The organism is Labrys sp. HAY1-8F, from assembly GCF_056754975.1.
In genome coordinates this window covers 1-57,073 of record NZ_JBPGWZ010000002.1, presented here as the reverse complement: position 1 = coordinate 57,073, position 57,073 = coordinate 1, and the positions used below count along the sequence as shown (strand labels likewise).

Annotated in this window: 47 protein-coding genes, 2 tRNA genes and 2 pseudogenes (1 of these 51 cut by a window edge); 22 read left to right on the top strand and 29 right to left on the bottom strand. The window is 62.4% G+C overall.

The window, feature by feature from the left end:
• From ACR9ZN_RS09065 to ACR9ZN_RS09055, 3 genes are all read right to left on the bottom strand, one after another.
• On the bottom strand, positions 1 to 622 hold the 5' portion of the coding sequence (locus tag ACR9ZN_RS09065) for an ATP-dependent Clp protease proteolytic subunit (RefSeq protein ID WP_434956130.1). 11 nt of this gene lie to the left of the window's left edge; the window shows 622 of its 633 coding nt (coding positions 1-622); it begins with the start codon at positions 620 to 622; its stop codon lies off the left edge, out of view.
• A gap of 299 nt (positions 623 to 921) precedes the next feature.
• Positions 922 to 2,340 carry a trigger factor gene (gene tig / locus ACR9ZN_RS09060; protein WP_454813716.1) on the bottom strand — a complete coding sequence of 473 codons (1,419 nt, stop codon included), beginning with the start codon at positions 2,338 to 2,340 and terminating at the stop codon, positions 922 to 924.
• Between the two features lie 61 nt (positions 2,341 to 2,401).
• A tRNA-Leu gene (locus ACR9ZN_RS09055) sits at positions 2,402 to 2,486 on the bottom strand.
• Positions 2,487 to 2,708: 222 nt separating this feature from the next.
• Here ACR9ZN_RS09055 and ACR9ZN_RS09050 point away from each other — a divergent pair.
• A complete protein-coding gene (locus tag ACR9ZN_RS09050; protein WP_481272004.1) occupies positions 2,709 to 4,007 on the top strand; it encodes a multicopper oxidase family protein in 1,299 nt (432 codons plus the stop codon).
• 20 nt (positions 4,008 to 4,027) lie between these two features.
• Here the strand turns inward: ACR9ZN_RS09050 and ACR9ZN_RS09045 are convergent, their stop codons facing one another.
• Together ACR9ZN_RS09045 and ACR9ZN_RS09040 are read right to left on the bottom strand one after the other, a co-directional pair.
• Positions 4,028 to 4,861, bottom strand: a complete 834-nt coding sequence (locus ACR9ZN_RS09045) for a bestrophin-like domain (RefSeq protein ID WP_441772448.1) — start codon at positions 4,859 to 4,861, stop codon at positions 4,028 to 4,030.
• 171 nt (positions 4,862 to 5,032) lie between these two features.
• Positions 5,033 to 6,502, bottom strand: coding sequence for an NAD(P)H-hydrate dehydratase (locus tag ACR9ZN_RS09040; RefSeq protein ID WP_481274337.1), 1,470 nt, complete (start codon positions 6,500 to 6,502; stop codon positions 5,033 to 5,035).
• Positions 6,503 to 6,788: 286 nt separating this feature from the next.
• On the opposite strand from ACR9ZN_RS09040, the gene ACR9ZN_RS09035 reads away from it, so the two are divergent.
• From ACR9ZN_RS09035 to ACR9ZN_RS09015, 5 genes and pseudogenes are all read left to right on the top strand, one after another.
• A complete protein-coding gene (locus ACR9ZN_RS09035) occupies positions 6,789 to 7,127 on the top strand; it encodes a P-II family nitrogen regulator (protein ID WP_068296275.1) in 339 nt (112 codons plus the stop codon).
• 166 nt (positions 7,128 to 7,293) lie between these two features.
• A pseudogene (glnA, locus tag ACR9ZN_RS09030) lies at positions 7,294 to 8,704 on the top strand (type I glutamate--ammonia ligase).
• A gap of 215 nt (positions 8,705 to 8,919) precedes the next feature.
• The gene (locus ACR9ZN_RS09025) at positions 8,920 to 10,071 is read left to right on the top strand and encodes a carboxylate-amine ligase (RefSeq protein ID WP_481272003.1); all 1,152 of its coding nucleotides are present in this window, start codon (positions 8,920 to 8,922) and stop codon (positions 10,069 to 10,071) included.
• A 134-nt stretch (positions 10,072 to 10,205) separates the two neighbouring features.
• On the top strand, positions 10,206 to 11,810 hold the full coding sequence (locus tag ACR9ZN_RS09020) for an HAL/PAL/TAL family ammonia-lyase (protein WP_481272002.1): 1,605 nt from the start codon (positions 10,206 to 10,208) through the stop codon (positions 11,808 to 11,810).
• Between the two features lie 9 nt (positions 11,811 to 11,819).
• Positions 11,820 to 12,749: a carbohydrate kinase family protein gene (locus ACR9ZN_RS09015; RefSeq protein ID WP_481272001.1), complete on the top strand. Its 930-nt coding sequence runs from the start codon at positions 11,820 to 11,822 to the stop codon at positions 12,747 to 12,749.
• A gap of 38 nt (positions 12,750 to 12,787) precedes the next feature.
• Here ACR9ZN_RS09015 and ACR9ZN_RS09010 read toward each other — a convergent pair whose 3' ends face one another.
• Entirely contained in the window at positions 12,788 to 13,183 is a 396-nt protein-coding gene (locus tag ACR9ZN_RS09010) for a hypothetical protein (protein WP_434956122.1), read from the bottom strand.
• Between the two features lie 521 nt (positions 13,184 to 13,704).
• On the opposite strand from ACR9ZN_RS09010, the gene ACR9ZN_RS09005 reads away from it, so the two are divergent.
• Complete coding sequence (locus ACR9ZN_RS09005) at positions 13,705 to 14,499, top strand: helix-turn-helix transcriptional regulator (RefSeq protein WP_481272000.1); 795 nt, start codon at positions 13,705 to 13,707, stop codon at positions 14,497 to 14,499.
• A 389-nt stretch (positions 14,500 to 14,888) separates the two neighbouring features.
• Here the strand turns inward: ACR9ZN_RS09005 and ACR9ZN_RS09000 are convergent.
• Positions 14,889 to 14,962 (bottom strand) — tRNA-Gln (locus tag ACR9ZN_RS09000).
• Positions 14,963 to 16,080: 1,118 nt separating this feature from the next.
• Between ACR9ZN_RS09000 and ACR9ZN_RS08995 the strand changes: the two genes are divergently transcribed.
• Complete coding sequence (locus ACR9ZN_RS08995; RefSeq protein ID WP_481271999.1) at positions 16,081 to 16,818, top strand: hypothetical protein; 738 nt, start codon at positions 16,081 to 16,083, stop codon at positions 16,816 to 16,818.
• A gap of 21 nt (positions 16,819 to 16,839) precedes the next feature.
• Here the strand turns inward: ACR9ZN_RS08995 and ACR9ZN_RS08990 are convergent, their stop codons facing one another.
• Positions 16,840 to 17,703, bottom strand: coding sequence for a hypothetical protein (locus ACR9ZN_RS08990; RefSeq protein ID WP_454813708.1), 864 nt, complete (start codon positions 17,701 to 17,703; stop codon positions 16,840 to 16,842).
• A gap of 403 nt (positions 17,704 to 18,106) precedes the next feature.
• On the opposite strand from ACR9ZN_RS08990, the gene ACR9ZN_RS08985 reads away from it, so the two are divergent.
• Both ACR9ZN_RS08985 and ACR9ZN_RS08980 read left to right on the top strand, forming a co-directional pair.
• Positions 18,107 to 19,216: a hypothetical protein gene (locus tag ACR9ZN_RS08985; RefSeq protein ID WP_434956117.1), complete on the top strand. Its 1,110-nt coding sequence runs from the start codon at positions 18,107 to 18,109 to the stop codon at positions 19,214 to 19,216.
• A gap of 520 nt (positions 19,217 to 19,736) precedes the next feature.
• Positions 19,737 to 20,483 carry a DUF7847 domain-containing protein gene (locus ACR9ZN_RS08980; protein ID WP_434956116.1) on the top strand — a complete coding sequence of 249 codons (747 nt, stop codon included), beginning with the start codon at positions 19,737 to 19,739 and terminating at the stop codon, positions 20,481 to 20,483.
• A 28-nt stretch (positions 20,484 to 20,511) separates the two neighbouring features.
• On the opposite strand, the gene ACR9ZN_RS08975 is transcribed toward ACR9ZN_RS08980, so the two are convergent.
• From ACR9ZN_RS08975 to ACR9ZN_RS08950, 6 genes are read right to left on the bottom strand one after another with little or no spacing between them, the layout of a single operon-like run.
• Entirely contained in the window at positions 20,512 to 21,438 is a 927-nt protein-coding gene (locus tag ACR9ZN_RS08975; RefSeq protein WP_454813706.1) for an RDD family protein, read from the bottom strand.
• Between the two features lie 27 nt (positions 21,439 to 21,465).
• Entirely contained in the window at positions 21,466 to 22,608 is a 1,143-nt protein-coding gene (locus tag ACR9ZN_RS08970; RefSeq protein WP_481271998.1) for a stage II sporulation protein M, read from the bottom strand.
• On the bottom strand, positions 22,605 to 23,915 hold the full coding sequence (locus tag ACR9ZN_RS08965) for a DUF58 domain-containing protein (RefSeq protein WP_481271997.1): 1,311 nt from the start codon (positions 23,913 to 23,915) through the stop codon (positions 22,605 to 22,607). The genes ACR9ZN_RS08970 and ACR9ZN_RS08965 overlap by 4 nt, the downstream gene beginning before the upstream one ends.
• A complete protein-coding gene (locus tag ACR9ZN_RS08960) occupies positions 23,912 to 24,868 on the bottom strand; it encodes an AAA family ATPase (protein ID WP_434956111.1) in 957 nt (318 codons plus the stop codon). Before ACR9ZN_RS08960 ends, ACR9ZN_RS08965 begins: the two co-directional genes overlap by 4 nt.
• Complete coding sequence (locus ACR9ZN_RS08955; RefSeq protein WP_481271996.1) at positions 24,837 to 26,072, bottom strand: DUF4350 domain-containing protein; 1,236 nt, start codon at positions 26,070 to 26,072, stop codon at positions 24,837 to 24,839. Before ACR9ZN_RS08955 ends, ACR9ZN_RS08960 begins: the two co-directional genes overlap by 32 nt.
• Positions 26,069 to 26,749: a hypothetical protein gene (locus ACR9ZN_RS08950; RefSeq protein WP_481271995.1), complete on the bottom strand. Its 681-nt coding sequence runs from the start codon at positions 26,747 to 26,749 to the stop codon at positions 26,069 to 26,071. The genes ACR9ZN_RS08955 and ACR9ZN_RS08950 overlap by 4 nt, the downstream gene beginning before the upstream one ends.
• Positions 26,750 to 27,043: 294 nt before the next feature.
• Here ACR9ZN_RS08950 and ACR9ZN_RS08945 point away from each other — a divergent pair, with 294 nt between their 5' ends.
• From ACR9ZN_RS08945 to ACR9ZN_RS08920, 6 genes and pseudogenes are all read left to right on the top strand, one after another.
• Complete coding sequence (locus tag ACR9ZN_RS08945) at positions 27,044 to 29,131, top strand: ATP-dependent helicase (protein WP_481271994.1); 2,088 nt, start codon at positions 27,044 to 27,046, stop codon at positions 29,129 to 29,131.
• A 31-nt stretch (positions 29,132 to 29,162) separates the two neighbouring features.
• Complete coding sequence (locus ACR9ZN_RS08940) at positions 29,163 to 29,861, top strand: SOS response-associated peptidase (RefSeq protein WP_481271993.1); 699 nt, start codon at positions 29,163 to 29,165, stop codon at positions 29,859 to 29,861.
• A gap of 235 nt (positions 29,862 to 30,096) precedes the next feature.
• Positions 30,097 to 32,370: pseudogene (locus ACR9ZN_RS08935) on the top strand (heavy metal translocating P-type ATPase); the annotation flags it as partial.
• An 84-nt stretch (positions 32,371 to 32,454) separates the two neighbouring features.
• A complete protein-coding gene (gene cueR / locus ACR9ZN_RS08930; RefSeq protein ID WP_481271992.1) occupies positions 32,455 to 32,883 on the top strand; it encodes a Cu(I)-responsive transcriptional regulator in 429 nt (142 codons plus the stop codon).
• 31 nt (positions 32,884 to 32,914) lie between these two features.
• On the top strand, positions 32,915 to 33,406 hold the full coding sequence (locus ACR9ZN_RS08925) for a peptide deformylase (RefSeq protein WP_441772465.1): 492 nt from the start codon (positions 32,915 to 32,917) through the stop codon (positions 33,404 to 33,406).
• A 97-nt stretch (positions 33,407 to 33,503) separates the two neighbouring features.
• Positions 33,504 to 33,857 carry a DUF1428 domain-containing protein gene (locus tag ACR9ZN_RS08920; protein WP_434956104.1) on the top strand — a complete coding sequence of 118 codons (354 nt, stop codon included), beginning with the start codon at positions 33,504 to 33,506 and terminating at the stop codon, positions 33,855 to 33,857.
• A gap of 177 nt (positions 33,858 to 34,034) precedes the next feature.
• Here the strand turns inward: ACR9ZN_RS08920 and ACR9ZN_RS08915 are convergent, their stop codons facing one another.
• The 8 genes from ACR9ZN_RS08915 to ACR9ZN_RS08880 form a co-directional block, all read right to left on the bottom strand.
• Positions 34,035 to 34,385 carry an ArsC family reductase gene (locus ACR9ZN_RS08915; RefSeq protein ID WP_481271991.1) on the bottom strand — a complete coding sequence of 117 codons (351 nt, stop codon included), beginning with the start codon at positions 34,383 to 34,385 and terminating at the stop codon, positions 34,035 to 34,037.
• Position 34,386: 1 nt separating this feature from the next.
• Complete coding sequence (locus ACR9ZN_RS08910; protein WP_454813698.1) at positions 34,387 to 35,616, bottom strand: MFS transporter; 1,230 nt, start codon at positions 35,614 to 35,616, stop codon at positions 34,387 to 34,389.
• A 161-nt stretch (positions 35,617 to 35,777) separates the two neighbouring features.
• A complete protein-coding gene (locus ACR9ZN_RS08905) occupies positions 35,778 to 36,845 on the bottom strand; it encodes an ABC transporter ATP-binding protein (protein WP_434956101.1) in 1,068 nt (355 codons plus the stop codon).
• Positions 36,846 to 36,858: 13 nt separating this feature from the next.
• Positions 36,859 to 37,698 carry a carbohydrate ABC transporter permease gene (locus ACR9ZN_RS08900; RefSeq protein WP_434956100.1) on the bottom strand — a complete coding sequence of 280 codons (840 nt, stop codon included), beginning with the start codon at positions 37,696 to 37,698 and terminating at the stop codon, positions 36,859 to 36,861.
• A 2-nt stretch (positions 37,699 to 37,700) separates the two neighbouring features.
• Positions 37,701 to 38,624, bottom strand: coding sequence for a carbohydrate ABC transporter permease (locus tag ACR9ZN_RS08895; protein WP_454816751.1), 924 nt, complete (start codon positions 38,622 to 38,624; stop codon positions 37,701 to 37,703).
• Between the two features lie 255 nt (positions 38,625 to 38,879).
• Positions 38,880 to 40,145 (bottom strand): ABC transporter substrate-binding protein, encoded by a 1,266-nt coding sequence (locus tag ACR9ZN_RS08890; protein ID WP_481271990.1) that lies wholly within the window; start codon positions 40,143 to 40,145, stop codon positions 38,880 to 38,882.
• An 81-nt stretch (positions 40,146 to 40,226) separates the two neighbouring features.
• Entirely contained in the window at positions 40,227 to 41,396 is a 1,170-nt protein-coding gene (locus tag ACR9ZN_RS08885; RefSeq protein ID WP_481274336.1) for a PLP-dependent transferase, read from the bottom strand.
• Positions 41,397 to 41,437: 41 nt separating this feature from the next.
• A complete protein-coding gene (locus tag ACR9ZN_RS08880; RefSeq protein WP_454813695.1) occupies positions 41,438 to 42,091 on the bottom strand; it encodes a FadR/GntR family transcriptional regulator in 654 nt (217 codons plus the stop codon).
• 386 nt (positions 42,092 to 42,477) lie between these two features.
• Here ACR9ZN_RS08880 and rimO point away from each other — a divergent pair, with 386 nt between their 5' ends.
• The 6 genes from rimO (at position 42,478) to ACR9ZN_RS08850 (ending at position 48,775) form a co-directional block, all read left to right on the top strand.
• Complete coding sequence (gene rimO / locus ACR9ZN_RS08875) at positions 42,478 to 43,830, top strand: 30S ribosomal protein S12 methylthiotransferase RimO (protein WP_441772471.1); 1,353 nt, start codon at positions 42,478 to 42,480, stop codon at positions 43,828 to 43,830.
• Positions 43,831 to 44,246: 416 nt separating this feature from the next.
• On the top strand, positions 44,247 to 45,446 hold the full coding sequence (gene ampC, locus ACR9ZN_RS08870) for a class C beta-lactamase (RefSeq protein ID WP_481271989.1): 1,200 nt from the start codon (positions 44,247 to 44,249) through the stop codon (positions 45,444 to 45,446).
• Positions 45,447 to 45,662: 216 nt separating this feature from the next.
• Complete coding sequence (locus ACR9ZN_RS08865) at positions 45,663 to 46,535, top strand: transporter substrate-binding domain-containing protein (protein WP_434956095.1); 873 nt, start codon at positions 45,663 to 45,665, stop codon at positions 46,533 to 46,535.
• Positions 46,536 to 46,642: 107 nt separating this feature from the next.
• The gene (locus tag ACR9ZN_RS08860) at positions 46,643 to 47,311 is read left to right on the top strand and encodes an amino acid ABC transporter permease (protein ID WP_434956094.1); all 669 of its coding nucleotides are present in this window, start codon (positions 46,643 to 46,645) and stop codon (positions 47,309 to 47,311) included.
• Positions 47,312 to 47,315: 4 nt separating this feature from the next.
• Positions 47,316 to 47,951 (top strand): amino acid ABC transporter permease, encoded by a 636-nt coding sequence (locus tag ACR9ZN_RS08855; RefSeq protein ID WP_434956093.1) that lies wholly within the window; start codon positions 47,316 to 47,318, stop codon positions 47,949 to 47,951.
• Between the two features lie 14 nt (positions 47,952 to 47,965).
• Positions 47,966 to 48,775: an amino acid ABC transporter ATP-binding protein gene (locus ACR9ZN_RS08850; protein WP_454813692.1), complete on the top strand. Its 810-nt coding sequence runs from the start codon at positions 47,966 to 47,968 to the stop codon at positions 48,773 to 48,775.
• Here ACR9ZN_RS08850 and ACR9ZN_RS08845 read toward each other — a convergent pair.
• The 7 genes from ACR9ZN_RS08845 to xdhC all read right to left on the bottom strand — a co-directional run.
• Entirely contained in the window at positions 48,759 to 49,631 is an 873-nt protein-coding gene (locus tag ACR9ZN_RS08845; RefSeq protein WP_441772476.1) for an EamA family transporter, read from the bottom strand. The two genes, ACR9ZN_RS08850 and ACR9ZN_RS08845, sit on opposite strands and share 17 nt — an antisense overlap.
• Positions 49,632 to 49,977: 346 nt before the next feature.
• On the bottom strand, positions 49,978 to 51,246 hold the full coding sequence (locus ACR9ZN_RS08840; RefSeq protein ID WP_481271988.1) for an allantoate amidohydrolase: 1,269 nt from the start codon (positions 51,244 to 51,246) through the stop codon (positions 49,978 to 49,980).
• Between the two features lie 226 nt (positions 51,247 to 51,472).
• Positions 51,473 to 52,552: a BMP family ABC transporter substrate-binding protein gene (locus ACR9ZN_RS08835; protein WP_481271987.1), complete on the bottom strand. Its 1,080-nt coding sequence runs from the start codon at positions 52,550 to 52,552 to the stop codon at positions 51,473 to 51,475.
• A gap of 73 nt (positions 52,553 to 52,625) precedes the next feature.
• Entirely contained in the window at positions 52,626 to 53,561 is a 936-nt protein-coding gene (locus tag ACR9ZN_RS08830; protein ID WP_434956088.1) for an ABC transporter permease, read from the bottom strand.
• Positions 53,561 to 54,631 (bottom strand): ABC transporter permease, encoded by a 1,071-nt coding sequence (locus tag ACR9ZN_RS08825; RefSeq protein WP_434956087.1) that lies wholly within the window; start codon positions 54,629 to 54,631, stop codon positions 53,561 to 53,563. The genes ACR9ZN_RS08830 and ACR9ZN_RS08825 overlap by 1 nt, the downstream gene beginning before the upstream one ends.
• On the bottom strand, positions 54,621 to 56,141 hold the full coding sequence (locus ACR9ZN_RS08820) for an ABC transporter ATP-binding protein (protein ID WP_441772480.1): 1,521 nt from the start codon (positions 56,139 to 56,141) through the stop codon (positions 54,621 to 54,623). Before ACR9ZN_RS08820 ends, ACR9ZN_RS08825 begins: the two co-directional genes overlap by 11 nt.
• A gap of 209 nt (positions 56,142 to 56,350) precedes the next feature.
• Positions 56,351 to 57,073 (bottom strand): xanthine dehydrogenase accessory protein XdhC (gene xdhC / locus ACR9ZN_RS08815; protein ID WP_481271986.1); only part of this gene is annotated, 723 nt, incomplete at its 5' end.

The window sequence follows — 57,073 nt, the reverse complement described above, 5'->3', positions numbered from 1 at the left end:
CAGCGCCCTCATCGGGGCGCTTCTCGCTGACATGGTCGACGATACCGAAAGCTTTCGCCTGCTCGGCTTCCATGAAATTGTCACGCTCGAGAGCGTCCTGGATCGTCTTGATGTCCTGGCCGGTGTGCTTGACGTAGATCTCATTCAGGCGCTGCTTCACCCGGCGAGTCTCCTCAGCATGGATGAGGATGTCGGTCGCCTGACCCTGATAGCCGCCCGAAGGCTGATGCACCATGATCCGGGCGTTGGGCAAGGCGAAGCGCAGATCCTTCTCGCCGGCGGCAAGCAGGAGCGATCCCATCGATGCGGCCTGGCCGACGCAAAGCGTGGAAACCGGCGAGCGAATGAACTGCATGGTGTCGTAGATCGACAGACCTGCCGTCACCACCCCGCCCGGCGAGTTGATGTACATTGCGATTTCCTTCTTGGGATTCTCTCCCTCGAGGAACAGCAACTGGGCCACCACGATGGAGGCCATGTAGTCCTCCACCGGGCCGGTCAGGAAGATGATGCGCTCGCGCATCAGGCGCGAATAGATGTCCCAGGCACGCTCGCCGCGATTGGTGCTCTCGACCACGGTCGGTATGAGGTTGTTGGTATAGAAGTCGATCGGATCTCGCATCAAATCTCTCCAGCAAGCGAATCTCGGCAGTCCATGTTCCCGTCAGGGCAGGGATCGCGAGCCTGTTTGTCAAGTGAACCTTCCCGCCCCCCGCTGGGACATGAAGGCGCGACGGGTGTCGAGGGTGGCTTGCCTGAGCAGAAACGGGCCCTCCCGTCGCAAATGTGTCGTCAAGTCTCGTCCTGCAAGTCCCCTCTCCGCCTTTTGCGAAAACCGAGGGCATTCGAGAACGACAATGGCCGGGGCAGGCCCGGCCATTGCATATCCGTTTCGACGAACCACGACGGCTCGGCGCAGCCTCACTCGGCAGACTTGGCAGCCTTGGCCTTCTTGGCCTTGGCCGGCTTGTCCTCTGCCGCGGCGGGAGCAGCCTGCTCGTCGTCTTCCTTGAACAATTCCTCCTTGGAGACCTTGTCCTCGGTGACGTCGGCGAGCGAGAGGATATGGTCGACGACCTTGTCCTCGAAGATCGGGGCACGCAGCTCGGCAATCGCCTGCGGGTTCTTGGTATAGAACTCCCAGATCTGGCGCTCCTGGCCCGGGAACTGGCGGGCCCGCTCGATCACGGCGCGAGTCGCCTCTTCCTCGGTCACCTGGATCTTGTTGCTCTCGCCGATCTCGGCCAGAACGAGGCCAAGGCGCACGCGGCGGGCCGCGATCTTGCGATAATCTTCCTTGGCAGCCTCTTCGGTGGTGTTCTCCTGCTCGAAGGTGCGGCCGGTCTGCTGCATCTCGCGCTCGACCTGCAGCCAGACATTGTCGAACTCCTGCTGGAACAGGGTCGGCGGCAGATCGAAGGAATATTTCGCATCCAGCGCATCGAGGAGCTGGCGCTTCACCTTGCTGCGCGAGACGTTGTTGTATTCGCCCTCGATCGAGCTCTTGATCACTTCCTTGAGCTTGTCGAGCGATTCAAGGCCGACGGACTTGGCAAGTTCGTCGTCGACGACCAAGTCGCCCGCAGCCTGCACCGCCTTGACCTTGACGTCGAAGGTGGCGTCCTTGCCGGCCAGCGTGTCGGAGGCATAGTTGGTGGGGAACTTGACCTCGATGGTCTTTTCCTGGCCGGCGGTGACGCCGATCAGCTGATCCTCGAAGCCGGGAATGAAGGTGTTGGAGCCGAGGTCGACGGAAATGTCCTCGCCCTTGCCGCCCTCGAACTCGACGCCGTCGATCTTGCCGACGAAATCGACGATCACGCGGTCGTGGGTCTCGGCCTTCGACTTGGCCTTCTTATCGGCATAGGTCACGTTGCGGCGCGCCAGATCCTCGAGGCGCGACTGCACCTCCTCGTCGGCGACTTCGGCCACCGGCTTGACGATCTTGATGCCGGAGATGTCGCCGACCTCGAAGGTCGGCAGCACTTCCACGGCGACGGTCCAGGCGAGATCGGCCTTGCCGTCCAGCACCTGCGTCACGCCTTCATCGTCGGCACCGAAATCGAGCTTGGGCTCCATGGCCAGCTTGATCTGGTTCTCATCCACGATCTTGCGATTGGCTTCGCCAACAAAATTGTTGACGACATCGGCAGTCACCGAGCGGCCGTAGAGACGACGCAGATGCGCCACCGGCACCTTGCCCGGACGAAAGCCGTTGACGCGGACCTTGCCCTTCATGTCTTCCAACTGGGCGTCGGTGCGCGTGGCGATATCAGCCGCCGGCACCACCACTTTGAATTCCCGTTTCAGGCCATCGGCCAGGGTTTGGGTCACCTGCATATTCTTGTCCCGAATCCGTGAGTTCGTAGCCGCCCTGTTTCAAGGCCATCAAGGCCGGTCGTGGTGCGGGCGGAGGGGCTCGAACCCCCACGACTTTCATCACTGGAACCTAAATCCAGCGCGTCTACCAGTTCCGCCACGCCCGCAAATAGGGCTCCCTATCGCGGAACTTGCATTCCGCGAAACGAGTGGCGCCATATAGCATGTCATGAAATTGATGCAGCAAAAAAATGCCGTCCCCTGCATGATATTTGGAGTCCGGGATTCGCAGGCGGCGGCAATGCCCAGCCGTAAGGCCATTGCCGGAGCCCGAACGACCGCCCCGGCAGGCGGGAATCCACCCTTATCCAGCCCAGAAGGACCCACCGATGACCGGCAGCCTCAATCGGCGCCAGCTCCTTGCCGGGCTCGGTGTCAGCCTGACCAGTCTTGCTCTCGCCCGCCCCACGGCGGCGGCCTCGGGATTGACCTTGACGGCGACCGCCGGCGAACTCGCCTTGCCGGGCGGCGCGAGACCGACCCGGACGCAATGTTTCGATGCCTCGACCCCGGGGCCCCTTCTGCGCGTGAAACGCAACCAGGCCGTGACCGTGCGCTTCGCCAACCGTCTCGAAGCCCCTTCGACAATCCACTGGCATGGCATACGCCTCGCCAACGCCATGGACGGCGTCCCTGCGCTGACGCAACAGGCGGTGAAGCCGGCTGACGGTTTCGATTATGCGTTCACGCCGCCGGATGCCGGTACCTTCTGGTACCATCCGCCCGCTTTCGGGCCGTCCCTGTCCCAATGCGAGGCCGGGCTCTATGGCGTTCTCGTCGTCGATGAAGACGAACCTCCCAAGGTCGACCGTGATCTGATTCTCGTCATCGACGACTGGCATATCGGCCCCGACGGGCAGATCCTGCCGGCAGCGCACATCGCCGGTGGCAAGTCCATCATCACGGTGAATTCGAAAGCGGCCGAAACGATCAGCCTTGCTCCCAATGAGAGGCTGCGCCTGCGCATCGTCAACGTCGCCATGACGCGCATCGCCAAACTGGCTCTGGCCGGCTTTGGGGCCAGTATCATCGCCATCGACGGCCACCCCGTCGACACGCCCTTTGCTCCCAATCACGGCCGGATCGACCTGCCGCCCGGTGGTCGTGTCGATATTGCGGTCGACGGCACGCTCGCAGCGGGGAGCGAGGCCGGCATCGCGCTCGACCATGATGGTGAAGTCGTCGTTCTCGCCCACCTCGCAGCGAGCGGCGCGGCGCCGCTTCGTCCGGCTCCCTTGCCCCCCTTGACGCTCCCACGTCCCGATCTGCCCGCTGCCTTGGCCCTGCAGAAGGCCAAGCGCGTTGCCGTGCCCCTGCCCGGCCGTGCCGGCGGCCAGATTCTGCCAGACAGGCCTTTGTTCTCGGTCAAGCGCGGCAGCCTCGTCGATCTGGCACTCTCGAACAAGACGCGCGTCGACCACGTCGTGCATGTGCACGGCCACGCCATGCGCATCCTGCATCCCTTTGACGATGAGTGGCAGCCCTATTGGGTCGACACGGTCGCGATCGGCCCGGGAGAGACCGTCCATACGGTGTTCCTGGCGGACAATTCCGGCAAATGGCTTCTGCATGGCCGCCCCTGCGGCCCTGCCCAAGAGGATCTCGTGACCTGGTTCGAAGTGATCTGAACTCCGGCACCCGCGTCTGGTCATGGTGCAGGGGGCTCCTGACGTCCCCTCCCGACGCTTTCGTCGCGGTTCATGTCGGCCAGCGCATCGCGCATCGATGCACTGGAGATGCCGAAGAATCCGCCATAGGGAATCTTCAGGTCGACGATGACGAACATGACGCTCGATACACAAACGACGCCAATGGCGAGCACGACCTTGCTCAACAGCCGGTGCGCGATCTGCAGGCCGAAGCTGAGAAAGACGAGCGCCAGCCAGAAGGCGATGATCAGAGTGAAGAATACGCCGGACGGGGCGTGCGTATCCTCGATGACAGCCCAGCGTCCCGTCAGCGCTGCGCGGTAGTCGAGTTGGCATCGCGCGGCGATGTTCTTGCTGACGCTATCCGTGGGTTCGAAGGAATCGATCGCCAGACCGATCTGGTTCATCACGCCGGCAAGAACCTTATCCTCCCCTCTGAGCGGCATGTCCTTGGTATCGAGCATGGTCTTGACCTGCGGCGCCGGCTCATCGGGCCAGGTGCTGGCGATCACCGCGGCAGTGTAGCGATGCAGCAGTTGCCGCGCCGGTTCCATCCGCGGAGAGAGGTCGCGCAGGCATTGATCGAGACTCGCCAAATGCGCCGCATAGGTCGAGCGGTCCTTGCTGGCCGCATCGAAATTGGCTCGGGAGGTGGAGAGTTGCAAACTCAGGATCAGGGCAGCGAAGGACACCAGCAGGCCCGTCACCAGCCGCACCGTCTCCATATTCTCCTTAGAGAGATGCTCCTCATGCAGACGCTTCCGCAGGATCACCCCGCCGATGGCGCTCAAGCTGAAAAGCACCAGGAAACTCAGTCCGTAGATTTCTTCCATGCCCGGGAACCGCCATGTTTTTCTTGTCTCGGCAGTATCGCTCAGCGTGCGTGACCTGGGTGTCACACCGAAATCGGAACCTGCGATCTCCTGCTGCAGGTCGCTTTACCGGAACACGCGCCTCACCAAGCAAAGAACCAGTCGCTCCGATACAATCAGACCCGGACCCCTTCACGACAGGGCGGCGAGTGCCTTGGGCAGCATCGCCGGCAGATCGTCGGCGGTGAGGCCCGGCCCGAACAGATTGGCCGCTTCCCCATGCAGCCAGACCCCGGCGCTGGCGGCTTCGAAGGCTGGCATCGATTGGGCGAGCAGCCCGCCGATCAGGCCCGAGAGCACGTCGCCGGAGCCCGCCGTCGCCAGGGTCGGCGGCGCATTGGCGTTGATGGCGGCCCGTCCGTCGGGCGCCGCAATCACGGTGTCGGCCCCCTTCAGCACGATCACCGCGCCGGTTGCCTCGGCGGCCGCGCGGGCCCGGTCGAGCTTGGCCGCATGTTTTCCGGCGATGTCGTCGAAGACGCGCGCGAACTCGCCCTCATGCGGCGTGAGAACGACCGGCCCGAGCGCGGCCCGCAGCGTGGCGATGAAGTGAATGCGCTCGGCGGCAAAGGCGGAGAGTGCCCCGGCATCGATCAGCACGGCACACGAGGAGGTAAGCACCATGTCGACCTTGGCGCGGGTCTCCTCGTCCGGCGGCAGCGCCGGTCCCACGACGAAAGCATTGCGCCTGATATCCTCCAGCATGATGGCGAGGCCTTCCGGGCCATCGCAGCGCCGCACCATGATGGCATCGAGCGAGGCGGCATGGATGCCGAGGGCCTCGGAAGGGCTGGCGACCGTGACGAGCCCCGCGCCGGCGCGCAATCCAGCCTTGGCCGCCAGGCGTGCCGCCCCCGTCCCTTCGATGCCGGCGGACAGGACGACGAGGTGCCCCCGTGCATATTTATGCCCCGCCGGTTCGAAACGCGGGAAACAGGGCTGCCACAAAGCGGGCTTGTTGACGAACGTCCGGGGCCGGATGGTTGCCAACACGTCGTCCGCAATGCCGATATCCGCAACCCGAATGGCGCCGCAATGCAGTTTGCCCGGCAGGAGCAGGTGCCCAGGCTTGCGCCGGAAGAAGGTCACGGTCTCGCGCGCCTTGACGGCCACGCCGCGGATCTGGCCGGTTGCGCCATCGATGCCGGACGGCAGGTCCACTGCAATGACCTGCAGGCCAGAGGCATTGATACGCTCGACCAGCGTAGCGAGCGGGCCGCCTATGTCGCGAGAGAGCCCGGCCCCGAGCAACGCGTCGATGATGATTCCTTCCCTGGGAAGCGACAATGTCAGGGCATCTTCGACGGGCTGTCCCCATTTCTCCGCGGCATAGGCGACTTCTCCCCCCAGCATCGACACAGGTCCCAGCAGGCCGAGTCGGACCCGATAGCCTCTTTCGCGCAGGATGCGGGCGGCAACGAAACCATCGCCTCCATTCAGGCCCGTGCCGCACAAAACCAGGATCGGTGTGTTGAAAGGATGCCTTGCCGCAGCGTCGGCCACCGCTCGCCCGGCCCGTTCCAGCAACTGGTCGGCGGTCATGGCCTCGGCAATGGCGAGGCGATCAGCATCGGCCATTTCGGACGGGGTCAGCAACTCGATCAAGACATCCTCCAAACCTTCACCGACATGCGCTACCTCGTCGCATTCGGTGGAAAAAATGCGATCCCCGCCGTCGTGTGCCGAAAATTACCCTCTTAGGCCGCATATTTTATTGGCAGGCCGCCGAAAAATTGTGCAGTCTTTCGGTACCGCTTGCCCATTTTTCAGCACCTAACGCCTCAACACCTTGAAGATAAAAGAAAATTTTCCTGTTGGCGGTTTGGCATGCGACCTGCTACCAGCAAGAAGGTTTCTGCGCACTATGTGCTGAAATCGAGGAGACCCCATGAAGAAAATTGAAGCCATCATCAAGCCCTTCAAGTTGGACGAGGTGAAGGAAGCGCTGCAGGAGGTCGGCCTGCAGGGCATTACGGTGACGGAAGCAAAGGGATTCGGGCGGCAGAAAGGCCACACCGAACTCTATCGCGGCGCCGAATATGTCGTCGATTTTCTTCCGAAGGTGAAGATCGAGGTTGTGGTGCCGGACGAGCGTGTCGAGCGCGCCATCGACGCCATCCGCAAGGCCGCCCAGACGGGTCGGATCGGCGATGGCAAGATCTTCGTCCTCAACATCGAAGAAGCCATCCGCATCCGTACCGGCGAGAGCGGCCTCGACGCCATCTAGAGCAAAGCGCGTTCGTGACTGAACGCTTGTTTGCTCTAACTCTTTGTTTCGACGCGTCTTTGCAATTTCAGGTGATTCCGTCCAATCGCAAAACGCTCTGGCAATCAGCGAGCCCAGCTCGCGCCTCAAAAAGATTGTGCCCAAACGAACGAAAGGTTTGCACACGATGAAGACCGCCAAGGATGTCCTGAAGGCGATCAAGGACAACGACGTCAAATATGTCGACTTCCGCTTCACCGACCCGCGTGGCAAGTGGCAGCACGTGACCTTCGACGTATCCCTGGTGGATGAGGAGATCTTCACGGAAGGCACGATGTTCGACGGTTCCTCGATTGCCGGCTGGAAAGCGATCAATGAATCCGACATGTGCCTGATGCCGGACCCCACCACCGCCACCATGGATCCCTTTTTCTCCGCAGCGACGATGTCGATCACCTGCGACGTGGTCGAGCCGTCCACGGGCGAAGGCTACAGCCGCGATCCGCGCGGCATCGCCAAGCGCGCCGAAGCCTATCTGAAGTCGACTGGCATCGGCGACGTCGCCTATTTCGGCCCGGAAGCCGAATTCTTCGTGTTCGACGACGTCCGCTTCAAGGCCGATCCCTACAACACCGGCTTCAAGCTCGAACTCGACCGAACTGCCGACGAATTTCGACACCGAATATGAGGGCGGCAATCTCGGCCACCGCATCAACACCAAGGGCGGCTACTTCCCGGTTCCCCCGCTCGATTCGGCGCAGGACATGCGCTCGGAAATGCTGGCTGCCATGCAGCAGATGGGCGTCGTGGTCGAGAAGCATCACCACGAGGTCGCGTCCGCCCAGCATGAGCTCGGCATGAAGTTCGGCACGCTGGTGACGATGGCCGACCACCTGCAGATCTACAAATACGCCATCCACAACGTCGCCCACACCTATGGCAAGACGGCAACCTTCATGCCCAAGCCCGTCTTCGGCGACAATGGCTCGGGCATGCATGTGCACCAGTCGATCTGGAAGGACGGCAAGCCGGTGTTCGCCGGCAACAAATATGCCGACCTCTCCGAGACCTGCCTCCATTACATCGGCGGCATCATCAAGCACGCCAAGTCGCTGAACGCCTTCACCAACCCGGCGACCAATTCCTACAAGCGCCTGGTCCCCGGCTATGAGGCGCCGGTGCTGCTGGCCTATTCGGCCCGCAACCGCTCGGCCTCCTGCCGCATTCCATACACCACCAACCCGAAGGCCAAGCGCGTCGAGGTTCGCTTCCCCGATCCGGCCGCGAACCCCTATCTCGCCTTCGCCGCCCTGTTCATGGCCGGCATGGACGGCATTCTCAACAAGATCGATCCGGGCCCGGCGATGGACAAGGACCTCTATGATCTGCCGCCCAAGGAGCTCAAGAAGATCCCGACCGTCTGCGGCTCGCTGCGCGAAGCCCTTTCCGCCCTCGACAAGGACCGCGAATACCTCAAGAAGGGCGGCGTGTTCACCGACGACTTCATCAACAGCTTCATCGAGCTTAAGATGCAGGAAGTGATGCGCTTCGAGATGACGCCGCATCCGGTCGAATTCGAGATGTACTACTCGGTCTAAGAACTCAAAAACCATCCAGAGAGAGCCGAGCGAGGGCCGGTGCAGCAATGCACCGGCCTTTCTTTCGGCCTTGATGGCGGACATGAGCGGATGCCGCTCCGCCGTTGCCGGCAGCGAGAGGAATTGGACCTGCCAGGGGGACCTTCTGCAGGCGACCTGCGTTAGAGGGTTGGATCGAGGAACCGATCACTGCCCAACACCTATCGGAGGACAGCATGGAGCATCCCTACACCTTCGGTATCGAGGAGGAGTATTTCGTGTTCCAGCGCCAGACAGGCGCCGTCCAGGAAACCATGTCGCCCCAGTTCTTCGACGAGGCCCGGCAAGCACTGGGCAAGCACGTCACGCGCGAATTGCTGCAATCGCAGATCGAGATCGCCACGACGCCCTGCCGCAACATGCATGATGCCAGGCTGCAATTGGTGGGGTGCCGCCAGGCTTTGCAGGATCTCGCCTTCAAGCACGATCTCGGCATCCTGGCGGCGGGCACCCACCCTTCCGCCGAATGGTCCGAGCAGCACCCCACCCAGGCCTCGCGCTATGGCAAGGTGGCGCGTGACCTGCAGATGCTCGCGCGCCGCAAGATGATCTGCGGGATGCATGTGCATGTGGAGGTTCCCCAGGACCTGTCTCGGGTGGACCTCATGGGTCGCGCGCTACCCTACCTGCCGCTGCTGCTGGCGCTTTCCACCTCCTCGCCCTTTTGGCAGTCGCGCCGGACCGGCCTGATGGGCTACCGTCAGAACATCTATGCCGAGTTGCCCCGCTCGGGCCTGCCCGACCTCTTCCAGAGCGAAGAAGACTATCAGACCTATGTCGACACACTGATCAGCAATCGCATCATCGACGACGCCAGTTTCCTGTGGTGGGCAATAAGGCCCTCCGGCCATCTGCCCACACTGGAACTGCGGATCACGGATGTCTGCACCAATGTGGAAGACGCTCTCGCCATCACCGCGCTCTATCGCAGCCTGGTGCGGCATCTCGCCCGCAAGCCGGACCTCAATCGCGGCCTGACGTCACCTGGGCGAGCCATCGTCGAAGAAAACAAATGGCGGGCGCAACGCTATGGCATTCACGGCTCGCTCATTGATCTCAATAGCGGACAGGCGAGAAGCGCCGCCAATATGCTGACGGAACTGCTTGATCTCGTCTGGGAAGATGCCGAACTGCTCGGTTGCAGTGAAGAGCTGGCAACAGCACAGATGATTCTGCGCAACGGCACCAGCGCCGATGGACAATTGGCCGTCTATGAAGAGCGCATCGCTGCCGGCGCGACGGCTGACGAAGCCATCCACGCCGTGGTCGATTGGCTCGCCAACAAGACTGCAGCGCCGCTCGCCGCGGGCCTCGCAGCCGGCGGCTGACTGGCCGGTTGCGTTTCGATCCGCTTCTGCTAGGTCAAGAAGATGAGCGGTCTCCGGGCTTTGCGGCCCGGCTGACCGCCGCGTTCGAGCGTGATGCGGGGGAGGCCATGACTGTCACCATAGACGGACGACGTATGACGGGTACTAAGGTCGTCCGTGTCGCGCGCTCCCAGAAGGCAGGCCGGTTCGAGAAGGCCGGCATCGAGGCCAAGGCCCGCGCCGCGGTGGGTACTGCACGCGACTATATCGACGCCAACTGGCTGAACGACCAGGCCCCGCTGATGTACGCCTTCAACACCGGCGTCGGCCTGTTCAAGGAAGTGCGCATCCCCATCGCCAACATGGCGCATTACCAGGACCAGACCATTCGCGCCCATGCCACCGGCATCGGAGAGCCCTTCGCGCGCGAGATCGTGCGGGCCACCATGCTGCTGCGCGCCAATGCCTTTGCCTCCGCCTATTCGGGTGCGACACTGCCGCTGATGGATCGTCTGGTCGGCTTCCTCAATGCCGGCCTGCATCCGGTGATCCCTTCCAAGGGTTCGGTTGGCGCCTCTGGCGACCTCGCCCCCCTCGCCTATCTCGCTGGCGCCATTCGCGGCTTCGAGGACGTCCAGGTCGAATATAAGGGCAAGATCTATCCAGCGCCGGAAGCCGCGCGCCGGGCCGGCTTCGAGCCCGAATACAAGATGGGGGCCAAGGAAGCCTCGGCCATCATCAATGGCTCCACCGTGTCGCTGGCCATCGCGGCCCTCGCCCAGGAGGATGCCAAGCGTATCCTCAAACATGCCGACATCGCGCTTGCCTTGACGCTGGAGGCCCTACGCGGCGAGTTGGTGGCCTTCGATCCGCGCGTACACGCAGCACGCCCGCATCGCGGCCAGGCACGCACCGCCCGCAACCTCCTGCGCATTGCCGGCGATTCCAAGCGTTGTTCGGAAGGCGCCCGCGCCATCCTGTACCCCGACGAGACACGCGATCCAGCCAAGCCCGTGCCGCCGCGCGTGCAGGATGTCTATTCGCTGCGCTGTGCCCCGCAGGTCCATGGCCCGGTCTTCGAGGCTCTTGCCTATGCTGACGGCATACTCGGGGTGGAAATGAATTCCGCCACCGACAATCCGCTGATGTTCGCCAACGACGACGGCAGCTACGTCTCGATCTCGGGCGGCCATTTCCACGGGGCCTATGTCGCCCAGGCCATGGATCTCCTCGCCATCGCGATGACTGATCTCGGCGCCATTTCCGAGCGTCGCCTCGCCCGTCTGATCGATCCGGTGATGAGCTATGGCCTGCCGCGCAACCTCCTCGCCGGCGAGCGCGGCCTCAACACCGGCTTTGCCACGGTACAATGCTCGATGTCCGCTTTGGTGATGGAAAATCGCAGCCTCGCCACGCCCGGCTCGGTCGACTCGATTCCTGGCAAGAGCAATGCGGAGGATCACGTCTCCAACTCAACCTGGTGCGCCCGCAAGGCCCGTACCATTGTCGAGAACGTCGAACAGATCGTCGCCGTCGAAATGCTGATGGCCGCCCAGGCGCTTTCGCTGGTTGCCGATCGCAGCAAGGGCTATCCGATCGGCAAGGGCTCGCAGGCGGCGCTCGAAGCGATCCGTGCAGAAATCACACCGGCCCTTGACGGCGACCGCTGGTACCACCACGAAATGCAATCCATACTCGATCTTGCCCGCAGCGGTCGCATCCTGGCCGCCGTTAAATCGGCAGTCGGTGTTCTGGAGTGAGGAGACCCCATGATTCTTGTCTGCGGCGAAGCCCTGATCGACTTCCTGCCTGTCAAAAGCGCTGATGGCCGGAACGCCTATCGGCCGGCTGTCGGCGGCAGCCCGTTCAATACGGCCATCGGCATCGGTCGGCTCGAGGGCGATGTCGGGTTCTGCGCCGCACTGTCCACCGATTTCTTCGGCGAGGATCTCGCCGCTGCCCTGACCAAGTCGAAGGTCAAACAGCGCTATGTCGCCCGCTCGAAGCACTCGTCAATGCTTGCCTTCGTCTCCGTCGGCGAAGGCGAACCCGAATATGCCTTCATCGACGAAGCCTCGTCCAACCGTCTATTCTCCCCAGAGCGCGATGCTCCGTCGATCGGGCCGGAAGTCTCGATGATCTGGACGGGTTCGGTCGCCCTCATCAACGATCCCATCGCCTCGGCCTATGAAACGCTCTATTTCGCCAGCAAGGGCCAGCGCGTGCTCGGCATGGATCCGAACGTCCGGCCGACCGTGGTTGATGATGCCGTCGAATATCGCGCCCGCATGAAGCGCATGACGGAAGCCGCCGAGATCATCAAGATCTCCAAAGCCGATCTCAACTGGCTCTACCCCGGCATCGATCCCGCCGCCTGGGCGCGGGACCTGGTGGCCAAGAGCGCTCATTTCGTCGTGCTGACGGATGGTGGCAATGGCGCTGAAGGCTATGGCAGGGGTTTTGCCGTCAAGAGCCCCGTGGTCAGGGTCGAGAAGGTCGCCGATACGGTCGGCGCCGGCGACAGCTATTCCTCGGGCCTGCTGACCATCCTGCAGCGCCGCAACGTGGTTTCCATCGACACCGTGAAGAATCTCGACGAGGCCATTGCCCAGGAAGCCATGGACTATGCCGCAAGGACGGCGGCAATCACGGTTTCGCGCGAGGGCGCGGATCCGCCCTGGAACCACGAGATGGCCTGATCACAAAACGCCTAATGGCGGCATCAGCATTGATGCCGCTACTTCTCCAGTTCGGCTAATTTTCTGTCGAAACGCCCGCTCTGCAGGCTGATCAGCGCGAGCAGTGGCAAAGCAAACAGCGCCAGATGCACATAGCCGCCGCGGATCAGCAGGAACTGGGCGATCAGCGTGCCTGCGTCGATCAAGAGCAGAAGCACGGCCGCCGCCAGGCTGGCCACGGGCACGAGCACCAGCAATGCGGCAAGAGCCTGCGTCGACGACAAGGTGACGCGCATCCAGGGTGCAAAGCCAAGCGCATCGAACTGACGGACCATGATCCGATGCCCCCACAGGGTGAGCAGTGCGGGCGTGAGGAAGATCAGCGCCACCAAGATACGCAACCCCCAGGTAACCAGGCCCTTGGTGCGGGATTCGGGAGAAGTCTCGGACGCCATTCGTGTACTCGCCAACAACGCCTTTGGCGCGGCTCAAGCACAATGACAGCGCTTGCAGACGTCCACGAGGCCCGGACTGAATAATCCCCCTGCTTCACCGTACTGGCAACCGTTAAAATTGCGCGGGGGCGTGTTCTGTACCCCTCGAAACGCCTCGGCCCGACCGTAGGCTGTGCCGGATCTCTACTCGCCGCCGCGGCTGGGGAACAGCTACCGGCGGCTCCACACGCAGGTTTCATGACGCGGGTTGCATGCGTCTGCGCCAATCATGCGCTGCCGAGGGGTCAAGGGAAAATCAATTAACTGCGTAGCGAGAACAGCGCGTTTCACCCTGCCCACCGTCATAATTCCGCAAGGATAGCTGCATGTTTTTAAAATAATCCACCACGGCATTCCGTAGCGTGGAAAAATAGTATCGCGATAAAAACATACCCATCACATACAACTTTTGACCGTCTGGTAATTTGTTTCGAGATATCGAATGGTTCTCATGTTAAAAATTTCTGGTAGGAGTGCCGGTGATGCAGATCCGGGACGAGCATAACCCGCGATGTCACCATAAACAGCGGATACTCAGCTGCGGCACAGGGGAAGATGTCGCCATCAGACATGCAGCATCCCCGGAGTATCCTTCTGGTTCGAGCCAACCAGGTTCATCTAGAGGGCAAGACTTCAGCCCAGGTCCTCTCATCACACGGGCGATCGTGATCTGTGAGATCAAGCTGGTTCGAGATGCCATGGTAAGGAATATTATCAATTCGAAATTATCTGTTTTGACAGAAGGCTATCAGGCCGCTGAAGACTGGAGACCAGATAATTCGGACGATTCTCCTATCGTTATAATATACTGGAAGAAAGATACCTCATTCTATCGCAATTTGTGGTATGCAATTGCCTCAATCGTTTCCAAATCTACACGATCCCGCATAATTGTTGTTTCTGAAATTCCTGATGTCGATGTCATGAAGCAGGCCTACATTGCTGGGGCCAAGGCTTTCATTGGAGTGCAAGCCAGCTTCGATATGCTGCGATCGATCATTCAGCTGGTCATCATCGGGCAGTTGTACTTCCCATTTGAGCTATTGTCCGAAGGCAGGAACATAGTGAGAAATTCGTCGATCGAGGCTGACGGTTCGGTTCTAACTGCCCGTCAAATCAAGATCGTCGAATACGTCACCAAAGGGATGTCCAACAAAGAGATTGCCGCTGAGCTCGGCCTGAAAGAACGCACGGTCAAGGCAAGCCTCCTACGCATCATGCGCAAGATCGGAGCGCGCAATCGCTCAGAGATTGCCTATAAATTGAGGAAACCATAGGTGTGGCAGGGTTTGGGGCACGCTGATCAAACAGTCGTTCTACTATACACTGCGCAGCGGCGGCTGAGAGCGCCACGGCGCTTGCATTTCAAAGATCACATGTCGGAGGCTCGGCTGTGGCCGCACTGGCAATCCCGGATGCACCATCCCGAAGATCGCGACACTGACCGGCACTTCGTGGCGGACGTTCGGACGACCCTAGACCGGCCCCTTCCCTTTTCAGGGATGAAAATTGGCAATGAACCAATCAAGAAGCTCGAAGCCCCTGTCGAAAACGAGGCCGAGAACGACATGGAGGCCGAGAACGTACTTTAAATTCAGTGCCGTGAAAAATCACAGGATCAAACGACATCCGATGATTTCAAAGCAGGAATGCGAGTAAAATCAGGTGGCTCGGGGACCTGGATTCGAACCAAGATTAACGGAGTCAGAGTCCGCTGTTCTACCGTTGAACTATCCCCGAACAATAGGCCTTTTAGGTCAATCACCTGGTTGGAATGTTGTCCAATTCCAACGAGTGCTTTCCAGTGGGTGGCCCCGTTCCGTTCGGGCTTCATATTGAAGTCGCTCCCGCATTGCAAGAGGTCTCGTCGATTTTCTGTGGCCACGGGATCGCTTTGCGCCGCCTATTCACCACCTCGATGAAAACGCCGCGGCTGGCGGCCGCTTTCCAGTCTTCCAAGCGTCGCCCGGATCCGAATCAAAGCGCGATCTCGCGGCCCCGTGTCGAAGATCTCACCTCCTGTTGAGAGCCAGGATGCCGGATACAGAAGACGAATCGTACACAGTCGGCAGTACCCTGAAAGGCGCTCTCGGCCCATCGCCGATCGACGGCGAGGCGCAGCAGCACCGAAGAGGCCACGTCAGGTCCGAAAGAAAACAGACGCCGCAACGGCGCCCCTGCCGATTGAAAATGGTTCAATAGCCATCACCGTAATAGCGACGGTGGTGGTAGCCGCGATAGCCAAAGCCAAACCCGAACCGGGGTCGTCGATCGTCGTAATAGTAGTTGTTCGGATTCTGGCCGGGATGGCGACGCAGATAATGGCTAAGTTTGCAGCCTCCATGGCTGGTCATCTTATACCCGGGCGGACATCCACCATGATACCGACCCCGGGTGACGCCGAAACCATCTTTGACCGGAGGCAGCACGGGGCGCACAGCAAACATCATCGACGAACCAGAAACTCCCATTGAAACTGCAAGATCTATCGATATCTAGCGTATCATCGAGCTCTCCTTTTTGAATTTATCTCGAATATACTCAATGATTAGAACCTCTCTTTAACAAAAAAAATTCATTTTTCTGGATTTTGACAAAGTGAGATTCCCAGGAAATACCAAAAAGCCGGCGTGAACCATGCTCGACGCGGTCTTTGCTCGACGAATTGGCGCCCGCCTGAACGGCAGCGCGCATTTCCGTGAACCGGCATCGCCGCGCATGTCCCATAATACAGGCCTAGCCATCGGGGACCAAAGCGCGTTCCGGGCGTTATGATACCACCACGCAGGCTCTTCCTCTTGGCGCCCACACAGGTCATAACTGATTGATTGGTGTGGCCAGTCTCGATCGAGTTGCCCATGAGCAGACATACCTCTCAACGACCGCCTCTGCGCTTGTCCCTTCTTCTTGCGAATGCGGTGAAGAGCTTGTGGCGTGGCCTCTTTCCAATCGCCTTCCTCAACAGTCTGCCGAGCCTGCCGACCCTCCTCGCCTTGGCGGTGAACGGCGAAGTCTCGCAGACGCCGACGCTTGCCGATCTGGTGACCCTGCCCGTCGCCGTGATCCTGCTGGTTTTTGCCCAGGGCGCCACCATCGCCGGCACGTACCGGTTGCTGCAGGGCGAGGATTTCGACCTGCTTCTTTCAGCGCGGCAAACCTGGCAGAGGCTTCCGACCCTACTCGGCACCGCCTTTCTCAGCGGCATTCTCGTCCTGCTCGGCCTTGCTGCACTGGTGGTACCCGGCCTGATGGCAATTGCTCTGCTCTATCTCGCACTGCCGGCCTGCATGATCGAGCGCACCGACATGGTGGAGAGCCTGGAGCGCAGCGGGCAACTCACCCAGGGCTATCGCTGGTCCTTCCTCGGTCTCTTCATCCTGACGCTGCTGCCGACGATCGGGCTCGGTGCTGTCACCGGCGATCTCGCCTATGCACCCACGAGCCTGATGCAGATGCTGGGTCAGGAGGCCGGCATGATTCTTTTTGGCATTCTCTCGGCGGTGACGGCGACGGCGGCCTTCGAGCGATTGCGCGAGATCCGCAGCATGCCGGAGGCAGCTCGGACCTTGCCGGAATGGGCCAGCGGCAAGACCTGAAAGGCGGCCCACTGCCACCTGCTAGGGCGGCTCATCCCAGAGGAAGGGGTGATCAGGCGGCAGCTTGGCATTGCTGATTCTATCCCACCAGTTCGAGGGCTTGCGGCCATTGCACCAGTAGGAATCGTAGATGGTGTCCACCTGCCAGCCCCACAGATGGGTCAGTCCCTTGAAATCCAGGGAATACATGATGTTCTTGGCCGTCGCCGAACCGGCGCTGTCTTGCTGGTGGCTGAGGCGGCAGGCGTGTCCCATTTCATGAAGCAGCAACGTCTTGGGATTGTCCTGGATCGGCTGCGGATCGACGATGACCCAGGGCAGCCACTCCTGGCGCAGGACTGTGTAACCGTTCGGCCCGCCATCGATATGGGCGAACACCACGACCAACCGCGTTTCATCCGGAATCGTGCCGAGGCTCTTCCTGAGAGCCGTGAGGCCATCAATAGGAGCCTCGCCCTGCATGGGCACATAGACCGAGCCGCTGAAATCCAAGAGGCCACGTGCCACCCGGCCTTGCTCTTCGATTGCCTTGGCGGCAGCCTCGGTCTGCTTCTTGGCGACCTCGCCCTTCGCCTTCTTTTGCCTCGCAACCTGTTTGCCCACGGACTTGTCGAATTCGCGGGTGGCCTTGTCCTTCGTTGGCGCCAGTGCTGCCGGTTCGGTTTGCAGCGGCAGCATGTCGAGCGCCAGCGTATATTTGCGGAGGATTTCGTCGGCGCCCTTGAGCAGCACCCAGCTGTTGTTCCAAAGCGATACGTCGCGCCAGACATCGGCAGCCCAATAGACCTGTACGCGCACGCCCTTTCCGCCAAAGTTATGATATTGCTGGGGTTTGTTATCGATGTCGTTGGCAGGATCTTTGTTGAAGTCGAGAAAACTCGTCATTTGAGGGACTCTCGCGCCATCGTCACCACGGGCTGAGGAGGGCGTTGTTGACAGGATGGCACGGTATCGAAACGAGCGCCGCAACAGCGTTTGCGATGGGGCGAAATCGCCCAGAATCGCAAAGATGCTCTAGCCAATCCCCGTTGGACTGACTTGGAAACAAAGAGTTAGAGCAAACAAACGTTCACATTTGAACGCGTGCTGCTCCAAGGGAAATGGACCCGCAACAGGCTTGATTGGAGCACAAAAAGGGCGGCGCCGCCTCCTCTGAACTCGGGATGACGACCACGCTCCATCTGCCCATACTGTCTCGTCAGGCAGGCATCGCGGCCTTGCTGCGAGCCGCGCACAACGAACCGCGATCGCTCCGCCACGGAGGCATGCCGCCTTCACGGAGAAGATCATGGCTACACCGCTTGAAACCAAGCCTGCCAAGCTGGCTCCCATTCCGCGCGGCCGTCCCTATCGTGTGAAGGATGGCGACGATTGGCTTTCCGTTGCCAGGGCGCATGGCATCAATGTGCAATATCTGATCAGCTACAATTTCGACACGCTCAACACACGCGAGGTGAACTGGTATCTGCGCCACCGCGTTGGCTGCGTCGTGCCGAGCTCGAAGGGCTGGAACTGGCGATTCAGCAGCGGCGCCAATCCGGGAATCATCATGATTCCCCCAGATGACGGCCAACTCGTCCTCAAGATAAACAGCTTCACCTATTCGATTGCCACCATGAGCTGGATCGACCCGCGCTCCGGCCTGCCGGAGCACGATGCCGGCAGCCCGGGTGAACTGGTCGATCGCAAGCTCATCCTCGGCAGCAGCGGCTATCGCTTCGCCAATTTTCTCGAAGCCACCATCGAGAGCACCGACACCTCCTCCAAGGCGATTAGGCTGCTCCATCGCGTCGCCTACGAGAAGGATACAGGCCTCTACCGCTCGCCATCCTTTCTCGGCTTTCCCTCCTATCCCTATCCGATCAAGCTGGAGGAGCCGCAATATATCGATGAGGGCGTGGTGTTCCGCCAGACCGTCGGCGCCCGCACCCAGAGCGCCGAACTCGCTGCGGGCGTGGCACCTGCGCCCATCGGCTTCGTCGCCGGCAAGATCCTGCAGAAAGTCATGAATTTCCCGCCGATCTGGACGGAACTGAAGCTGACAATTCGCTATGACGGGACCTATGAAGGCGAACTGGTCGCCCACAGCCTCTACCCGAGCTGTTCCTATTACGAGCGCTCGCCCCTCATGTGCCTCAATCTCGGCCCCAAGCCCGAAGCCTGCGAGGCCTATGAGCGCAAATATGAATATGACGGCCTGCCGAATTTCGCCCGCTGGTTCGAACAGGACAAAGGCTGGGGTGCCAAGAGCGGCTACATGCCCGCCGACGGCAACCCGTGGGGTGTCACGGCGCCCGATCCGGACGTGCTCTTCGGCGAGCAGCCCCCGGACCCGAACGAGGAAGTACGGCGCCCGCACCAATATCCGCCCGAGACCTGGCGCCCTCCCAGCCGCTGAAACGACATTCTCCAGAGCAAAGCGCGTTTAGACGGAAACGTTGTTCTGCTCTAGCTCCTTGATTCGACGCGTCTTTGCGATGCTTGGTGATTCCACCAAATCGCAAAACGCTCTCGGCGGGGACCGCGACGGCGACTTTCGAGCGATTGCACGAGATCAGCGGCCCGCCGGAGGATACTCGGCCCTTGCCGGAATGAGCCAGCGGCAAGACCTCAGAGGTCACCTACAAGCGCGCTCCCCCGTATCGCGGTCTTGAAATCCTTGGCAGGACGCGGAGCTTCTGTTCGTCAGGAAACAGATGAATACCCCTTCGCCGGGGTATACTTTGCGAGGCAGATGTGAACAGCTTCGTTTCCGCTTCCGACAATCTGCCCCTTCACTTGCCCGATCGAAACAACTCAGCACTTGTATTGAAGCGCAGATACTTGCTTTTCAAATGCAAGTCATCGGCATGACATATCGTCGATATGGGCCGGCACAGTACTCAGGCTCCGAACGCCATCAAACAGGATGCGCTCTCATGACCAACTACAGTCAAGGCACCGGCTCCGGTGATTTCAACATCGGCGCCTTGATCAGCGAAAGCTTTGCCGTTCTCCACCGCGCCTTGCCGCGATTTCTGGCGCTGGGCCTGATTCCCATCATTCCCCTGATCATCTCGACCCTGGTCATCGGCGTGCCGACACCAGACAATCCGCTTCCGAATGTCAGTGCCTTCGTCGTGCTGCTGCTGATCTACATCGCCCTGCTCTTCGTCATTCAGGGCGGCATGATCTACGGCGCGTTCAACGAATTGCGCGGGCAGACCTTTTCGGTCGGAGAGGCCCTCTCCAAAGGGATGGCGCGCTTCCTGCCGCTGCTGGGCCTCTCGATCCTGGTCGGCCTTGCGGTCACGATCGGATTGGTACTGCTTGTCGTACCGGGCCTATGGCTGATCTGCATGCTTTATGCCGCCGTCGCGGTCTGTGTCGTTGAACAGCGCGGCGTGACGGATAGCATGTCCCGCAGCAGCGAACTCACCTCGGGCTTTCGCTGGCAGATCCTCGGCCTCGTATTGATTGTCGGCATCGCTGGCTGGATCGTCTCCATGATCATCGAGTATGTCGGTGGCAGCCTCGGTGGCCCGGTGTTCGGTGCCTTGCTGGGCAATCTCATCCAGATCTATCTGATCGCTCTTGGCAGCGTGCTTAGCGCCCTGGTCTATTACCGCCTGCGCTCGATCAAGGAAGGCGTCGACATCGACAGGCTCGCCACCGTCTTCGATTGAGACCTTTGTTCTGGAAAGGAGCCGGCCCTCACTTGGCCGGCTCACCCACCTTGCGGGTACCCGAGTTCTTGTCGTCGCGATAGCGGCCGAAAAGCTGACCGCGCTCGAGTTCCGCCCGTTCGGCCGCATAGAAGGCCTGCAGGAAATCCGTGGCCGCATTGGGCTCGAAGGTGCCCTGCCAGCCGATACGCCGGATGATCTTCTCGGCGATCTCGCGATGAATGCGCCAGGTTTCGGTACCGCCGGGCCGGCGCAGAATCTCCTCCAGCACCTGCAATTCATAGGCGCCATAGGCCTGCAGCTGCGCCGAGGTGAAACTGTAGCGGGCCGCCACCTTGGCCGCTCCCTGCGTGAGGTCGAGGGCAAGTGCCCGCTTCGGCAAGGCGATCACCAAGGTGCCGCCGATCAGGTCGCCCGCCCGCAGGTGATCCCGGTTGAAGAAGGGCAACGCGGCGAGCAGCACCACCCAGCCCAGCATCGAAAGCGCCTGCCAGGATTCGCCGCTGTTGGAGGCGCCGATCCACATGAAGAAGAGCTGCAGCGGTAGGAAGAATTCGACCTCGCGGGTGAGGTTGCGGGCAACGACGGCGGTTGGGGTCAAAGCGCCGCCCTTGCGATCGATCACCTTCAGTCCGGTGGCGCGCTTGCCGGGCGTCGAGCCCTGCCAGGCCAGCTCGAAATGGATGAAATAGAGGTTGCGTAGCGTGAAGGAGAGGAAGGAGATCACCGTCACCGTCACATCGCTGCCGCCGCGCAGGAAGGTGGTCGCCAGGGCGATCCAGATCAGGATGGTGGCACCGAACCAGATCACCAGGTCGATCAGGAAGGCCCCCAGCCTTTCGCCGCGATCGGCGATCTCCACATGGATGGCGACCCCTTCCGGCGTGACGATCTCGCGGGTGCGGCGCTGCCGGCCCTCCAGCAGTTGGGAAACGCGGTCACGCGGAGAGGCCATGCTGCCCTCCCTTGGAGCAAAGCGTGTTCATGGCTGAACGCCTCCCTGCTCTAACAGTTTTTTTCGACGCGTCTTTGCGCTTCTTGGTGAACCCGTCAAATCGAAAGACGCTTTGCCGCAATAGAGGAAATAGATCCCCCACAGCACGGCGGTAACGGCAGCGAAGGCGAAGCGCCAGGAGGTCACGTTGATCAGTTGGCGCAGGCCCCCCTCGATAAAACCGGCGATGAACAGCATGGCAACCGCGCCGCAGGCGATGATGGCGGCCTGCCTGCCGTGAATGGCAAGCGCTTCCAGGCGCGAATAGCGGCCCGGGAAAATGATCTTCTCGGCCACCACCAGGCCGGCGGCGCCACACAGGATGAAGGCACCGAGTTCCGTCACGCCGTGAATGGACAGCCAGCCGATGCAATCGATCAGGAGGCCGCGTTGATAGTGGATCGCCAGGAACGCGCCGACGATCAGCCCATTATAGACCAGCAGCAGCAAGGTCGGCACGCCGGCCATGAAACCGACCCCGAAGGAGAGGATGGCGACCATGCTGTTGTTCTGGAACAGGTAATTGGCAAAGACGATGAAGCTCTCCTTGAAGCCGTCCCAGGGCGCGAACAGCACGCTGCGCAGATATTCGGTGCTGGCGCTCGGCCCCCTCCCTCCCGCGAGGCCGTCGGGAACGATGGCGTTGAACCATTCGGCTTCGCTGGTCACCAGCACGAACCCGGCCGCGATGCCCAGGGCCATCGCCGCGAAAGCGATCAAGATATGCCAGCCCGCTTTGCGCACGGCATCGGGGAAGCCATAGCGGAAGAAATGGCCCAGCCCCGCCAGCAGGCTGGTACGTGGCCCATAGACCACCAGATAGGCCCGCAACGTCAGGGCTTCGAGGTAGCGCAGCAGATTACGGTCGAGCGCGATGCTGCGGGCAACCGACAGGGAAGACAGCGCCGAGCGATAGAGCAGCGGCATCTTCTGCAGTTCGTCGGCGGAGACGCCGTGGATCCCCCGCTTTTCGACGCGCGCGACCAGGTCTTCGAGTTCCCGCCAGCTCTCCTCGCGCCCCCGCCGAAACTCTGCTGAGCGCAGCACAAGCTGAGCCCGAGGTTCGTTGGGCACGCCGATGATCGTCGGAGCCGGCCCGACCTCCGGCATGCCCCCATCCACGGCCGTCATAGCAGGCCCTCCTGCTTGATTTGGAGATAGCGGTTGAGCAAGGCCACGCTAAGCCCACCGACCGGCACATCGACGCAGTGCACGCCGAGACGGGCGATGCGCTCCATCACGATCGCCCGCTCGCGCGCGAAATCATGCGCCACCACGGCCTCGGCCACGACGGTGAAATCCTCCGGCTCGGCATTGGCCAGCCGCGCGGTCAATGGATCCTGCAGCGTGACGAAGATCACGGCATGGCGGTTGGCCATGCGCTTCAAGCTCTCGATCAGCAGCTCGGCCATCACGCTGTCGACGAATTCGGTGAACAGCACCACCAGAGCCCGGCGCTTCAGCCGCGCGTTCAACTCGGCCAAGCCGAGGGTGAAGTTGGTCTCCTCCGTGTGATAGGCAAGCTGGGCCGCGGAGCGCTGCAGCCGGGCATAATAGGTGCTACCCCGCCCCGGTTCGAGATAATGGCGGATGGTGGCGTCAAAGCCGAAACTACCGACGAGATCGCCGGCCCTCAACCCGGTCCAGCCCAGCATCAGCCCCGCCTCGATGGCATGATCGAGCCGCGCCAGGCCGTCGATCGGCTCGAGCATGAGATGGCCGGTGTCGAAGGCCAGCACGATCTGGTGGTTGCGCTCGATGCGAAACTCCTTCGACAGGAGCTTGCGATGGCGGGCCGACTGCTTCCAGTCGATCATGCGAGAGTCGAGGCCCGCCACATGCTCGCGCAACGTATCGAACTCGGTGCCCTCGCCCTTCTGGTTCTGGGTCTTGGTGCCGTAGATGGCGCTCTTGCTCAGCGCCTGGATGGCTGGGCCGAAGGACATGCGGGCGGCGGGCAGTATCTCGATCTTGCGGGCCAATTCCTCCTTCAGGCGCCATTCCACCAGCCCCAAGGGTCCTCGCCAGCGCAGCCAGAGGGCTTCCAGCGTCACCACCCCACGTCGCAGAGCCGTAAAGGGAATGCTGAGCACCTCCGGGGCACCGCCGAAACGGCCAGCAACCATCGGCGGCGTCTCCAGTGGACCATCGAGATCGACCACCGCCTCGATCCTGAGCAGGCGCGCCGACCTCGTGCTACGCAGCGTGACATCGATCCGCCCCTCATTGCCGACCGGCAACCGAATCGGCGCTTGAAGGTCGACGATGAGGGCACGGCGCGGCGGGATCAGCAGCGCGTCGATGGCGATCACCAGCAGGGCCAGCAGGCTTAGGTCGAAGGAAAACGGCCATAGCGCCGGATTCCATACCACCATCAACAGGGCAACGGGGATGCCTAGGCTGAACAGCAGCACGGCGCGCGGTGTCGGCCGGATCATCGGGGTGCTGCCGTCTGGTCCAGGATTTCGTTGACGATGCGGTCGGGAGTGAGGCCATCGATCTCGGCATTGGGCGCCAGGACGATGCGATGACGCAGGATCGGCCGGGCCAGCCGCTTCACATCGTCGGGAATGACGAAATCGCGCCCGTTCAGCGCGGCCAAGGCCCGCACGGAGGCCGCAAGTGCATTGGCGGCGCGGGTCGATCCGCCCGTCTCGATCGCCGGGTGCTGGCGGGTGGCGCGCACCACGTCGACGACATAGTCGATGATCTGCGGCGTCAGCACGATCTGTTCGCTGGTGGCCCGGAGATCGGCGAGCGTTGCCGGATCGGCCTGGCTCTGGAGGCCGAAATCGGAAAGCTTGGGCATGGCCGAGCGGTGCCCATGCTGGGTGACGATGGCTCTCTCTTCGTCACGGCTGGGATAGGTGACATCGATCTTGAACAGGAAGCGGTCGAGCTGCGCTTCGGGCAAGGGATAGGTGCCCTGCTGCTCGATCGGGTTCTGGGTCGCCACCACCATGAAGTCGGCGCCAAGCGCATAGGTCTTGCCGTCGATGGTGACAGCCCGCTCGTTCATCGCCTGCAGCAACGCCGCCTGTGTCTTGGGCGGGGTGCGGTTGATCTCGTCCGCCAGCAGGAGGTCGGTAAAAATCGGCCCTTCGGTCAGTATGAAGGCGTTGGTCTGGAAGTTGAACAGGTTGGTGCCGATCACGTCGCCCGGCATCATGTCGGGCGTGAACTGCACACGACCGAATTTCAGCGACAAGGTCGAGGCGAAGGCCTGGGCCAGTAGCGTCTTACCGGTGCCCGGCACGCCTTCGAGCAGGATATGCCCTCCGCAGAGCAGGCCGGTGAGCATTAGCTCGATGACTTCGTCCTGGCCGACGATGGCCTTGCCGACTTCCTTGCGGATGCCGTCAGCGATATGGGCGACGCGCTGCAGTTCCATCGGAGATTTCTTCCTTCCAATCATGAATATCGCGCGTGGCCTGGAACAAACCGGTCAGGGACGTACCCTGCCCTTCCACGGTGCGTGCGAGGACGTCGGAGGCCTTGGTTTCCAGCCCCCTCGCCTCACCGATCTTGTCGAGCCACTCTGCCAATTTTTCGTCATCGAGCTGGCGTGGTGCGTGAAACAGCCGACCCACATCACGCAATGTCGCCCGCACATAGCGGCGCATGACGAAGGCATGGTGGCCGGCACGGTCGAGCAGGGTAGCCGTGTTGGTGATCAGGCGCCCCTTGCCGAGGTCGAACGCCGGCGGCGCCAGGCGCGGCTTGCCGAAACGGCTCGTGGTGGCCCAAGCCAGCAGCGCCGTCGCGGCAAGTACGAGCAACAGCACGATGACAAAGGGAAACTGGAACAGCTTCTTGAAGGGGCTGTCGACATTGTTGACCATGCCATGGATGGTCTCGTCGAACACGACCTTGCCGTCCCCGAGTTCGGCATCGCGCATGGCATTCAGCAAAGCGAGCGCGAATTCGGCGTTCCGCCCCTTGGTCAGGCCATGATTCTCGATGAGGTCGGGGTCGGCAAGCACCCAGACGCGGCGCTCACCGTCGAGTTTCTCGCCGATCAGCATGCCCTGGCGATTGCCGATGATCGGCGTCAGCTCTTCGCTCTTGATCAGTTGGGCGCCGTCGTCGAAAGAGGGATTCACATTGAGATCGTTGCGGTCCCAGCTCTTGGGCGGGTCTCCCCGCGTCACCTCGAGCTTGGGCTCGACCAGCCGCGCAATGCTGGTAACCCAGGGAATGTCCATCGGCGTGGCGGAGCGGATCCAGGCAGGCTTGCTCCTGTCGGCCAGCGCCCAGCGTTTCGGCAGCACCAGCAGGACATTGCTCTCGCGTCCCAGGCGAATGATGTCGTCCTTCGACAGGCTCGACGTCGGCTCGGCCATCACCAGCACCCCGCCTTCACCAGGGGCGACGGTACCGTTGATGCGGCTGCGGGCAACGGGAACATCGAGGCGTTGCGCCAGCTCATAGAGGCCGGCATGCCCGATCGCCGAGACCGATTTGGTGGTGGTGCTGAAGCCCTGTTCTTCGGACGAGCCGTTCAGCATCAACAGCATGGACAGGGCGAAGACGGCCGTGGCTCCAGCGACCAGCACGGCGAGGACAGGACCTGAGAAGGTGGCTTTTTCGCTCATGCCGCCCTCGCCTGCATCGCTTCGGTCAGGGCCTCATAGCTCTGCCGGCAAGCGGCATAATCGCGCTCTTCGGCAGGGCTTTCGCCGAAATAGACGGGCTCCACGCGACCGATGATGTCGGACAGCGCCTGCTTGCCACGGTCGGGCAGCGACAGGGCCCGAAGAATTTCGCGGCTGGTCAGCGAGTCCGCGAAGCTGACATTGAGCCTCTTGCGCACCTCGATCAGGCTGCGCAGCAGCAAGGCATGCATCGCCTCGGCAAGGCGGCCCTGGCGCGCCAGTTCGTCGGCCTCGACCTGGGCCACCACCATGCGCTCGACCGAGGCGGCCTGAGCGGAGACCTCCGTATCGACACCGGCAACGAGCTTGCGCCGCCCCAGGACCGGCAGACGATCCCGCATCGTCCAGATCGCGAAGATGAGACCCGCGGCGATGGCGGCATAGAGCAGGATGCTCAGCAAGGTTCCCAGCGACGGGTTCCACATGCGCGGCGCCCGCTCATCCTGCTTTGGCTCCGTCTTGGGCGTCACCACCTCGCCCTTGTTGCCGGGCAGGTCGGGTTGCAGGCCGAGATCGCGCGCGACATCCTTGACCACGGCTTGTGGATCGGGGGCAGCGAAAGCCGGCGTTGCCGGCGTCAATGCGAGTAGAACCGCCAAGCCGGCCATAGCCGGCATGATCCTTCCCGTCGGATGTTTTCGACCCCGTTCCCGCACCAAACCGCCAATCAGCCCTGCTTCATATCCGCGAACATGGCGTGACGGCCGATCCGGAGCAAGCGCTCAGGGAACACATTCACGCCGCCTCGATCGAATTCATCCACCAGCGGGAGCGCGGCGGTAGGTCGTTGCCGACAAACGGGTCATTCGCGAATCTGTTCCATTTTTGTTCATATGTAACTTCTACCCTTTCCCGAAGACGGCTCGCCGAATCGGTGGGCAGATTCGTTCCTCACGACGCGAGACCAAGGCATGAACGCGCAGGCAGCCCTTCTTGTCCCCGAGGTGTCCATTCAATCGCCGGTCGACCCTCTTGCCGGCCTGAACGAAAACCAGCGCCGGGCGGTCGAGCATGGTTCGGGCCAGCCGGCCGGGCCCGTGCTGATCATTGCCGGCGCCGGATCGGGCAAGACCAACACGCTGGCTCACCGGGTTGCCTATCTCATCGCCGAAGGAGCTGATCCCAGGCGCATTCTCCTTCTGACCTTCTCGCGCCGGGCCGCCTCCGAAATGACAAGGCGGGTCGAGCAGATCACCGCCAAGGTCATGGGGGCAAAGGGGGCGACACTGAGCGAAGGCCTGACCTGGGCTGGCACGTTCCACGCCATCGGCGCCCGGCTCCTGCGCGAATATGCCTATCAGATCGGGCTCGATCCCTCCTTCACCATTCACGACCGCGAGGATTCCGCCGACCTGATCAACCTGGCGCGCCATGAACTCGGCTTCTCCAAGACGGAAAGCCGTTTCCCGAGCAAAGGCACGTGCCTGGCCATCTATTCGCGCGTGGTCAATGCGCAGGATGAACTCGAAAACGTGCTGAAGGAGGCCTTTCCCTGGTGTCTTGCCTGGGCAGCGGAGCTTCGCAGCCTGTTCGCCGCCTATGTCGAAGCCAAGCTCGCCAACAATGTGCTCGACTATGACGACCTGCTGCTGTGGTGGTCGCATATGGTGGCAGAACCGATGATCGCCGCCGATATTTCGGCCCGTTTCGACCATGTCCTGGTCGACGAATACCAGGATACCAACCGCCTGCAATCCTCGATCCTCAAGGCGCTCAAGCCGGACGGCAAAGGCGTCACGGTGGTCGGCGACGACGCCCAGTCGATCTATTCCTTTCGCGCCGCCACCGTGCGCAACATCCTCGACTTTCCGGCCCAGTTCTCGCCCGCGGCTGAAATCATCACGCTCGATCGCAACTACCGCTCGACCCAACCCATCCTGGCGGCTGCCAATGCCGTCATCGCCCTTGCCAGCGAGCGCTTCACCAAGAATTTGTGGACGGAGCGGCAATCGAGCGAGCGTCCGCATCTCGTCACCGTCAGGGATGAGGCTGGGCAGGCCGATTTCGTCGCCAGTCAAATCCTGGAGAATCGCGAGAGCGGCATGACGCTGAAGCAGCAGGCGGTGCTGTTTCGCGCCTCCCATCATTCCGGCCCGCTCGAGGTCGAACTGACCCGCCGCAACATCCCCTTCGTGAAGTTCGGCGGGCTGAAATTTCTCGACGCCTCCCACGTCAAGGACATGCTGGCCTTGCTGCGTTGGGCGCAGAACCCGCGCGACCGCGTCGCCGGTTTCCGCGTCCTGCAACTGCTGCCGGGCGTCGGCCCCACGTCGGCCGCCAATGTGCTCGACGCCGTCGGTGTCGACGACATCGCGGCCTTGCCGGCGCCTCCCCGCGCGGGCGCGGACTGGCCCGATTTCGTCGACCTCGCCGCGAGCCTGCACAAGGGACCGAGCGACTGGCCCGGCGAGATCGAGCGCGTTCGTCGCTGGTACGAGCCCCATCTCGAGCGCATGCATGAGGATGCGGTGACGCGCCGCGCCGATCTTCTCCAGCTCGAGCAGATCGCGGCGGGCTATGAATCCCGCGAACGCTTCCTCACCGAGCTGACGCTCGATCCGCCCAACGCCACCAGCGACGAGGCCGGAGCTCCCTTGCGGGACGAAGACTACCTCATCCTCTCCACCATCCATTCCGCCAAGGGGCAGGAATGGAAGGCCGTCTTCGTGCTCAACACCGTGGATGGCTGCTTGCCCGCCGATCTCGCCGCCGGCACCAAGAACGATCTGGAGGAAGAGCGCCGGCTGCTCTATGTCGCGATGACACGGGCGCGCGACAGCCTGCATCTTGTCATGCCGCAGCGCTTCTTCACCCATGGCCAGCATTCCCAGGGCGACCGGCATGTCTATGCCAACCGCACCCGCTTCATCCCGGCTTCGATCCTCGATCGCTTCCAGCAGATGATGTGGCCGAGGGTGGCAGCGTCCAGAGCGCGGCAACCCGGCGGCATCCACAGCTCGATCGACCTGCGCGACCGCATGCGCGGCATGTGGCGTTGAGACGTGTGGTTGAGCATGCCATGGTCCGGCCATGTGTGGACGGATCATGCAGCGCAGCCCGGACCTGCCGGGCCTTCAGACGGAACCTGGCGCTACGCCGGAAGAGGTCGCTCGTGCCTGGGAGGCCCATTTCAATGGCGCACCGGCGCAATATTTCTGGGTGTTCCGCCGAAAACCCGGATCGGCGACCTATGTTCGGGATCTCCTGCAATGGGGCCTCATTCCCAACTGGGTGAAAGATCCCAGCGACTGGCCGAAGCCGATCAACGCCCGTTGCGAGGGCATCCAGACCAAGCCTTCCTTCCGCGATGCCTATAAGGCACGGCGCTGTCTCGTTCCGATCGATCTCTTCTTCGAATGGATGAAGATCCTTGAGCCGGACGGCAAGCCGGTGAAGGGAGCCAAGCAGCCATATGCCATCGCCATGAAGGATCGCCGTCCCTTCGCCGTGGCCGGCGTCTGGGAAAGCTGGATCGACAAGGCCTCTGGTGAGATCACGCGCAGCTTCGCCGTCGTCACCTGCCAGGCCAATGCGCTGATGGCGACGATCCACGACCGCATGCCGGTAATAGTGGCCCCGGAGAGCCATAAGCGCTGGCTCGACAATATCGAGCCGGATCCCTTCGACCTGATGGTGCCCTTTCCGCCGGAGCTGATGGAGATCTGGCCGATTTCTTCGCGCGTAAACAGCCCAGCCAACAACACGGAAGATATCGCCAGGCCCATGTGAGGATACTGGGAGCGCGGACTTCTCAGCTCCATGAAGTCATGGGGCGATGTCCGCTCTGTCAGCGTGATATTTCACAGAGCGGACTGGAAGTCCGCGCTCCGAACAAGAAGCCCTTGACCTTCCCATGACTGGAAGGTTTACCTATCTTGGCAATGACCTGGAAAGGGATTGCCCCATGTCTCCGACTATGAGCCCTCCGACTTTGAGCTCTTCGACTTCGAACCCCGCAACTTTTGACATCGCCATCGAGGGCATGACCTGCGCTTCCTGCGTTCGTCGCGTGGAGAAGGCCATCGCCGCCACCCCAGGCGTCGTGCAGGCCGCCGTCAATCTCGCCACCGAGCGGGCGCAGGTCGCCTTCGAGGGGCCGGCCAACCTGCCTCCTGTGCTGGCTGCCATCGCCAAAGCGGGTTACGGCGCCCATCTGATCGAACAAGACCGGGCCGAGGATCCTGAACGCACGGCCCGCAAGGCCGAGATCGCTACACTGCGCCGGGATCTGGCTCTTGCCGCCCTGCTGACCGTGCCGGTCTTTCTGGTGGAAATGGGCGGACACCTGGTGCCGAGCCTGCACCACGCCGTCCAGATGAACCTGGGTCGCTGGAACTGGTATGCGCAATTCGTGCTGATCAGCCTCGTGCTGTTCGGGCCGGGGCTGCGCTTCTTCGTCAAGGGCATTCCGGCGCTGCTGCGGGGTGCTCCGGACATGAACGCCCTGGTCGCCCTCGGTGCCGGTGCGGCCTGGCTGTTCTCGGTCGTCGCGACCTTCCTGCCCTCGGCCCTGCCGGCGGGAACGGCCTATGTCTATTTTGAGGCCGCCGGCGTCATCGTCACGCTGATCCTGCTCGGCCGCTATCTGGAGGCGCGGGCCAAGGGAGAGACCAGCGAAGCGATCCGCAAACTGGCCGGGCTGCAGGCCAAGACGGCCCTGCGCCTGCGCGACGGCTCGGAAACCGAAGTGGCGATCGCCGAGCTCCAGCCGGGAGACATCATCCGGGTGCGCCCCGGCGAGAAGATCGCCGTCGACGGCGAAATCGTCGAAGGCTCCTCCTTCGTGGACGAGTCGATGATCTCCGGCGAGGCGATACCGGTTACCAAGGGCGTGGGTGCCGAAGTCATCGGTGGGACCATCAACAAAACAGGCAGCTTCTCGTTCCGAGCGACGAAGGTGGGCTCGCAGACCCTCCTCGCCCAGATCATCCGCATGGTCGAGGCAGCCCAGGGCGCTAAGCTGCCGATCCAGGCGCTGGTCGACAAGGTGACTGCCTGGTTCGTGCCCGCCGTCATCGCCATCGCAACGCTGACCTTCCTCGCCTGGCTGCTGTTCGGCCCGAGCCCCGCCCTCAGCTTCGCTCTCGTCAATGCGGTTGCCGTGTTGATCATCGCCTGCCCCTGTGCCATGGGCTTGGCTACCCCCACCTCGATCATGGTGGCGACAGGCCGTGCGGCCGAACTCGGCGTGCTCTTCCGTCGCGGCGATGCCCTGCAGAGCCTGCGTGATGTCGAGATCGTCGCCTTCGACAAGACGGGAACCCTCACCCAGGGCGAGCCTGCGGTCACAGATATCGAAACCGCCCCCGGCTTTTCGGAGAATGAGGTTCTCGCTCTGCTGGCCTCGGTGGAAGCGCGTTCGGAGCATCCGCTCGCCACCGCCATCGTCAAGGCGGCCCGCGAGCGTAACCTCGACATTCCCTCGGCCACCGATTTCGAGGCGATCCCGGGGCGCGGCGCCTCCGCCCTCGTCGATGGCCGGAAGATCTCGATCGGCTCGGCACGCTGGATGGCAGAACAGGGCTTTGATGCCGGGATTCTCTCCGATCGGCCAGAAGCCCTCGGCGCACAGGCCAAGACGCCGCTTTTCGCGGCCGTCGACGGCAAGATCGCCGCGGTCATCGCCGTCGCAGATCCGATCAAGCCGACGGCCAAGGCCGCCGTCGCGGCCCTCAAGGCACTCGGTCTCCGGGTTGCGATGGTGACGGGCGACGCCCGGCGGACGGCACAGGCGATTGCGGCAAGGCTCGGGATCGAAACCGTCGAGGCCGAAGTCCTGCCGGACGGCAAGGCCCAGACCGTGCAGCGGCTGGCGGCCGGAGGGCGCAAGATCGCCTTCGTCGGCGACGGCATCAACGATGCGCCGGCGCTCGCCACCGCCGATGTCGGCATCGCCATCGGCACGGGCACCGACGTCGCCATCGAGAGCGCGGCGGTGGTGCTGATGGCCGGCGATCCCAATGGAGTCGTCAGGGCCATAGGCCTGTCACGGGCGACCATGCGCAATATCGGCCAGAACCTGTTCTGGGCCTTCGCGTACAACATCGCGTTGATCCCCATCGCTGGCGGCGCTCTCTATGCCGTCAACGGCACCTTGCTCTCGCCGATGCTGGCAGCCGGCGCCATGGCGCTTTCAAGCGTCTTCGTGGTGACCAATGCGCTCAGGCTCAAGGGCTTCCAGCCTGAGACTGCGCCAGCACAAGCGACAGGTGTACAGACATTGACTTCATCAAGCTAATTCAAGGGAATATCGAAGAAAGCTCATCAAGATTCGAAGGTCGTGATGAGGTCTTCGCGTGAAGGACGAACAGGAAGAACCGTCATGAATATCGGTGAAGCATCCGCCGCCTCCGGCGTCTCGGCCAAGATGATCCGCTATTATGAATCTATCGGGCTCGTACCGAACGTAGCCCGCACGGAAGCCGGCTATCGCGTCTATGGTGACAGCGATATTCACACACTGCGTTTCATTCGCCGCTGCCGCGATCTCGGCTTTTCCGTCGAGCAGATGGAAACCTTGCTCGCTTTGTGGAGCGATCGCAGCCGTGCGAGCTCCGATGTCAAGAGCATCGCCGCAGCTCATATCATCGAGCTCGAACGCAAGGCGCGCGAGATCGAGGGTATGGCGAAGACCCTGCGCCATCTCGTCCATAATTGCCACGGCGACGACCGGCCCAACTGCCCGATCCTGGAGGATCTTTCCCATGGCGAGGAGGCGGCACCCCCCAAGCCCAAGCGTCGCCGAGCGTGATGTGCATGATGAGGTGAGCTAACTTCCCGCCATGCCTGTCCAACCGATTCTGCGTTTTCCCGATCCATGCTTGCGCCAGGCGGCAAATCCCGTGACCGAATTCGGGCCCAGGCTTGCCGCCCTAGCCGAGGATCTGCTCGACACCATGCGCGCCGCGCCCGGCATCGGCATTACGGCCCCGCATCTGGGCATTCTCGAAAGACTGACGGTGATCGAGCTGCCCGATGAGAAAAGAGTGCGGATCTATGTCAATCCGCGCGTCGTCTGGTCATCGCACGATAAGCGGGAGCATGTCGAAGGCAGCGTCTCAATGCCCGGTGCGACCGAGACGGTCGAACGTCCCGCCCGGGTGCGTGTCGCCTTCCAGACCCTTGAAGGGGCGGAGGAGACCGAGGAAGCCGATGGATTGCTCGCCGTCTGCCTGCAGCACGAAATCGACCAGCTCGACGGCATTTTCTGGATCCAGCGTCTGTCGCGCCTGAAACGCGAGAGGCTGATCAAGCGTTTTCAAAAGCGATCCTGACGCCAGCCAGCCCCGCAGACAACAAAATTTCGCCAGGGCTGTCGGCTTGGCCGGATGCCGAACGTCCTTCGGGAGATCGAAACAGGAGGAAGCTGAAATGACCTATGTCGACGGTTTCGTTGTCGCCGTGCCCAAGCAGAACCTCAAGGCCTATGAGGAAATGGCCCGTCTCGGCGGCCAGGTCTGGATGGAACATGGCGCACTCAGCTATGTCGAATGCGTTGCCGACGACGTGCCTTATGGCGAGGTCACGTCCTTTCCGCGCGCCGTCCAGGCCAAGGAGGATGAGATCGTGGTGTTCTCCTGGGTGACCTACCGCTCGCGCGAGGAGCGTGACGCCATCATGGCCAAGGTGATGGCCGATCCCCGGCTGGAGGGTAGCATGGCGAACGCGCCCTTCGACGGAAAGCGCATGATCTTTGGCGGCTTCACCACCTTGATCGAGCGGTAGGCCAGGTCCTCATCGCCGCCTGTTCACAAGCGCCAATCGAAGGCATCAGAATTGGTGTGCCGATCTCCAGATCGGCATCTTTTCGACAGACAATTGCTACCCAGAATGCCGATCTGGAGATCGGCACACCAGCATAAGCGCTCTTGTCCGCCAGGTTAGGACCACCGCCCTGTCTCATCAGGCCAGGACGGCGGCGTAGTTGTCGGGCTTGAAGCCGACCAGCAGCTTGCCGCCGCCGAGGTCGAGGACCGGGCGCTTGATCATGGTCGGTTCGGCCAGCATCAATGCGATCGCCTTGGCCCGGTCGATACTCTGCCTGTCGGCCTCGGGCAAGGCGCGGAACGTGGTGCTCGACTTGTTCAGGAGTGTTTCCCAGCCGACCTTGTCCACCCAGGCCTCGAGGCGCTTGCGGTCGATCCCTTCGGCCCGGTAATCGTGAAAGCCATGCGCCTTGCCATGCGCGTCGAGCCAACTGCGTGCCTTCTTCATGGTGTCGCAGGTCTTGATACCGTAGATCGTCACGCTCATGTCAGGTCCTGTTTGCGGGGCCGTACAAGGCCCTGTTTTCCGTCGAAAAATAGATAAGGGCGAGGACCGGCAGGGCAAAGCCCAGCCAGGAGACCGCCGCCCAGCCGCCATGGGCAAAGGCCCAGCCCCCCAGCGCCGAGCCGAGCGCACCGCCCACGAAGAACGTCGCCATATAGACGCCGTTGAGGCGGCTGCGATATTCCGCACCCAGATTGTAGATCAGGCGTTGGCCGAGCACGACATTGGCCGAAACGCCGAAGTCGAGCACAATCGCGGCAGTGACCAGTAGGCCGAGCGACAGGCTCGATCCCGGCTCGGCCAAATGGGTGAGCAGGAAGCTGAGGGCGCCGAGCGTCATGGCGAAGGCCGAGGCTGGACGGACCCAGCCGCGATCGGCGATACGCCCGGCGAGCGGGGCTGCCACCGCGCCTGCCGCCCCGGCCAGCGCGAACAGGGCAATGCCCGACTGCGTCATGCCAAAGACGGGGCTCGCCAGCAGCAGCGGGGTGCAGGTCCAAAACACGCTGAAGGCGCCGAACATGCAGGCTTGATAGAGAGCACGCCTGCGCAGGATCGGCGTGGCGCGCATCAAGGTCGCCATCGAGAGGAGAAGACGGCCATAGGACGGAGCCGGCGGCGGCTGGCGCTTGGGCAAGGCCCGGGCCAGCACTGCGCCCAGCACCAGCATGGCGACGATGGAGACCAGGAACACCATGTGCCAGGAGCTGAAATAGGTGATCAGGCTCGATACCGGACGGGCCAGCATGATGCCGACCATCAGCCCGCTCATCACATTGCCGACCACCCTGCCCCGCCGCGCCTCGGGTGCGAGATGGGCGGCAAAGGGGACGAGGATCTGCACGGCCACCGATCCGAGCCCGATCAGCAAGGCCGAGACCAGGAATTGCAGGCTGTCGCGGGCCAGCATGGCCCCTGCCAACGCGATCACCGCCAGGCCCATCACCCAGAGGATGAGCTTGCGATTCTCGATCAGATCGCCGAGCGGCACCAGGAACAGCAGCCCGGCGCCGTAACCGATCTGCGTCATCGTCACGATCAACCCAGCCGCGCCTGGCGACATGCCGAGATCAGCGCTGATCAAGCCGACGAGCGGCTGGGCATAGTAGATATTCGCGGCGATGAGGCCGCAAGCCGCAGCGATCAACAGAGTGACCCAGGCGGAGGCGGCGGGCTCCTGCACGGCCTCGCTGCTCGTTGCAATGCGGGACATCAAATCTCACAAAAGAAAAGGCATGCAGCCCCCGGCTATGGGAAAGCGTCATGCGAGCCTGAAAGGAATTCAGCTCTTCTTTTGTCACGGGCAATGCCGGCTTGGCCAGCCCTTGTCCGACAAAAGCTCCACGCATCTGCCACTGGCAGGCGCGGATCGCATCAGGTAAGCCTGATGCGCTCCCCGCTGGCAGGGTCGAACAGCCTGAGATCGCCGGGAGCGATGGCCAGCTTCACGATCTCGCCTACCGTCAAGGCGGGACGCTCGGTCGTGAAGAGCTTCACCCCCTGACCGCCGATCTCCAGGTGCGCCACCGTGCCGAGCCCTGTCGGCTCCACCAGATCGACGCGGGCCGGCACGTTACCCGCCGACGACAGCACCGCGCGCTCGGGGCGAATGCCCACGACGACCTTGGCGGGCAGGCGCTGGCCCGGCAGGACGGCAAGAACCGTATCGCCGACCCGCAAGGCCGTGCCTCCTTCGCCCGGCTGTGCCTGCGCATCGAGAAAGTTCATGGCCGGCGAGCCGATGAACCCGGCCACGAACATATTGGCGGGATCGTCATAGAGTTCGAGCGGTGCGCCGACCTGCTGGATCACGCCGCCCTGCATGGCGACGATGCGATCAGCCATGGTCATCGCCTCGATCTGGTCATGGGTGACATAGACCGAGGTCGCCCCGAGATCGCGGTGCAGTTTGCGGATCTCGAACCGCATCTGCTCGCGCAGCCGCGCATCGAGATTGGACAGCGGCTCGTCGAACAGGAAGGCCTTGGGATTGCGCACGATGGCGCGCCCCATGGCAACGCGCTGGCGCTGCCCGCCCGACAACTGCCGCGGCTTGCGCTCCTGCAGAGCTTCTAGGCCGAGCTTGGCACCCGCCTTGGTCACAGCATCCGAGATGAAATCGGCCGCTTTCTTCCGCAGCTTGAGCGCATAGCTCATATTGTCGCGCACGCTCATATGCGGATAGAGCGCATAGGACTGGAACACCATGGCGATGTCGCGATCCTTCGGCGGCAGGTCGTTCACCATGGCGCCGTCGATGAGGATCTGCCCCTGGGTGGTATCTTCCAGCCCGGCAATGAGACGCAGCAAAGTCGACTTGCCGCAGCCGGACGGGCCGACGAGCACCACGAACTCGCCAGAGGCGATGGAGAGGTCGATGCCCTTGAGGATGGGCAGCGCGCCGTAATTCTTGCGGACGGCTTTCACTTCGATATTGGCCATCGGAATAAACCTTTCAGCCCTTCACCGCGCCAGCGGTGAGGCCCTGGACCAGATAACGCTGGATCAGGAAGAAGAAGATGCAGACGGGGATGAGCGCGAGCACGCCGGCCGCCATCATCTGCCCGAAATCCACCGCGAACTTCGACACGAAGTTGAGCAGGCCCACCGGGAAGGTGATGACATTGTCCTTGGTGTTGAGCATCAGCGCGAAAAGCAGTTCGCTCCAGGCTGCGGTGAAGACGAAGCCGAGGGTGGCGGCGATGCCAGGCATGGTCAGGGGCAGGATGATCTGGCGCAGCGCCCCGAAGCGGGTGGCGCCGTCGATCATCGCCGCCTCTTCCAGATCCTTCGGAATGCCGTCGAAGAAGGACTGCATCAGGAAGGCGGCGAACGGCACATTATAGGCGGTGTAGATGATGATCAGGCCCGTCAGGCTGTTGTTGAGCCCGAGCGGCTGAAACAGCTTGAAGATCGGCGCGATGGTCATCACCAGCGGGAACATCTGAGTGATCAGCATCAGTCCGACCAGCCAGAACTTTCCCTTGTAGACAAAGCGCGAAAAGCTGTAGCCAGCACCAGCCGCCACGATCGTGGTGAACAGAGCCGTCAAGGCCGAAATGATCACGCTGTTGCGGAAGAACAACGGAAAATCCGTGTGGCGGATCACCGAGGCATAATGATCGAAGCTGAAGCGCGAGGGCCACAGCTTGACCCCTTCGCTGTAGAGCAGGTCATTGGGCGTCACCGAGACCTTGAACAGCCAGAACAGCGGAAACAGCGCGAAGGCCAGGAACAGGCCGATCAGCGTGTAGTGCAGGACCCAGTAGATGGAACGACGTGTGGAGCGGCGCATGATCATCCCCTCCGGATCAGCATTTGCCTGAGCGCGATGAGCGTGGCGGCATAGGCAAGCAGCAGCACGAGCAGTACCAGCGAGATCGCCGAGGCATAGCCGAAATCGAGGCGCTTATAGGCTTGGGTGTAGATGTAGCTGGCGACGATCTGCGTCGAATCCGCCGGCCCGCCTCCGGTCATCACCACGATGAGATCGGCTGAATTGGCGATCCAGACGGCGCGCAGCAGCACCGTGATGGCGATCGTCGGCGCCAGGAACGGGATGGTGATCGAGGTGAAGCGCTTGAGCGGTCCGGCCCCGTCGATCTCGGCCGCCTCATAGATGTCCTGCGGAATGGACTGCAGGGCGGCCAGCAGGGTGATGGCGAAGAACGGAAAGCCCCACCAGACATTGGCGACGATCGGTCCCCAGATGGCATGGGTAGGGCTGGACAGAATATTGTCGGGTGCTGCCATCATACCCAGTCCCGACAGCCAATGCGGCAAGGGCCCGACAATGGGATTGAACATCCAGGCCCAATTGAGGCCGGACAGGAAGCTCGGCACGGCCCAGGGCAGGAACACCAGGGCCTGTACCGCGCCACGTCCCGGGAAGGGCCGGTTCAGCAGCAAGGCCAGGATGAGTCCGAGCACGAACTGCAGCGCGACGGAAATCACGGTCCACAGCACGGTATTGGACAGGGCGTTCCAGAAGTTCAGGTCGCCCCACAATGTGCGGAAATGCTCAAGGCCGACATAGCCGCCCCCGAATGGTTTCAGCAGCTGGATATCGCGAAACGCGTAGGACATGCCGATTGCCAGAGGCACCAGCATGATCGCCACGATCAGAATGATCGAAGGAGTGGCATAGAGCCAGGGTTCGAACGCCAGCCGGGCGCTTCGACTGCGCCGGCTGGATTGGACGGGGATATCTGCCAGAGCCATGATGATCCGATCGGGAACGGGCTGGGGACCGAGAAGACAGCCGGCGCGCCCAACCATCCCTTCTCCCCTTGCGGTTATCGTCCACTCCACTTGGAGTGGACCGGGGGATGGTTGGCGGATGAGGGGTTCCGGCGAGCCCCTGGAGAGGTCGCATCTCTCCCCTCATCCGGCATTCGTGCCACCCAAGGCACTTCCGGAGGAAGTGCCAGGTCTCGCAAGGGGAGAAGGATGGCGCGCGCAGAGCCTACGAAACGATTACTTCTTCTTCGCCAGGTAGGCCTGCTGAGCCTTGGTGAGATATTCGGCCCACTGACTGGCAAGCTGATCCGGCGCGAGCTGGCCGAGCAGGGCCTGCTGCGTGGTCTTCAACGCGATGGAGCTGTCGAAGAAGGCCCACTCTTCCAGGTGGAACGGCATGACCAGGGGCACGACATTAGGGTCACGCAGTTCCTCGAACCAGCCCTTGAACTTGGGGTCGGCATAGAAGGGATCCTGCTCCGCCGCCTTGTAGATCGGCAGGGCACCGGTGCGCTTGTTCCAGGCGATGTTGCCTTCCGGGCTGTCCAAAGCCGCGATCAGCTTCCAGGCCAGATCCTTGTTCTCCGAAGCCGCGAACATCGACCAGGAGGCATAGCCCAGGGTCGGGAAGCTCTTGCCGCCCGCTCCCTTGGGCATGGGAGCGACGTCGTAATCGTCCTTGCTCATCTTGTCGGCCACGGCGATCAGGGCATCCGGATCCTGGTCAAGCATGGCGCAGGTACCGGAGTAGAAGCCGGTGACGATCTCGTTGAAGCCCCAGTTCACACTGTCCTTGGGAACGTAGCCGTTCTTGTAGAGATCGACGAACACGCTGAGGCCTTTCACCCAAGCGGGGTCGGCCATGGTGGAAGTGCCGTCCGCCTTGAAGAAGGTGTCGTTGCCGGCCGTGGTGGCGCCCATCATCATCCAGCCATTGAGGCCGCCGGGGCCGCCGCGCAGGCAGTATCCGAACTTGCCGGGAATGGCGGAGATCTTCTTGGCGCTCTCGACGAACTCGTCCATCGTCTTGGGCGGGTTGTCGATGCCGGCCTGCTTGAACAGCTTCTTGTTGTAGAACAACGCGCGCAGATAGAAGCCGTAGGGCAATCCATAGGCGGTGTTGTTGATGTAGCGCCCCATCTGGAGCGTCTTGTCGTTGAGGTCCTTGGTGTGGTCCCACTTGGCCAGATAAGGCTCGAGGTTCTCCAGCATGCCGTTATTGGCATAGAGCGAGATCCAGCGATCCGGCATCTCGACCACATCCGGCGTGTCGCCCGCCGAAACCATGGTGGCGAACTTCTCAAAGGCCTGGCCCCAGGGCAGCGAGGTGATCTCGACCTTCACGCCGGGATTGGCATCCTCGAAGGTCTTGACGATCTGCTTGAGCGTCTCCGTGCGCTCGGGGCTGGTGATCACCTCCGTCAGCTTGAGCGTGGTATCCGCCCAGGCTGGCAGAGCCAGCGCTAGCGAGGCCGTGGCGGCCAGCAGTAGTTTCTTGAACATTGAGACTCCCCTCTCTTGTTATTGCGCTTCACTTCCAAGGTCGTCCCGGACACCTTCCGACGGATTGCGTCCGGGCTCGCCCTATCTCTTCGCAGCTGATAGCGCCTGGGTGATATCGCCCCAGAGCGCATCCACGCCCTCAAGGCCGACATGCAGCCGCACCATGCGTTCGGGCACACCGAAATCGACGGCCGAATTGGGGCCGGCATTCTGGCCGCGTCCGACCAGGGCCGGCACCACCAGGCTTTCATGCCCGCCCCAGCTCACGCCGATCTTGAACAGGCGCAGGGCGTTGCAGAAGGCGGGAATGTCGACACTGTCGTCGAATTCGAAGGAAAACAGGCCCGAAGTACCACTCAATCCCGGTGGCAGGCTGTTGCCGAGGCCTGGATGATGGACCGCTACCACTTCGGGCAACTCGCCAAGCTTGCGCGCCACGGCCAGCCCCGCCGCCTCGTGCGCCTTCATGCGCGTCGGCAGCGTGCGCAGACCGCGAAGCAGCAGCCAGGCCTCGAACGGGGCCAGCTTGGCGCCGAGATAGGGCGTGATGGTGCGCCGGATGATCTCGACGAGTTCCTTGCGCCCTGCCACGACCCCGGCAACCACGTCCGAATGGCCACCGATATATTTGGAAGCCGAATGCACGACGAGGTCGACGCCGAGGCGTACCGGCTGCTGAAATACCGGCGAAGCCCAGCTGTTGTCGATGATGCTGATCACCCCATGGTTGCGCGCCAGGGTCGTGAGGGCGGGAATGTCCTGCGTCTCCATCATCCAGCTGTTCGGGCTCTCCAAATAGAGCAGCTTGGCACCCGGCAGCGCCGCCGCCACCGCATCGGCGTCACGGCCATCGACATAGACCGTTTCGACCTTCCAGCGCTTCAGCAGAGTTTCGAACAGGCGATAGGCATCGGGATAGACATGGCGCACGCAGACAATGCGGTCGCCCGGCTCGAGAAAGGCCAGCACGCTGGAGGAAATCGCACCCATGCCGCTGGCAAAACCGATGGCATCGTCTGTGCGCTCCAGCTCGGCGATCTTCTGCTCGAACAGCCGCGTGGTCGGATTGCCGACGCGCGAATAGACCGGGCGCACCTGCTCGCCGCGATAGGTCGCCGCCATCTCCTCGAAGCTGGAAAAAGTGAACAGCGAAGTCTGCACGATAGGCGGCACCACGGCCTCGAAGGCGTGAGTATCGTCATGGGCGACGACGAGGCTGGCATAGTCGAAGTCGGCCCAAACCTCCGTCATCTGGGCCTCCTTCATCTGGGCCTCGGTCATCCGATGGTCAGTCATTTGGACATGTCCTTGATGTCTTCTTCGACAATTTCGAGAATGGCGAGCGTCTTCAAACGGGCCGTCTCCGGATCACGCCGGACGATGGCGTCGAAGAGCTCGCGATGAAAACGAAAAGAGCGACGGGCAAAATCCGGCCGATCGAACGGCTCGTCGAAGAAGCTCTCGAAAGCCTCCCGCATGCGCTCCAAGAGCTGGCCGAACAAAGGATTGTGGCTGGCATCATAGATGGCGAGATGGAAGGCGAGGTCTTCGGGGCCGGAGGTACCCTTCTCCAGATGCACCCCCTCCATGATGTCGAGCTTGGTCTCGATGACGGCGAGGTCCTCGGGCGTTGCCCGGAGGGCAGCGAGCGCACTCACCTCGGTTTCGAGCCCGCGCCGAACCTCCAATGTCTGCAGCAAGCGGTCGCGCAGCAAGGTGGCATCGATCACCAGGGGCATATGGATGGCGTCGGCCGAGAACGCCCGTTTGAGATAGGTGCCGCTGCCCTTACGGGACTCAACCACACCCAAGGCCTGCAGCTTGCGGATGACTTCCCGTACCGTGGAACGGCCGACCGCCAGGGTCTGCATCAGCTGCCGTTCGGTCGGTAGGCGCTCGCCCGGCCTGATGCCGGAGGTGGCGATGAAATGGCCGATCGCACGCATCACATCATCCGCCCGATCGGCGGATGGCAGCGGAGCAAGTCCCTGGACTGACGGCGAGCGCAAATCGGGTTTCCGGATGGCGATCTAAAATTGGTCTGACATCTGACTATTTTTCAAAGTTGGTTGGGTTGTCAAGGAGAAAGTCGGACCATTCGTTTTGAAGTGCCGATCCCCAGATCGTCCCGGGAGCCGGCCTTGCGATTCAAGTAGGCGAACCGAAGATCGGCCCTCCGATCGCTCCCTCTCGTACGGCCGTGCCTTCCTGTCGGCCGGGAGATCGAAGCGCCAAATGATCGGCCGTTGGTCAGCCATGCCCACTCCGCAATTGCATTCCGGCCCGTCTTGGCGCAAAGGAACGCGTTTCACGGACAGGATGGACAGCGGACATGGCGGTGATCGAAGCAGCGCAAGAGACGGCGGACGGCAAGACGGCCCCGACGGTCTCCTATGTCTCGCTGGGTTGCCCCAAGGCCCTGGTCGATTCCGAGCGCATCCTCACCCAGCTCCGGGCCGAGGGCTACGGCATCACCCGCAACCACAAGGGCGCCGACCTCGTCATCGTCAACACCTGCGGCTTCCTCGATTCAGCCAAGGCGGAATCTCTTGGCGCCATCGGCGATGCCATGGCCGAGAACGGCAAGGTGATCGTCACCGGCTGCATGGGCGCCGAACCCGATCCGATCCTGGAAAAATTCCCCAACGTTTTCGCCGTCACCGGCCCGCAGCAATATGAGACGGTGGTCGAAGCGGTGCACAGAGCGGCTCCCCCTGCCCATGATCCGTTCACGGATCTGGTGCCGCCGCAGGGCCTCAAGCTCACGCCGCGCCACTACGCCTATCTGAAGATTTCCGAGGGCTGCAACAATCGCTGCAGCTTCTGCATCATCCCCAAGCTGCGCGGCGATCTTGTCTCCCGCCCAGCCGCCGACGTGATGCGCGAGGCCGAGAAGCTGGTGAAGGCCGGCGTCAAGGAATTGCTGGTGATCAGTCAGGACACCTCCGCCTATGGCGTCGACATCCGCTATGCCGAAAGCACCTGGCAGGGCGAGCCGCTCAAGGCGAAGTTCCTCGATCTATCGAAGGCTCTCGGCGAACTCGGGGTCTGGGTGCGCATGCACTATGTCTACCCCTACCCGCATGTCGACGACGTCATCCCGCTGATGGCGGAACGCAAGATCCTGCCCTATCTCGACATCCCCTTCCAGCATGCCTCCCCCACAGTGCTGAAGGCGATGCGTCGCCCCGGCAACCAGGAGAAGGTACTGGAGCGCATCCATAGATGGCGCGAGATCTGCCCCGACATCACCCTGCGATCGACCTTCATCGTCGGCTTCCCCGGCGAGACGGACGAGGATTTCGAACTGCTGCTCGACTGGCTGCGCGAAGCCCAGCTCGATCGTGTCGGCTGCTTCGAATATGAGCCCGTGGCCGGCGCCACCGCCAATGACCTCGGCCTGATGCCGGTGCCGGACGAGGTGAAGAAGCAGCGCCATCGCCGCTTCATGGAAACCCAGCAGCAGATCTCGATCCGCAAGCTGAAGAACAAGGTCGGCAAGCGCCTGCCCGTCATCATCGACGAGACCGGACCGACCGTCGCCAAGGGACGCTCCATGGCCGACGCGCCGGAGATCGACGGCGCCGTCTACGTCGCCAGCCGCCGCCCGCTGCGCGTCGGCGACATCGTCACGGTGAAGATCGAGCGCTCGGACGCCTACGACCTGCACGGCATCGCAGTCTGACAACAGCAGGTGGCAAGCCCTGGCGCTGCCGAGATGGCATCATTGCTTTTGCAAAACCGGCCGTCGAAGAGCGAGCATGCACTTAGCCTGAAAGCCTGATTCAAGCCGGCTGAAATCGTCACCGTCTTGCACCGATCGGAGTCGATGGGGTCCCAGCATTTCCAGAGGCAGGGACTCCCGGTTTCTCATCTCAATCCCAAAAGGTAAACTTATATCCCGCAGCCAATTGGAGTGCCGCGGCAAGCATTGCCATGTCTCAAGGCTAAGATTTTCTCATACCAAATCCAAATATTCATCGTTTGGCGGCAGCCGGATTTGCTCCTATCCGGAGTCCCAGCAGGCAGCGGTCGACAGCATATAAAAATGCTGGCGGCTCAGGCCTCCTCAGGACACATCCCCGAAAAATGGAGTTGGGAATGAACTCGTTGACGTTGCGCAGGCGGATGATTGCCGCATCCGCGCTTGCAGTCTCCATGCTTGCCGCCCAGCCGGTCTCGGCCCAGACACCGCTCGAACGGAGCCATCTCGAACAAATCGTCGACGCCGCCATCAAGCCGTTGATGGAGCGGGATAAAATCCCCGGCATGGCCATCGCCGTCACAGCCGGCGGCAAGCAATTCGTCTTCAATTACGGCCTTGCCTCGAAGGAGAGCGGGCAGAAGGTCACCGACAATACGCTTTTCGAGATGGGCTCGATCAGCAAGACCTTCACGGCCACGCTTGGCGCTTATGGCGTGGCGCGTGGCGACCTGTCGCTGTCGGACAAGGCGGGCCAGAGATTGCCGGCACTCGTCGGCAGCAGCCTCGAAGGCGTCAGCCTGCTCGAGCTTGCCACCTACACGGCCGGTGGGCTGCCCCTGCAGTTTCCGGACGAGATCACCGACGATACCAAGATGATCGCCTACTACAAGGCATGGCGTCCGGCCTTCCCGCCCGGCACCCACAGGCTCTATTCCAATCCGAGCATCGGCCTGTTCGGCTATCTTGCCGCCCAGGCCATGGGCAAGCCTTTCGATGATCTCATGCAGGGAGAAATCCTGCACCTGCTCGGCCTCTCCAATACCTATGTCCGGGTGCCGCCGGAACGGATGGCGGACTATGCGCTCGGCTATACCAAGGATGGCCGGTCCGTCCGGGTGTCGCCTGGCCCCATGGATGCAGAGGCCTATGGCATCAAGACGACCGCGACAGACCTCATCCGCTTCGTCGACGCCAATATGAATAGGTCCCGGCTGGACGAAACGCTCCAGAGTGCCATCGCCGCGACGCAGGCAGGCTACTACAAGATAGGCGTGATGCAGCAAGGCCTCGGATGGGAAATGTATAGCTATCCGACGACGCTCGAGCGCCTGCTTGCCGGAAATTCAGCCAAGATGGCCTTCGAACCGCACGAGGCGCACAAACTCGTACCGCCACAGCCAGCGCGGCGCGACATGCTGTTCAACAAGACGGGCTCCACCAACGGCTTCGGTGGCTATGTCGCCTATGTGCCGGCCAAGGGCATCGGCATCGCGATCCTAGCCAACAAGAACTATCCCATACCGGATCGGGTCAAGGCCGCTTGGCAGATCCTGAGTGCGCTCGACGGCCAGAAAAAGCCGGCGCCCAAGCCCTGAAACGTCCCCCGTCATTCCAGCGACAGGTCAGCAATCCGCCCTGCACCGCCTCGGTGCAGGGCTTTTTGTATTGCTCCCCTTCCGCCGAAACCGAGACGTCTCACTGCCACAGGCCGACATCCATCTTGACACCCCCAGATACCGTTAATACCATAACTATGCCTAATATAACATAATAATGTAATACAGCATCCAGACAACGGGGAGTACAGCACTATGGAAGACTTCGCCGAAACCAGACGGAATCTGGTCAAGGGCGGCCTGCTCGGTGGCCTGGCCCTGGCAAGCGTCGTTGGCTCCGCCCGGCAGGCAGCCGCCCAGGCCTCGTCCGACAGCCTGCTCCGCACCATACTTGATCGGGGCCACCTCATCGTCGGCACCGGCTCCACCAATGCGCCCTGGCATTTCGAGGACGAAAAGGGCGAGTTGGCAGGCATGGACATCGCCATGGCCAAGATTTTGGCCAAAGGCCTGTTCGATGATGCCAGCAAGATCGAATTCGTCCGCCAGGATGCCGCCCAGCGCGTCCCCAATATCACCACCGGCAAGGTCGATGTCGTCATCCAGTTCATGACGATCTCGCCGGCCCGGGCCCAGCTCGTCGCCTATTCCCGCCCCTATTATGTCGAGGGTGTTGCCTTCCTCACCCGGCCTGACAGCGACAAGAAGACCTTCGACGACCTGCTCAAGGCGGGTTCCGCGGCGCGCATCTCCATCCTGCAGAATGTCGATGCCGAAGAAACGGTCAAGAAGGTGCTGCCCGAGGCTACCGTGATGCAGCTCGACAGCCAGCCCAACGTTGTTCTCGCCCTGGATTCCAAGCGGGTCGACGCCGCCGCAGTCGACCTTTCCAACGTCTGGTGGCTCGCCAAGCGCAATCCGGACAAATATTTCGACGCGGGCAAGTCCTGGAACGCCCAATTGTATGGCGCCGCAGTGCGCCAGGGTGACCCTGACTGGATCCGTTTCGTCGACACCACCTTTGGCGTGGCGATCCATGGCCACCAGAATGAGATCTATGACGCGGCGCTGAAGGACTATTTCGGCCTGACCCCGCCGGCCCGCAAACCCGGCCTGCCGACCTTTTAGGCTCCAGCTCCTCCCGCAAATTCCCGACAGCATCGCCGGCGCACCTCGGTGCCAATCCCGGCCGGCGATGCCAGGGCTCTGTCGCGCGTGATGGCTGGATCTTCGGCATGATGAATTATCATTTCAACTTCGCCATCGTCTGGCGCTATTCGGCCAAGCTCTTCGAAGGGCTGCTGCTGAGCATCGAACTGGCGGCCGCGACCATCGCAATCGGCATGCTCATCGGGCTGGTCCTCGCCTTGGTCCAGCTCGACGGGCCGCGCTGGGCTCGCCCCCTGATCCGGGGCTATGTCGAGTTCGTCCGCAACGTGCCGCTGCTGCTGCTGGTCTATCTGGTCTTTTACGGCATCCCCAGCGCCATCGACCTGCAATATGGGGCGACGACCTCCTTCGTGGCCACGCTCGCCGTCTATTCGGGCGCCTATCTCGTCGAGGTGCTGCGAGCGGGCCTGGAGGCCGTGCCGAAAGGGCTGATCGAGGCGGGTAAGAGCATCGGCCTGACACCTTTCGGCGTGCTCTGGCACGTTCGCCTGCCGACGGCGCTGCGCATCGCCCTGCCTTCGCTTTCGAACACCTATGTCTCCTTGTTCAAGGACACCTCGATCGCCTCCGCCATCGCCGTGCCCGAGCTCGCCTATGGCATGCGCTGGATCGAGACACAGACGTTCCGCACCGTCGAGGTCTATCTGCTCGCGACCCCCATCTATCTGGTGACCAGCTACGCCATCCTCCTGTTGCTGAGGCTGGCCGAGCGGCGCTATGCCATCAACCGGTGACACCATGTCCACGATGTTCGAGGCACTCCCCTTCCTGCTCGGCGGCCTGTGGACCACGCTCTTCGTGTCCGCGGCTGTGGTCGTGATTTCGCTGCTGATCGGCATTCCGCTCGGCTGCGCACTGGTCTTCGGGCCGGCCTGGGCACGACTGCCGATCCGGCTCTATGCGGATTTCGTTCGCGGCGTCCCGATCCTGGTCCTGCTCTATTTCATCTATTATGGCCTGCCGGCGTTGCGCATCAATCTGCCCAGCCTGCTGGCAGCGATCGTAGCGCTCACCGCCTTCAAGTCGGCCCAGATCGTCGAAATCACACGGGGCGCCTTTCAGGCCATTCCGAGAGGGCAGACGGAGGCAGCCCAGTCGATCGGCCTCGGTCTCTTCGATCGCTTCTTCTATGTCCTTGCTCCCCAGGCTGTCCGACGCTTCCTGCCGCCTTTCATCAACAGCATGGTCGATACGGTGAAGGGCTCCTCGCTCGTATCGCTGCTCGGCATCGTCGATCTCCTGCTCTCGCTGCAGCAGGTGATCGGCCGTACCCATGTCGCCCTGCCGCTCTATGTGCTGGGCGCGCTGATGTATTTCGCCATCAACTTCCCGCTCTCTGCCCTGAGCCGCCGGCTCGAAAAGCGCTTCGTCTGATCGGAAGAACCGCCATGTCAAATGCCGCAACGCAGCCGGTGATCGAGATTGCCAATCTCACCAAATCTTTCGGGGCCCTGCAGGTGCTGAAAGGCGTCGACCTCGCCGTCGAGAAGGGCCAGGTCATCGCCATCATCGGTCCCTCCGGCAGCGGCAAGACCACCCTGCTGCGCTGCATCAACTTCCTGGAGGAATATGACGGGGGCTCCGTCCGCATCGACGGGGTCGAAGTCGGCTTCAGCGAAGCGAATGGCAAGCGGCGGCGGCGTAGCGAGCGGGAACTCGCCCATATACGCGTCGATGCCGCCATGGTATTCCAGCAGTTCAACCTGTTTCCGCATCTGACGGCGGCCCAGAACATCATGCTGGGCCTGATCAAGTCGCGCGGCAAGAGCAAGGCCGAGGCCCGGAGCATCGCCGAGAAATGGCTCGGCCGCGTTGGCCTGTCCGCAAAGATCGATGCGATGCCGGGACAGCTTTCCGGCGGGCAGCAGCAACGCGTCGGCATTGCCCGCGCCGTGGCGATGGAACCCAAGGTGTTGCTGCTCGACGAGATCACCTCCGCCCTCGATCCCGAACTCGTCGGCGAGGTCCTCGGCGTCGTCCGCGAGCTGGCAGCCGAGGGGCGCACCATGATCCTCGTGACCCATGAGATGGCATTCGCCCGGGAGGTCGCCGACAGAGTTGTTTTCACCGATCAGGGCAAGATCGTGATCGATGCCCCACCCGCGCTCGTCTTCAGCGAACAGCCGAACGAGCGGCTTCGCGCCTTCCTCGCGCGTTTCGCGGGCCTCCAGCAACCTGCCCCTACTCCCGCGCGCTGATGACAGCGCCCGCGCTGGCGATCATCACCAGCACGATGCCGCCGATCTGCTGCAGGCTGAGCGGCTCATGCAGGACGAAATAGCCGGCAAGCGCTCCGATACCGGGCTCGGCGCTCATCAAGATCCCGAAGGTCGCCGAAGACAGGCGCCTCAAGGCCATCATTTCGAGGGCATAGGGCAAGAGCGGCGTCAGGACGGCCAGGCCGACCGTCTGCAGGGCGAGGCCGCCGGGAAGAGCAAAACCGGTTTCGTACAGGCCGAAGGGGGTCGATATCAGGGCTGCCGCGGCGAAGGAGATCGCCAACCCCTCCAGCCCCTTGAAGGATTTGCCGATCCGCTTGCTCAAAAGAATATAGGCGGCCCACCCGGTGCCGGCGGCAAGCGCGAACAGGAAGCCGAGCATGTCGACGCTCCAGCCCGCCTGGTTTCGCACCAGCAGGAGCACGCCGCCAAAGGCCAGCACCAGCCAGATCAGCCGCCAACTGCGGGCAAAGCCGAGGGCCGCGACGCCTAGCGGCCCCAGGAACTCGATCGCAACCACCAGGCCCAGCGGCACACGGGTGATTGCTACGAAGAAGAAGAGCGTCATCATCGCGATAACCGCGCCCAGCGCCAACGCAGCCAGAATATCCCGGCGGTGATAGCGACGCAGATCCGGCCGCACGATGATGCCGAGGATGATCGCTGCCCAGGCCAGCCGCCCCCAGGTGGTGGCGAAAGGACCATAGGCGGCCATGGTGGGATGAGCCAGGGCCGCGCCGAGCTGCACCGAAACCATCGAGCATGTGAGCATGACCAGGGCGAGGCCCGTCTGCGATGTCGATGCTGCGGCCGCGTTGCTTGAATTGTCCTGCAAAGTCCCCTCCTCAGGGGAGCGCTTCTACACCATCGAAACGGCAAAGCGGAGAGTGGCAAAATGACAATTGCGGCTTCCGCCCGGGGGCATGCCGATCTGTGCCTGCAATCGCTGCGCTCTTCCCGTCCGTGCGATCAAACTCTGGAAAGATCTCATCATTCTATTCGGGCAGGAGATCAGTATATATAGATAATCTGAGGCATAGGCGACAAACCTCCTCATCTTGGAAGGAATGTCGGCGCATTCAGACGATCCAGAGAGTTCCCCGACGGTGGTCGGCCAACCCGACCGTGCGACGGTTCGCAGCATGATCGGCCGTGATTTGAGAAAGAAGGACGCCTCCTTCTCAGCCCGCGGCTGCTTTCGCTGGATCGAACTTCTCGATGAAATCGATCAGAGCCGTCACCGCCAGCCCCATGTCGCGAATCGAGGTGAATTCCGCAGGGTTATGGCTGACGCCGCCGCGGCAACGCACGAACAGCATGCCGATCGGACAGAGGGCGGCCAGCGACTGGGCGTCATGCCCGGCCCCCGACGGCAGGTGGATCGCCTTGCTGCCCTGGGCGATGATCGCTGCGGCAAATCCGGCCTGCAGGAAAGGATCGCAGGGCTCCGCCTTGGCTTCATGGGTCTGCTCGATCCAGACCGAGACGCCGCGCCGTTCGGCGATGGCGAGGAACTCCTTGCGCAAGACGTTCATCGCCTCAACGCGCCTGGCGTCACTCTGCGAGCGCAGATCGACTGTAAAGACGATGCGGGCGGGAATGACGTTGGAGGCGCCGGGCGACAGGCTCAACTTGCCGATGGTGCCGACCATGAAATCATCGGCATGGCTTCTGGCGAGGTTTTCGAGCGCAAGCGCCATTTCGGCGCAGGCCGAGAAGGCGTCCCGCCTCAGTGTCATCGGTACCGTGCCGGCATGGCCGGCTTCGCCCACTACCGTCACTGAATAGCGTATCTGGCTGGCGATAGCCGTCACGACACCGAGCCCCTCGCCGGCCTCTTCCAACACCGGGCCCTGCTCGATATGAACCTCGACATAAGCCGCCGCCTCGCCGGGCTCATAGGCGGCCGAGGGAATGGCGTCCGGATCTTTGCCATAGAGTCGCAAGGCATCCACCAGCTTGACGCCATCGTTGGATTCGATCTGCAAAACCGCCGGATCGAAGTGCCCTGCGACGGCCTCGGAGCCGAGCAACGTCGTCGCAAAACGGGAGCCCTCTTCGTCACCGAAGGCGAGGACATCGATACCGAAGGGCATGGCGCCATGTTTGCGGAGGATCTCGCGTGTCGCCAGGATACCAGCGATGACGCCGAACGTGCCGTCATAGGCGCCGGCATCAATCACGGTGTCGATATGCGAGCCGATCAGCAGCCGCTGCACGGCATTGCGCGTTCCCGAAGACGGTGCCAACCGGCCTCGCACCGTGCCGAGCGCGTCCTCGCTGACCTCCAATCCGGCTTCCGTCATCCAGCGGCCCACCAGATCCGCCGCCTGCCGATGCTCGGGTGTGAGATAGAGACGCGTCAGGCGTCCTTCCTCGGCACTGATCGTGGCAAGCGCGCGGATCATGCTCTCGGCCTCGCGGCCCAACGCCATTGCTCGTTCGATCATCTCGTCGCCTCCCCTGTCGGCAGGAAGAACACGGGATAGGGGATGGCATCGAGCCTGGCATGGTCAAATGGCATGGGGTGGTACGGTCTCGTCAGGAGGGCATTCCGAAAGGTTAGCCCGTCCCTAACAGAAAACGCCGCTCCGGTCCCCTTTTGTTGGGGGGACCGGAGAGGTCGTGGGCCGCTATGCGCGAGCAAGTGTAGAGCCTGCATGCGCGGCGGGCCAATCAGTTCGGGAACTTGTCGTCGATGCCCTTGACGTACCAGTTCATGCCGAGGATCTGCGAGGCATCGAGCTTGTCGCCGCCCTTGCATTCCACCGTCTCGCCCGTCTGGTTCGCGACGGGGCAGGTGAAGGGGTGGATCTTGCCGGATTTGAGGCCCGCCTCGGTCTCCTCCGCCAGCTTCTTCACATCGTCGGGCATGTTGGTGTAGGGCGCCATCTTGACCATGCCCTTGTCGAGCCCTTCCCAGGTATCCTCAGACTTCCAGGTCCCATCCAGTACGGCCTTGGCGCGCTCGATGTAATAGTCGTCCCAGTGGTTGATGATCGCGGTGAGCTGGGTCTTCGGACCGAAGGCGATCATGTCGGAGTCTTGGCCGAAGGAGTTGATACCCTTGTCGGCCGCGGCCTGGGTGGCGGCGGGACTGTCGGTATGGGTCGCCAGGATGTCGGCGCCCTGGGCGATCAGCGCCTTGGAAGCGTCGGCTTCCTTGCCGGGATCATACCAGCTCGAGGTCCAGACGATCTTGATCTTCATGTCCGGGCGTACGGACTGGGCGCCACGCATGAAGGAATTGATGCCCGAGATCACTTCGGGAATCGGGAACGGTGCGACATAGCCGACAATGCCGCTCTTCGACATCTTGGCGGCGATCACGCCCTCCACATAGCGCCCTTCATAGAAGCGCCCGGCATAGGTCGAGACATTCTCGGCCCGCTTGAAGCCGGTGGCGTGCTCGAACTTCACGTCCGGAAAGTTCTTGGCGGCCTTGATGGTGGGATCCATGAAGCCGAAGGAGGTGGTGAAGATCAGCTTGTGACCGGAATCGGCAAGGTTCTCGATGGCGCGCTGGGCATCGGGGCCTTCCTGTACGCTCTCGACATAGGTGGTTTCGACCTTGTCGCCGAGCGCCTTGACCAGCGCCTTGCGTCCGACATCATGCTGGTAGGACCAGCCGAAATCGCCGACCGGACCGACATAGATGAAGCCCACCTTGAGCTTCTCCTCGGCGCTAGCCGAGGTCACCCCGGCACCGGCCATGAGGCCGCAAACGGCCAGGGCTGCCAATATCGTTTTTTTCATAGAGTTTCCCCTCATGGCGGGCCGTACGGATCGAAACGCCGGGCCACGGCCCATGCCCGGCGCCCAACGAAAATTATCGATCAGGCACAAAAGCAGTGCCCAGCGAAGCTGGCGCCACACCGCGCCGCCCCTTGCCGGCAGAGATCATCACCAGGACGATCACCGTGGCAAGATAGGGCAGGCCCGTCCAAAATTGCGGCGGCCAGACCAGCCAATGCGGCAGCGAACCACCCAGCGCCTGCATGTGCAGATTGCCGATCCAGATCGCACCGAAGAAATAGGCGCCCAGCAACAGCCGCCCGGGCCGCCAGGACGCGAACACCACCAGGGCCAGCGCGATCCAGCCGCGGCCGGCCGTCATGCCCGTGCCCCAGAAAGGCGTGTCGGCCAAGGAAAGATAGGCCCCGCCGAGGCCCGCGCAGGCCCCGCCGAACAGCACGGCCCCGAAGCGGATCAGCCTGACGGGATAGCCCAGCGCATGTGCCGAAACATGGTTTTCGCCGACGGCCCGCAGGATCAGGCCGCTGCGGCTGCGATAAAGGAACCACCAGACAGCGGCAACCAGCGCGATCGACAGATAGACCAGGGCATCCTGGCCGAAGAGGAGAGGCCCGATCACCGGGATATCGGTCAGGCCGGGAATGTCGAGCGACGGGATCTTGGCCCGGTTGAGCCCGACGAAGCTGGTGCCGAGGAGATCGGACAGGCCGAGGCCGAGAATGGTCAGAGCAAGGCCGGAGGCGACCTGGTTGGCGGCGAGCCCCAGGGTCATAAAGGCAAAGAGCGCCGCGAAGACCATGCCCGCCAGGACCGCCGCAAGAAAGCCGAGCAGCGCGCTGCCGGTCATGTAGGCGATGGCAAAGCCTGAGACCGTGCCCATGATCATCATGCCCTCGACCCCTAGATTGAGCACGCCGGAGCGCTCCACCACGAGTTCGCCGATGCCGGCCAGCACGAAGGGCGTCGAGGAGGTGATGATGGTGAGGATGATCGCTTCTGTGAGATTCATCAGGCCACCTTGACTGCGCCGCGCACGATGCGAATGCGGTAGAGGATGAGCGTGTCGCAGGCGAGCACGTAGAACAGCAGGAGGCCCTGGATGACGCTGGTGATGCCGATGGGCACCTTGAGCGAGATCTGGGCCGCTTCGCCACCGAGATAGGACAGCGCCAGCAACAGGCCTGATAACAGGATGCCCACCGGATTGAGCCGGCCGAGAAAGGCGACGATGATGGCGGTAAAGCCATAGCCGCTGGCAAAGGGAAGCTGCAGCAACCCCATCGTCCCGTCGGCCACGCTGATGCCGGCCAGGCCGGCAAGGCCACCCGATACGGCAAAGACGAACAAGGTCATGCGCCGGGGCGAAAAGCCCGCGAACAGGGCCGCGCGTGGTGCCTGCCCGAGGAGGCGGATCTCGAACCCTTTGAGGCCGCGCCACAGCAGCACGGCGGCGGCGGCCACCACCACCAGCGCGAAGATGGAATCGAGATGGATCGGGCTGCGCCGGAACAGGGCCGGCAGCGTATTGTCGAAATTGGCGGTCAGCGGGAAATTCAACCCGGCCGGATCGCGCCAGGGACCGCGCACGCAATAATCGAGGATCTTGTCCGCGATATAGACCAGCATCAGGCTGGTCAGGATTTCGTTGGTGTTGAAGCGCGTCTTCAGGATCGCCGGAATGAGGCCCCAGAGCGCACCGCCGACGATGCCGCCGATAAGGATGAGCGGCACGGCATAAAAGGGCGTCTGGCCCTGGAACAACAGGGCGACGCCCCCGCCCACCGTTGCGCCGATGATGTACTGGCCTTCCGCGCCGATATTCCAATTATTGGAGATGTAGCAGAGCGACAGGCCAACAGCGATGATCACCAAGGGGGTAGCGCGTACCACCAGTTCCTGGGCGGTACGCAGGCCGGTCAGCGGCTTGATGAAATAGACATAAAGCGCTTCGCCGGGCGCCTTGCCGTAGAGCGCAAAGATGATGGCGGCCGAGACCACCGTGAGCAGGATGGCGATGAGCGGCGAAACCAGGGCCATCGCCACAGAGCGTTCGGCCCGCTTTTCGAGTTCAAGCCGCATGATCGGCGCCCCCCATCAGCAGCCCAATCCGCTCGAGGGTCATGGTCGATACGGGCTCCGGCGCCGACAGCCGGCCATGATGGATGACCGCGATATGGTCGGCGACCTCGAAGATTTCGTCGAGATCCTGGCTGATCACCACCACCGCCGCACCGCGCCGCGACAGATCGATCAGGGCCTGCCGGATCAGGGCGGCGGCACCGGCATCCACGCCCCAGGTCGGCTGGTTCACCACCAGCACGCCGGGCTCGCGCAGCATCTCGCGGCCGACCACGAATTTCTGCAGGTTGCCGCCGGAAAGCGAGCCGGCCTCGGGATCCGGCTTGCCCTTGCGCACATCGAACGTGCCGGAAATCCTGACTGCCTCGGCCGAAGCCTTGCGCATGTCGACCATACCGTATGACACCAGCCCGCTGGCGGCATGGCCGGTCAGCAGCGCATTCTGCGACAGGGTCATGCGCGGCGCCGCCGCATGGCCGAGCCGCTCCTCCGGCACGAAGGCGGCACGCAATCGCCGACGCTCGGTGACGCCAAGCCCCCCCACCGGCTTGCCGTCGACGGCCACGGCCTCGGGCTCCACCGTCCGCTCGCCGGAGATGGCCGCGAAGAGTTCGCTCTGGCCATTGCCTGCCACTCCGGCAATGGCGAGAATCTCGCCGCCCCGGGCATTCAGCGTGAGATCCTTCAGCGCGGTGCCATGCAGGTCTTCGGCCGGTAGATTCAGCCCCTTCAGCGCGAGACGTACGGGCCCGTCCCGATTGGCCAGGCGACCATGCTCGACCATGGCGACGTCAGCGCCCACCATCATGCGAGCAAGACTGGCGGCAGTTTCCCGGCGCGGATCGCAGGTCGCCACCAGCTTGCCATGACGCAGCACGGTCGCCGTTTGGCATAGGCGCTTCACCTCTTCCAGCCGGTGGGAGATATAGAGCACCGCCCTGCCTTCGCCGGTGATGCGTTCAAGGGTGAGGAAGAGCTGGTCGGCCTCCTGCGGTGTCAGCACCGAGGTCGGCTCATCGAGAATGAGGAGCTTGGGATTCTGCATCAGGCAGCGCACGATCTCGATGCGCTGTCTCTCCCCCACCGAGAGCGTATGCACCGGCCGGCGCGGCTCGAGCGGCAGCCCATAGGCGGCTGATACTGCCGCGATGCCCTCCTCGACATCCCGCAGTTTCGTACCCGGCGGCTGCGCCAGGGCGACATTCTCGGCCACGCTGAGATTGTCGAACAACGAGAAATGCTGGAACACCATGCCGATGCCCATCGCACGGGCAGCAGCCGGGCGCGGCAGCTGGATCGGCTCGCCTTGCCAGTAGAGCTGTCCCTCGTTCGGCTGCAGCAGGCCATAGAGAATCTTGACGAAGGTCGACTTGCCGGCGCCGTTCTCGCCCAACAAGGCGTGAATTTCATGCGGCATGATCTTGAGATCGATACCGTCATTCGCTCTCAGCGCGCCGAAGATCTTGACGATACCCCTCGCTTCGATCAGGGGCGTGTGAGCGTCTGCCATTGCTGCCACATTCATGGACGTGCCCAATCCATAGGCGCAAATAGAGCAGATGCGAAGAGTTCAGGCATGGTGACGCAGCTTTTCCCCAACTCAGCGACGTACCAGGACCGAAGCGTTTTGCGATTGAGTGGAATCACCAAGAATCGCAAAGACGCATCGAAGCAGAGACGCTAGGGCAAACACGCGTTCAAGCGTGAACGCGCTTTGCTCTAGGCCTGCCGCCGGCCGTCTTTCAGGACCGGCATCTGGCTGCCGGCCTGACGGGGTAACTGCAAGATCTGGGCCACGACGGAAGCCGCTATGACTGCCGGCTCCTTGCCCTCGATGCCGGGCACCCCGATCGGGCAGATCATGCCCTCGATCAGGCGCTCTGTCAGGCCCGCTTGCCGCAATTGCGAGAGGAAGCGGGCTCGCTTAGTCTGGGAGCCGATCACACCGACATAGGCAAAGCGGTCCGCTGCCAAGGCCGTCGAAACGATGGCAAGATCGAGCGCATGGCTATGCGTCATGACGACGATGCGTGCATGATCGGGCGCGCCGGCCAGGATCCGCCCGGGCTCCGCATCGCGGCGGAGCACGACATTCTGAGGCACGTGGCTCGGGAAGGCATCGGGCCGAGCATCGCACCAGACCACATCGATCGGCAGAGGCGCCAACGCCAGGATCAACGCCCTACCGACATGGCCGGCTCCGAACAGATAGAGAGAAGGGTTGGCGGGCTCCAGTCTTTCGAGCAGGCGCCCATCCGGCAGAAAACGGCTGGCCGCTTCCGCGGGCAGCCCTTGCGCCTCGGCATCCGTAGCCGGGCGACGCATGAAACCGCCCCGGTCCTGCGGCATACCGATGAGGACATGTCCCCTATTGACCGATGGCGCCGCAAGTTCGCTCAGCCAGACGAGATCGTCTCGTTCCAGGCGTTCCAGCATCAGGCC

What these genes read in the sequence shown, in the direction of transcription:
- ACR9ZN_RS08950 (WP_481271995.1), bottom strand. Translation starts at nt 26,749, where the DNA reads ATGCCGGCTATGGCCGGCTTGGCGGTTCTACTCGCATTGACGCCGGCA.
- ACR9ZN_RS08945 (WP_481271994.1), top strand. Translation starts at nt 27,044, where the DNA reads ATGAACGCGCAGGCAGCCCTTCTTGTCCCCGAGGTGTCCATTCAATCG.
- ACR9ZN_RS08920 (WP_434956104.1), top strand. Translation starts at nt 33,504, where the DNA reads ATGACCTATGTCGACGGTTTCGTTGTCGCCGTGCCCAAGCAGAACCTC.
- ACR9ZN_RS08905 (WP_434956101.1), bottom strand. Translation starts at nt 36,845, where the DNA reads ATGGCCAATATCGAAGTGAAAGCCGTCCGCAAGAATTACGGCGCGCTG.
- ACR9ZN_RS08855 (WP_434956093.1), top strand. Translation starts at nt 47,316, where the DNA reads ATGTCCACGATGTTCGAGGCACTCCCCTTCCTGCTCGGCGGCCTGTGG.
- ACR9ZN_RS08840 (WP_481271988.1), bottom strand. Translation starts at nt 51,246, where the DNA reads ATGATCGAACGAGCAATGGCGTTGGGCCGCGAGGCCGAGAGCATGATC.
- ACR9ZN_RS08825 (WP_434956087.1), bottom strand. Translation starts at nt 54,631, where the DNA reads ATGCGGCTTGAACTCGAAAAGCGGGCCGAACGCTCTGTGGCGATGGCC.
- ACR9ZN_RS08850 (WP_454813692.1), top strand. Translation starts at nt 47,966, where the DNA reads ATGTCAAATGCCGCAACGCAGCCGGTGATCGAGATTGCCAATCTCACC.
- ACR9ZN_RS09050 (WP_481272004.1), top strand. Translation starts at nt 2,709, where the DNA reads ATGACCGGCAGCCTCAATCGGCGCCAGCTCCTTGCCGGGCTCGGTGTC.
- ACR9ZN_RS08995 (WP_481271999.1), top strand. Translation starts at nt 16,081, where the DNA reads ATGAGCAGACATACCTCTCAACGACCGCCTCTGCGCTTGTCCCTTCTT.
- ACR9ZN_RS09020 (WP_481272002.1), top strand. Translation starts at nt 10,206, where the DNA reads ATGACGGGTACTAAGGTCGTCCGTGTCGCGCGCTCCCAGAAGGCAGGC.
- ACR9ZN_RS08865 (WP_434956095.1), top strand. Translation starts at nt 45,663, where the DNA reads ATGGAAGACTTCGCCGAAACCAGACGGAATCTGGTCAAGGGCGGCCTG.
- ACR9ZN_RS09025 (WP_481272003.1), top strand. Translation starts at nt 8,920, where the DNA reads ATGGAGCATCCCTACACCTTCGGTATCGAGGAGGAGTATTTCGTGTTC.
- ACR9ZN_RS09045 (WP_441772448.1), bottom strand. Translation starts at nt 4,861, where the DNA reads ATGGAAGAAATCTACGGACTGAGTTTCCTGGTGCTTTTCAGCTTGAGC.
- cueR (WP_481271992.1), top strand. Translation starts at nt 32,455, where the DNA reads ATGAATATCGGTGAAGCATCCGCCGCCTCCGGCGTCTCGGCCAAGATG.
- tig (WP_454813716.1), bottom strand. Translation starts at nt 2,340, where the DNA reads ATGCAGGTGACCCAAACCCTGGCCGATGGCCTGAAACGGGAATTCAAA.
- ACR9ZN_RS08915 (WP_481271991.1), bottom strand. Translation starts at nt 34,385, where the DNA reads ATGAGCGTGACGATCTACGGTATCAAGACCTGCGACACCATGAAGAAG.
- ACR9ZN_RS08980 (WP_434956116.1), top strand. Translation starts at nt 19,737, where the DNA reads ATGACCAACTACAGTCAAGGCACCGGCTCCGGTGATTTCAACATCGGC.
- ACR9ZN_RS08960 (WP_434956111.1), bottom strand. Translation starts at nt 24,868, where the DNA reads ATGGAACTGCAGCGCGTCGCCCATATCGCTGACGGCATCCGCAAGGAA.
- ACR9ZN_RS08880 (WP_454813695.1), bottom strand. Translation starts at nt 42,091, where the DNA reads ATGCGTGCGATCGGCCATTTCATCGCCACCTCCGGCATCAGGCCGGGC.
- ACR9ZN_RS08860 (WP_434956094.1), top strand. Translation starts at nt 46,643, where the DNA reads ATGATGAATTATCATTTCAACTTCGCCATCGTCTGGCGCTATTCGGCC.
- ACR9ZN_RS08830 (WP_434956088.1), bottom strand. Translation starts at nt 53,561, where the DNA reads ATGAATCTCACAGAAGCGATCATCCTCACCATCATCACCTCCTCGACG.
- ACR9ZN_RS08890 (WP_481271990.1), bottom strand. Translation starts at nt 40,145, where the DNA reads ATGTTCAAGAAACTACTGCTGGCCGCCACGGCCTCGCTAGCGCTGGCT.
- rimO (WP_441772471.1), top strand. Translation starts at nt 42,478, where the DNA reads ATGGCGGTGATCGAAGCAGCGCAAGAGACGGCGGACGGCAAGACGGCC.
- ACR9ZN_RS08990 (WP_454813708.1), bottom strand. Translation starts at nt 17,703, where the DNA reads ATGACGAGTTTTCTCGACTTCAACAAAGATCCTGCCAACGACATCGAT.
- ACR9ZN_RS08965 (WP_481271997.1), bottom strand. Translation starts at nt 23,915, where the DNA reads ATGATCCGGCCGACACCGCGCGCCGTGCTGCTGTTCAGCCTAGGCATC.
- ACR9ZN_RS08895 (WP_454816751.1), bottom strand. Translation starts at nt 38,624, where the DNA reads ATGGCTCTGGCAGATATCCCCGTCCAATCCAGCCGGCGCAGTCGAAGC.
- ACR9ZN_RS08970 (WP_481271998.1), bottom strand. Translation starts at nt 22,608, where the DNA reads ATGACGGCCGTGGATGGGGGCATGCCGGAGGTCGGGCCGGCTCCGACG.
- ACR9ZN_RS08835 (WP_481271987.1), bottom strand. Translation starts at nt 52,552, where the DNA reads ATGAAAAAAACGATATTGGCAGCCCTGGCCGTTTGCGGCCTCATGGCC.
- ampC (WP_481271989.1), top strand. Translation starts at nt 44,247, where the DNA reads ATGAACTCGTTGACGTTGCGCAGGCGGATGATTGCCGCATCCGCGCTT.
- ACR9ZN_RS08900 (WP_434956100.1), bottom strand. Translation starts at nt 37,698, where the DNA reads ATGCGCCGCTCCACACGTCGTTCCATCTACTGGGTCCTGCACTACACG.
- ACR9ZN_RS08885 (WP_481274336.1), bottom strand. Translation starts at nt 41,396, where the DNA reads ATGACGGAGGTTTGGGCCGACTTCGACTATGCCAGCCTCGTCGTCGCC.
- ACR9ZN_RS08910 (WP_454813698.1), bottom strand. Translation starts at nt 35,616, where the DNA reads ATGTCCCGCATTGCAACGAGCAGCGAGGCCGTGCAGGAGCCCGCCGCC.
- ACR9ZN_RS08955 (WP_481271996.1), bottom strand. Translation starts at nt 26,072, where the DNA reads ATGAGCGAAAAAGCCACCTTCTCAGGTCCTGTCCTCGCCGTGCTGGTC.
- ACR9ZN_RS08820 (WP_441772480.1), bottom strand. Translation starts at nt 56,141, where the DNA reads ATGGCAGACGCTCACACGCCCCTGATCGAAGCGAGGGGTATCGTCAAG.
- ACR9ZN_RS08985 (WP_434956117.1), top strand. Translation starts at nt 18,107, where the DNA reads ATGGCTACACCGCTTGAAACCAAGCCTGCCAAGCTGGCTCCCATTCCG.
- ACR9ZN_RS09035 (WP_068296275.1), top strand. Translation starts at nt 6,789, where the DNA reads ATGAAGAAAATTGAAGCCATCATCAAGCCCTTCAAGTTGGACGAGGTG.
- ACR9ZN_RS09005 (WP_481272000.1), top strand. Translation starts at nt 13,705, where the DNA reads ATGCAGATCCGGGACGAGCATAACCCGCGATGTCACCATAAACAGCGG.
- ACR9ZN_RS08925 (WP_441772465.1), top strand. Translation starts at nt 32,915, where the DNA reads ATGCCTGTCCAACCGATTCTGCGTTTTCCCGATCCATGCTTGCGCCAG.
- ACR9ZN_RS08940 (WP_481271993.1), top strand. Translation starts at nt 29,163, where the DNA reads ATGTGTGGACGGATCATGCAGCGCAGCCCGGACCTGCCGGGCCTTCAG.
- ACR9ZN_RS09015 (WP_481272001.1), top strand. Translation starts at nt 11,820, where the DNA reads ATGATTCTTGTCTGCGGCGAAGCCCTGATCGACTTCCTGCCTGTCAAA.
- ACR9ZN_RS08975 (WP_454813706.1), bottom strand. Translation starts at nt 21,438, where the DNA reads ATGGCCTCTCCGCGTGACCGCGTTTCCCAACTGCTGGAGGGCCGGCAG.
- ACR9ZN_RS09010 (WP_434956122.1), bottom strand. Translation starts at nt 13,183, where the DNA reads ATGGCGTCCGAGACTTCTCCCGAATCCCGCACCAAGGGCCTGGTTACC.